Here is a 42,525-nt window from a genome sequence, read left to right on the forward strand (position 1 = left end):
TGCTCGGCCGCCTTGGCGCCGGGCGTGCTGGTGGAGCCCTTGCCGTTCTGCGCGGGCTTGGCCGGCTCGGCGCTCTTCGCGGGCGTGCCGGAAGGAGCCGAGGCCCGGTCGGCCTGCTGGTCGGGCTTGGCGGCGGTGAGTGGCTTGGCCTCGTCTGGCAACGGCGCTCCTCGTGCACGGGTCCCCGTTCAGGTCCCGGAGAGCCCATGGTATCGATCCAGCGGCCACCGAACGTATTCGGCCGGTGGGACCGCTGCGTACCCGAGGAACACCAGAGGCGGGCGCCGGATTCCTCCGGGCCCGCCGTAACGGCTGTGAACTGGGGTTTTACACGACCAGCAGCGCGTCGAGCGGGGCGCCGTGAAGGGCGGGTTCCAGCCGGGCACGGCCGGGCAGGAAACCCAGTTCCATGAGGACCGCGACGCCCGCGACCTCGGCGCCCGCGCGACGGATCAGGTGCAGGGCGGCCTCGGCGGTGCCACCGGTGGCCAGCACGTCGTCGATGACCATGACGCGGTCGTCGGCGCACAGGTCCTCGGCGTGCACCTCGATCTCGGCGGACCCGTACTCCAGGTCGTACGACTGCGAGAGCGTCGCTCCGGGGAGCTTGCCCGCCTTGCGCACGGGGATGAACCCGAGGCCCGCGCGGATCGCGACCGGGGCGCCCAGGATGAAGCCGCGCGCCTCCAGGCCGACGACCTTGGTGGCGCCGTGCCGGACACAGAGCTCGGCGAGGGTGTCCGTGAGGGCGGTGAAGGCCGCCGGGTCCGCCAGGAGCGGGGTGATGTCCTTGAAGAGGACGCCGGGCTCCGGGTAGTCCTGCACGTCCCGGATGCGGCTGAGGAGCAGCTCCTTGATGTCGGTCATTTGTGCACCTCAGCGAGTGTGTGTATCGAGATGTGGGGGTCGGGACGTGGGGTCTCGCACCGACGAAAACCCTAGCAGTCGCCCCTGTCGGGAAACGACGCGGGCGCCAGGGCCTCGACGGCTCCTGGCGCCCGTGTACGGGGTCTGCCGGATCAGCGGCGCTTGCCCGAGGGGCGGCCGCGGCCGCGGTTGCGGGCCGGCTGGTTGCGCGGACCCGCACCCGCCGGGGCGGCGTCCTCCGGGTCGTCCTGCTGCGGCACCTCGGCCTGGAAGCCCTCGGTGGCGGGGCCGTCGGCCTGCGCCGCGGCGGCGGCCCGCTTGGCGAGCACCCGCTTCTTGAGGGCCTTCATCTTCGGCTCGCGCTCCTTGAGGTCGGCGACCAGCGGAGTGGCGATGAAGATCGAGGAGTACGCACCGGCGGCGAGGCCGACGAAGAGCGACAGGGAGATGTCGTTCAGCATGCCGGCGCCCAGGAAGCCGCCGCCGATGAACAGCAGGCCGGCGACCGGCAGGAGCGCCACGACCGTGGTGTTGATCGAGCGGACCAGGGTGCTGTTGATCGAGCGGTTGGCGATGTCGCTGTAGGTCCAGCGGGTCTGCTTCTCGATGCCCTTCGTCTGCTCCTTGAGCGAGTCGAAGACGACGACCGTGTCGTAGAGCGAGTAACCGAGGATCGTGAGCAGACCGATCACCGTGCCCGGCGTGACCTCGAAGCCCACCAGGGCGTAGATCCCGACGGTGATGGTGATGTCGTGGACGAGTGCGATGAGGGCCGCGATGGCCATGCGCCACTCGAAGGCGATCGCCAGGTAGATCACGACGAGGACCATGAAGATGGCCAGGCCCTGCCATGCCTTGTTGGCGATCGTCTCACCCCAGCTGGGGCCCACCAGGTCGGCGTTGATCTTGTCGGCGGAGATGTCCAGGTCCTGGGACAGCTCCTCCTTGATCTGGTCCGACTTGCCGGTGTCGATGCCCGCGATCTGGATGCGCAGGCCGCCCGTGCCGAGCTCCTGCACGATCGCGTCGTGGCCCGACGCCTTCTCCGCGTACTCCTCCGCCTTCGCGGCCGAGACCGTGGTCTTGGGAGTCGTGAAGACGGCGCCGCCCTCGAACTCGATGCCCATGTTCAGACCGCGCACCACGAGGCCGACGATGGCCGTGATGGTGATCAGGATCGAGACGCCGTACCAGATCTTGCGCTTGCCGATGAAGTCGTAGCCGACCTCACCGCGATACAGCTTGGCGCCGAGACTGCCGAGCTTCGACATCTCACGCCTCCTTCGGGTCGACGGGGCCAGCGGCAGGACCAGTGGCACGGCGGGAGCGGCGCAGCGGGGGCTGCACGCCGAGGCGCTTCGGGTCGAGGCCGGACCACTTGTGGCCGCTCGCGAAGAACTTCCGGCGGGCCAGGATCGTCATCAGCGGCTTCGTGAAGAGGAAGACGACGACCACGTCGAGCAGGGTGGTCAGGCCGAGCGTGAACGCGAAGCCCTGCACCTTGCCGACGGTCACGATGTAGAGCACCGCGGCCGCGAGGAACGACACGAAGTCGGAGACCAGGATGGTGCGCCGGGCCCGCGGCCAGGCGCGCTCCACGGCGGGCCGCACCGAGCGGCCCTCGCGGATCTCGTCCCGGATCCGCTCGAAGAACACGATGAACGAGTCCGCGGTGATACCGATGGCCACGATCGCACCGCAGACCGCCGGCAGGTTCAGCGCGAAGCCGATGGCCGGGCCGAGCAGCGTCATCAGCGTGTACGTGAGGATGCCGGAGGCGAGCAGCGAGGCGAGGGCGACGAGCGACAGGCCCCGGTAGTAGACCACCAGGTAGATGATGACCAGCGCGAGGCCGATGGCGCCGGCGATCAGACCGGCGTGCAGCTGCTCACCGCCGAGCGCGGCGGTCACCGAGGTGACGCTCTGCTCGTGGAAGGTCAGCGGCAGGGCGCCGTACGACAGCACGTTGGCCAGGTCCTGGGCCGACTGCTGGGTGAAGCTGCCGGAGATCTCGGCGTTCGAGCTCAGGGTGGAGCTGACGCTGGGGGCGGAGACCACGTCGCCGTCGAGCACGATGGCGAACTGGTTCATCGGGGACTGCTGGTCCTTGAGCTTGCTGGTCGTCGACGCGAACTTCTTCGAGCCGGAGCCCGTGAACTCCATGTTGACGACCCACTGGCCGGACTGCTGGTTGATGACCGCCTGGGACTTCTTGACGTCCTTGCCGTTCACCTCGGACGGGCCGAGGATGTACTTCTCCCACTGGTCGGCCGAGTTCTTGCCGCAGGCGACGATGGTGTCGGTCGGCTTGGCGCCCTCGTTGACGTTCGTGCGGGCGGCCTTGTCAGTGCAGTCGAGTTCGGTGAACTTCTTCTGCAGCGCGGTCGTCGCCGGGTCGGCCGAGGCACTCGCCGAGGGGGACGCCTTGTCGTCGGCCTTGTCGCTCGCCGAGGCGGAGGCGCTCGGCGACGAGTCGGCCTTCAGAGCGTCGGTGACGGCGCGGCCCTGGGAGGTGGCGGTGGCGGACGGCGTCGCGGACGACGTGTCGGTCGCCTTCTCGCTGGAGCCGTCGGTCGCCTTGTCCGTGGCCTTGCCGCTGGAGGAGGCGCTCGGCGACGGGCTCGCGGAGGAGTCCCCGGTCGGAGCGCCGGCGGCCACCGTCAGGACGGGGCGGAAGTAGAGCTGCGCGGTCGTACCGACCTGCTCGCGGGCCTGCTTCTCGTTCGTACCCCGGGGGATGTTGACGATGATGTTGTTGTTGCCCTGCGTCTGGACCTCGGCCTCGGAGACACCCATGCCGTTGACACGGCGGTTGATGATGTCCGCCGCCGTGTCCATGTTGGTCTTGTTGATCGCGTTGGGCTTGCCCGGCTCGTTCTTGGCCTCCAGCGTGATGCTGGTGCCTCCCGCGAGATCGATGCCGAGTCGGGGCGTGAACGTCCCGGAGATGAACATCCCACCGACGAGCGCCACCATGATGATCACGATGAGGCTCAGAGCACGGCCCGGCTTGCTCTGGGCACCTGCCCCTCGGCTCTTTTTAGGTGTGGCCACCTTCTCGTACTCCCTCTCCATCCGCCCGGCATCGGGGTTCGTGCTCGGGCGGCCATGAAATGGTCGAGAATCCGCGCGGGTCACGCACGAACCAGGACCGCGGGGCGCAAGCGGCACGCCCCGCGGCGGTGGTCGTGACTACTTCGCGTCGGACTCGCCGTCGGTCTTCTTCGGCTCCGCGTCATCGGCCTTGGGGGCCTCGGCGGCCGCGGCGGCCTCATCGGCCTCGTCCTTCTTGCCGAGGTCGATGCGCGAGTCGTCGGCGGCGGTCTCGTCGGTCTCGGTGAGGGAGGACGCGTCGTCCGGCACGATGGCGCCGTCCGTCAGCTCGTCGTCGCCGGACTCCTCGCCGTGGACGATGCGGTTGTACTCGTCGTCGGAGAGCACGGCGCCGATCGCGTTCTTCGCGAACATCAGGTGGACGCCGGGGCCCGCGTCGAGGAGGACGGCGTCGTCGTGGACCTCCTTGACCGTGGCGTACATGCCCCCGATCGTCCGGACGCCGGAACCGGGCTGCATTTCATTACGCATCGTGGCGGCCTGCTGCTGCTTCTTCTTGGCAGACCGGGTCATCAGGAACATGGCCCCGATGAGCACGATGAACGGGAGGAGGGTCACGAGACTCACGGGTGGGAACTTCCTTCATACGACCGCACAAAAGAGCGGCCTTGTTGGGTTCGGGGGTCGACCGTCGTCCGGGAAAAGCTATGGACGACGTCGGCGGAGTCTAAGCGAGTCCGCCATCTGGGAACAACGCTCAGCATGGCACCGGGGTTCCACGGCCCGCGAGTCCCCTCGCCGTCACGCCCCGAACAGGTCCTGTTGTCCGCTTGCGCCCGTTCTCCCCTGGGGCGGCGTGAGTCCGAGGTGGGCCCAGGCGGCCGGAGTGGCGACGCGACCACGGGGAGTACGCGCCAGCAGTCCCTCCCTGACGAGGAAGGGCTCGGCCACCTCCTCCACCGTCTCGCGCTCCTCCCCCACCGCCACCGCGAGGGTGGACAGACCGACGGGACCGCCGCCGAACAGCTTGAGCAGGGCCTCGAGGACCGCCCGGTCCAGGCGGTCGAGGCCGCGGCCGTCCACCTCGTACACGCCGAGCGCGGCCGCGGCGATGTCCCGGGTGATGTGGCCGTCGGCCTTGACCTGGGCGTAGTCACGGACGCGGCGCAGCAGGCGGTTCGCGATGCGCGGGGTGCCGCGGGAGCGGCCGGAGATCTCGGCGGCTCCGGCGGTGTCGATCTCCACGTCGAGCAGGCTCGCCGAGCGGTGGATCACCCGCTCCAGCTCGGCCGGCTCATAGAACTCCATGTGCGCGGTGAAGCCGAAGCGGTCGCGCAGCGGCGGCGGCAGCAGGCCCGCGCGCGTCGTCGCGCCGACGAGGGTGAACGGCGGCAGTTCGAGCGGGATGGCGGTGGCGCCGGGGCCCTTGCCGACGATGACGTCGACGCGGAAGTCCTCCATCGCCATGTAGAGCATCTCCTCGGCGGGCCGGGACATCCGGTGGATCTCGTCGAGGAAGAGGACCTCGCCCTCCTGGAGGGAGGAGAGGATCGCGGCCAGGTCGCCCGCGTGCTGGATGGCGGGCCCTGAGGTGATGCGGATGGGGGCGGCCATCTCCGCCGCGATGATCATGGAGAGCGTCGTCTTGCCGAGGCCGGGGGCGCCGGAGAGCAGGACGTGGTCGGCGGTGGCGCCGCGCGCGCGGGCGGCGCGGAGCACGAGGTCGAGCTGCTCCCTGACCTTCTCCTGGCCGATGAACTCGCCCAGGTCCTTGGGGCGCAGCGCCGCCTCGACGGCCTGGTCCTCCCGGTCGGCGGACGCACCGACGAGCCGGTCGGCCTGCGGGTCGGCCGCGTCGTCGGTGGTCTCGTCCCAGTTCATGTGGTGTGCCTCGCGTTACGGGGATCTACGGGATCGGGGGGCGGGCGGGTCGGCTAGCGCGTGCGGTTCAGGGTCTGCAGCGCCGCCTTGAGGAGCTGGCCGACCTGCGGGGTGCCCTCCATGGCCTCGGCCTGCGGGGCGACCGCGCCGACCGCCTCGTCGGCCTCGCGGGTCGCGTAGCCGAGTCCGATGAGCGCGGCGTGCAGCTGCTCGCGCCAGCCGGTGGTGACGGGGGTACCGATGGCGGGGCCGCCCGTGCCGAGCGGCTCGCCGAGCCGGTCCTTGAGCTCCAGGAGGAGCTTCTGGGCGCCCTTCTTGCCGATGCCGGGGACGGCGGTGAGCGCCTTCTCGTCGGCGGTGGCGACGGCCCTGCGCAGTCCGTCGGGGCTGTGCACGGCGAGCATGGCCTGGGCGAGGCGCGGCCCGACGCCGCTCGCGGTCTGCAGCAGCTCGAAGGTCTGCCGCTCGTCGTCGTCGGCGAAGCCGTACAGGGTGAGCGAGTCCTCCCGGACGACGAGGGAGGTGGCGAGCTTGGCCTGCTGGCCGAGGCGGAGCGTGGACAGCGTGTTCGGTGTGCACTGGACGGCCATGCCGATGCCGCCGACCTCGACCACCGCGGCGTCGGGGGCGAGGGCGGCGACGGAGCCGCTGACGAAGGCGATCATGCGGTACGGCCTTTCAGTGCGTTCGACGCGGTCGCTGCTTTGGCTGTGTGCAGCGCCACGGCTTGCTGGAGTCTGTTCTTCGCGGGGGCTCGCCAGATGTGGCAGATGGCGAGGGCGAGCGCGTCGGCGGCGTCGGCCGGCTTGGGTGGCGCGTCGAGCCGCAGCAGCCGGGTCACCATGGCGCCCACCTGTGCCTTGTCGGCGCGGCCGCTGCCGGTGACGGCTGCCTTGACCTCGCTGGGCGTGTGCAGCGCGACGGGGATGCCGCGGCGCGACGCGCACAGCATGGCGACGGCGCTCGCCTGGGCGGTGCCCATCACCGTACGCACATTGTGCTGGCTGAACACCCGCTCCACGGCGAGGACTTCGGGCTCGTGCTCGTCGAGCCACTGCTCGATGCCCTGCTCGATGGCGACGAGGCGCAGGCCCAACTCCGCGTCCGGCGGGGTCCGTACGACCCCGACGCCGCGCATGGTCAGAGGCCGCCCCGCGACTCCCTCCACCACGCCGACACCGCACCGGGTGAGACCCGGGTCCACCCCGAGAACGCGCACGCCTGCCCCCCCTATCGATCGCCTGTTTGTGCAGGCTATCGGGTGCCACTGACAAAGCGGCGGGCCGACGGGGTGTGTCCCGTCGGCCCGCCGCTGATGCCGGGTCAGGCGTCGACCTTCTCCATGACCTCGTCGGAGACGTCGAAGTTCGCGAAGACGTTCTGCACGTCGTCGCTGTCCTCGAGGGCGTCGATCAGCTTGAAGATCTTGCGCGCGCCCTCCTCGTCCAGCTCGACCTGCATGGTCGGGACGAAGTTGGACTCGGCCGAGTCGTAGTCGATGCCGGCCTCCTGGAGCGCGGTGCGGACCGCGACCATGTCGGTGGCCTCGGAGATGATCTCGAAGGACTCACCGAGGTCGTTGACCTCCTCGGCGCCCGCTTCGAGGACCGTCTCCAGGACGTCGTCCTCGGAGAGCTCGGCCTTGGGGAGCACGACGACGCCCTTGCGGTTGAACAGGTACGAGACGGAGCCCGGGTCCGCCATGTTGCCGCCGTTGCGGGTCATGGCGACGCGCACGTCGGAGGCGGCGCGGTTGCGGTTGTCCGTGAGGCACTCGATGAGCACCGCGACACCGTTCGGACCGTAGCCCTCGTACATGATCGTCTCGTAGTCGGCGCCACCGGCCTCGAGACCGGCACCACGCTTGACGGCGGAGTCGATGTTCTTGTTCGGGACCGAGCTCTTCTTGGCCTTCTGGATGGCGTCGAAGAGGGTCGGGTTGCCGGACACGTCGGCGCCGCCCGTGCGGGCCGCGACCTCGATGTTCTTGATCATCTTCGCGAAGAGCTTGCCGCGCTTGGCGTCGATCACGGCCTTCTTGTGCTTCGTCGTAGCCCATTTAGAGTGGCCGGACATCTGCCTGTCTCCTTCGCGTAAACAACCTCTTTAACGAACGCCAGAGATCCTACAAGGAACCCGGCGCGTCCTTCGCCCGCACCATGTCCACGAACAGCCCGTGGAGCCGGTGGTCGCCGGTGAGCTCGGGGTGGAAGGACGTCGCGAGGACGTGGCCCTGACGTACGGCGACGATGTGCCCCTCGTGCTCGGCGAGCACCTCCACGGAGGCACCCACGGACTCCACCCAGGGGGCGCGGATGAAGACGCCCTCTACAGGATCGCCCTCGACGCCCCGCACGTCGACCGCCGCTTCGAAGGATTCGTTCTGCCGCCCGAAGGCGTTGCGGCGCACGATCATGTCGATGCCGCCGATGGTCTCCTGGCCCGAGCGCGGGTCGAGGATCTTGTCGGCGAGCAGGATCAGGCCGGCGCACGTCCCGTAGACGGGCATGCCCGCGCGTACGCGCGCGCGGAGGGGCTCCATCAGGCCGAAGAGGTGGGCCAGTTTGGAGATGGTGGTCGACTCGCCGCCGGGGATGACCAGGCCGTCGACCTCGGCCAGTTCTTCGGGGCGCCGCACCGGCCTGGCCACGGCGTCGGCCGTGGCCAGGGCGATGAGGTGCTCCCGTACGTCGCCCTGCAGGGCGAGGACGCCGATCACGGGGGTGCTGGAGGTGCCCATGGGGGGATTACCAGCCCCGGTTCGCGTAGCGCTCGGTCTCGGGCAGGGTGTCGCAGTTGATGCCGACCATGGCCTCGCCGAGGTTGCGGGACGCGTCCGCGATGATCTTGGGGTCGTCGTAGAAGGTGGTGGCCTTCACGATGGCGGCGGCGCGCTTGGCCGGGTCGCCGGACTTGAAGATGCCGGAGCCGACGAAGACGCCCTCGGCGCCGAGCTGACGCATCAGCGCGGCGTCGGCCGGGGTGGCGACGCCGCCCGCGGAGAAGAGGACCACCGGCAGCTTGCCCAGCTCGGAGACCTCCTTGACCAGCTCGTACGGGGCGCGCAGCTCCTTGGCGGCGGCGTACAGCTCGTTGTTGTCGAAGCCGCGCAGCTTGGCGATCTCGTTCTTGATCTGGCGCAGGTGGCGGACCGCCTCCACGACGTTGCCGGTGCCGGCCTCGCCCTTGGAGCGGATCATCGCGGCGCCCTCGGCGATGCGGCGCAGGGCCTCGCCCAGGTTCGTGGCGCCACAGACGAACGGGGTCGTGAACGCGAACTTGTCGCTGTGGTTGACCTCGTCGGCCGGGGTGAGGACCTCGGACTCGTCGATGTAGTCGACGCCGAGGGACTGGAGCACCTGGGCCTCGACGAAGTGGCCGATGCGGGACTTGGCCATGACCGGGATGGAGACGGCCTCGATGATCTCTTCGATCATGTTCGGGTCCGACATGCGGGCCACGCCGCCGTCCTTGCGGATGTCGGCGGGCACCCGCTCCAGGGCCATGACGGCGACGGCTCCGGCGTCCTCGGCGATCTTCGCCTGCTCGGCGTTGACGACGTCCATGATGACGCCGCCCTTGAGCTGCTCGGCCATACCGCGCTTGACGCGCGCGGTACCGGTGGCGGGAGCCTCGGCGGAGGCGGTGGACTGCGGGGTGCTGGTGGACACGGGTGACCTCACTCGATGAAGAAGGCTTCTTGCAGCACCGAGGAAACTCCTGTGGACCAGGCCACTACAAGGGCCAATGGACAGCCGGTGGCTCCTTTTGGCCCGCGCGCTACGCGGTGGCGCGGTCGGCCAGCGCCGTCGGCGGCTCGTCGTCCATCTCGAACGCCAGCGGGAACGGCGCGTGACCGGCGAGCCGGAACCAGCGGACCTTGCGGTGCCGCCGCAGGGCGCGGGCCGCGCGGACGGCGTCGTTGTGGAAGCGGCGGGCCATGGGAACGCGGCGGACGGCCTGGGCGAGCTCCTCCGCGGCCTCCTCGCCGCCGGGGGCCTCCCGGACTGCCTCCACCTGGTCGGTCTCGCTGAAGATCGCCCTGAGCGCCTGGCTGAGCTCGCTCTCGGCGACCTCGCGCTGCTCCTCCTCGGCCTGCCGCGCGGCGTGGGCGGCCTCGTACAGGACGATCGACGCGGCCGGGTCGAGGACTCCCGACGTGGCCAGTTCCTGTGCCACGGAGGCGCGCCGCAGGAGCTGGGCGTCGAGGGCGGCGCGGGCCGCGTCGATACGGGCGTGCAGGCGGTCGAGACGGCCCGCGGTCCAGCTCAGGTAGAGGCCGATCGCGAAGAGGGCTACGGCGATCCAGATCAGGGTGACGGTCACGGGCCGCAACGTTACCGTCGGGCGGACCGGTCACTTTCCGGCGCCGCCCACCGGCCGCGCCCGCCCCGCCGGATCAGTCCCTGGCCAGCCCGAACCGGGCCCTGAGCCCCGTCCGCTCGTCCGCCGCGACCGCGGCCGCGCCCTGCGTCACCGTCTCGTAGACCGAGAGGATGTCCGCGCCCACCGTCGACCAGTCGAAGCGGCGCACGTGCTTGCTGCCGCGCTCGCGCAGTTCCGCGCGGCGCTCGGGGTCGCCGAGCAGGCGCAGCGCGGCGACGGCCAGGGTGTCCGCGTCCTCGTTCGTGAAGAGTTCGCCCGCCGCGCCCTGGTCCAGGACCTGCGCGAAGGCGTCGAGGTCGGAGGCGAGCACCGGGGCGCCCGCCGACATCGCCTCGACCAGGATGATGCCGAAGCTCTCGCCGCCCGTGTTCGGCGCGACGTACACGTCGACGCTGGCCAGCAGGCGCGCCTTGTCCTCGTCGCTGACCATGCCGAGGAACTCGACGCGCTCGCGCATCTCCTTCGGCAGCGACTCGACGGCCTCCTCCTCGTCGCCGCGGCCCGCGACCAGGAGCCGGGTCTGCGGCCGCTCGGCGAGGATCTTCGGCAGCGCCTTCATGAGGACGGGCAGGCCCTTGCGGGGCTCGTCGATGCGCCCGATGAAGCCGAGGGTGTCCCCCTGCCACTCGGGCTTGGGCTCGGCGCGGGCGAAGAAGTCCACGTCGACGCCGTTCGGGATGACGACCGCGTCGCCGCCGAGGTGCTCGACCAGCGTGCGGCGCGCGTACTCGCTCACCGCGATGCGCGCGCTGATCTTCTCCAGGGCGGGCTGCAGGATCGGGTACGCGGCGATCATGGCGCGGGAGCGCGGGTTCGACGTGTGGAACGTGGCGACGATCGGGCCCTGCGCCGCCCAGCACGCCAGCAGACCGAGCGACGGCGAGGCCGGCTCGTGGATGTGGATCACGTCGAACGTGCCGTCGTGCAGCCAACGCCGTACCCGGGCGGCGCTCAGGAACCCGAAGTTGAGCCGTGCCACCGAGCCGTTGTACGGAACGGGAACGGCCCGGCCCGCCGACACGACGTACGGCGGCAGGGGGGTCTCGTCGTCCGCCGGGGCGAGGACGGAGACCTCGTGCCCCAGGGCGATGAGATGCTCCGCCAGATCGCGGATGTGAAACTGGACGCCGCCCGGCACGTCCCACGAGTACGGGCAGACGATTCCGATCCTCACGCCGGCCGCTCCTCAAAGTTCTCCAGGTCGGAGAGCCACAAGCGCTGCAGCATGTGCCAGTCCTCCGGATGGTCGGCGATTCCCGTGGCGAAGGCATCGGCCAGCGCCTGCGTCATCACAGACGTCTTTTCGGCCCGGGTGCCTGTCTCCGGCACGTCGACGGGCGGGTGCACGCGGCCCCGCATTATCGAGGACGAGTCGTACCAGAGGGTGACCGGCAGCAGCAGCGCGCCGGTCTGCTGGGCGAGCATCGAGGGTCCGGCAGGCATCCGGGTCGTCTCGCCGAAGAACTTCACCTCGACGCCCGACGAGGACAGGTCCCGGTCCGCCACCAGGCACACCAGGCCCCCGGCCCGCAGCCGCCTGGCCAGCGTCCCGAAGGCGGAACCGCCCGTGTGCGGCAGCACCTCCATGCCGAGGCCCTCGCGGTAGGCGACGAAGCGGTCGTACAGGGTCTCGGGCTTGAGCCGCTCCGCGACGGTCGTGAACGGGGTCTCCAGCTTGGTGGTGACCCAGGCGCCCGCGAGGTCGTAGTTGCCCATGTGCGGCAGGGCCAGGACGACGCCCTTGCCGGAGTCCAGGGCGTCGGTCAGGTGGTGCAGGTCCTTGGGCGTGAAGCCCTCCCTGATGCGCTCCTTGCTCCAGGCGGGGAGCCGGAAGGACTCCATCCAGTAGCGCAGGTACGAGCGCATGCCGGCCCGGGACAGCTCCTTGAGGCGCTCGGGCGTGGCGTCGGGCACCACGCGCGCGAGGTTCGACTCCAGGCGCAGGACGCCCTTGCCGCGCTTCTTCCAGGCGGCGTCCGCGATGGTGCGCCCCAGGCGGGCCGCGACCGGTTCGGGGAGCTTCTTGACGGTGGCCCAGCCGAGCCCGTAGAGCGCGTCCGTCACCCGGTCCTGCGCGCCGCTCACGAGGCGGCCTCCTCCCGGGCCACGGCGGCCTCCGCCTCCGCGGACTCCCGGCGCACCGTCACCACGCGCTGGATCAGCGTGACGAGGCTGCCGACGGCGACGATCCACAGCGCGACCGGCAGCAGGTACTGGATGCCGGGCACGCCGAACTTGTGCAGACCGGCGAAGCCGGCGGCGACGAGCGTGATCACCAGCCGTTCGGCGCGCTCCACCAGGCCGTTCACCGCGACGGGCAGGCCGATCGATTCTCCACGTGCCTTCGTGTACGACACGACCTGGCCGCTGGCGAGGCAGAAGATCGACACGGCGCACAGGACGTTGTCGTCGCCGCCGCCCGCGTACCAGAGCGCCAGGCCGCCGAAGATCGCGCTGTCGGCGACCCGGTCGAGCGTGGAGTCCAGGAAGGCGCCCCAGCGGCTGGAGCGGCCGAGCTGGCGCGCCATGTTGCCGTCCACGAGGTCCGAGAAGACGAACAGCGTGATGACGACGGTGCCCCAGAAGAACTCTCCGCGCGGGAAGAAGACCAGCGCTCCCGCCACGACTCCGGCGGTGCCGAGGAGCGTGACCGTGTCGGGGCTGACCCCGCGACGGATGAGAAACGCGGCGAACGGTGTGAGGACACGCGTGAAGAATGCACGCGCGTACTTGTTCAGCATGGCCTTCCCGAGGGTCGGTGCCTGGCGGCCCCTCTGGCCACCGGCTGGCCCATCGTAGCCACGCGCGCACGGGATCGGCCGCCGGGCCACCACGCGCGCGTGCGATCGCGTACGACGTATGGACGCACAGTGACCCGAGTGGAAAGCTCGAAGGCACCGCGGGCGTCGCCGAAGCCGCCTCCGCACGCGGGTTCGCGTGTCCGCGCCTCAAGGACCACCTCACCGTGGAACAACCGGGAGGCAAGGCATGGGCGACAAGGCCAACGGACACCCCGGGGCCGCCGGCAGGGCAGCAGCGGCCGACCATCCCGCGTCCGTACGGAATGTGGTGCTGGTCGGCCACAGCGGATCGGGCAAGACGACTCTGGTGGAGGCCCTCGCGCTGACCGCGGGGGCGGTGAACAGGGCGGGTCGGGTCGAGGACGGCACGAGCGTCTCCGACTACGACGAGATCGAGCATCGCCAGCAACGCTCGGTCCAGCTCTCGCTCGTCCCCGTGGAATGGGGCGGGTTCAAGATCAATCTTCTGGACACCCCCGGCTACGCGGATTTCGTCGGGGAGTTGAGGGCCGGTCTGCGTGCCGCGGACGCGGCCCTCTTCGTCGTCTCGGCGGCGGACGGACCGGAGACCCTGACCGGTGCGACCCGCATGGTCTGGGAGGAGTGCGCGGCGGTCGGCATGCCGCGCGCCATCGTGATCACGCACCTGGAGGCGGCACGGGCCGACTTCGAGGAGATGACGCGCAGCTGCGCGGAGGTCTTCGGCGGCGACGACCCCGACGCCGTGCTCCCGCTGTACCTGCCGCTGCACGGCGCGCAGGCACCCGACGGGCACGCGCCCGTGACCGGGCTGATCGGCCTGCTCTCGCAGCGCCTGTTCGACTACGCGTCGGGCGAACGCAAGGAGTCCGAGCCGGGCACCGAGCAGCGGCCCCTGATCGAGGAGGCACGGAACCGGCTGATCGAGGGGATCATCGCCGAGAGCGAGGACGAGACCCTCATGGACCGCTATCTGGGCGGCGAGGACATCGACTTCAAGACGCTCGTCGACGACCTGGAGCGGGCCGTCGCACGCGGCGTCTTCCATCCGGTGCTCGCCGCGGCCCCGGCCGCGGAGGGCGCCCGCCAGGGCATCGGCACCGTGGAGCTCCTGGAGCTGGTCACGGGCGGCTTCCCGACCCCGCTGGAGCGGGAGGCGCCGACGGTGCGCACTCCCGACGGGCGGGAGCGGGCGGTCGACGCCTGCGATCCCGCCGGGCCGCTGGTGGCGGAGGTCGTGAAGACGGCGTCCGACCCGTACGTGGGCCGGGTCTCCCTGGTCCGGGTCTTCTCCGGCACCCTGCGCCCGGACGAGACGGTGCACGTGTCCGGGCACGGGCTCGCGGACCACGTGCACGAGGACCGTGCCCTGCACGAGGCGGACGAGCGGATCGGCGCGCTGTCGGCGCCGTTCGGCAAGCAGCAGCGCACCCTCACGCACTGCATCGCCGGTGATCTGGCGTGCGTGGCGAAGCTGAACCGGGCGGAGACCGGCGACACGCTCTCGGCCAAGGACGATCCGCTCCTCATGGCGCCGTGGGACATGCCGGACCCGCTGCTGCCGCTGGCCATCCAGGCGCACAGCAAGGCCGACGAGGACAAGCTGTCGCAGGGCCTGTCCCGCCTGGTCGCGGAGGACCCGACCATGCGGCTCGAACAGAACCAGGACACGCACCAGCTGGTCCTGTGGTGTCTGGGCGAGGCCCACGCGGACGTGGCGCTCGAACGGCTGCGCAGCCGTTACGGGGTGCAGGTCGACGTCGTCGCGCACAAGGTCTCCCTCCGGGAGACGTTCGCGAACAGGTCGGCGGGGCGCGGCCGCCATGTGAAGCAGTCCGGCGGGCACGGGCAGTACGCGATCTGCGAGATCGAGGTGGAGCCGCTGCCCGGCGGCTCGGGCATCGAGTTCGTGGACAAGGTCGTCGGCGGCGCGGTGCCCCGGCAGTTCATCCCGTCCGTGGAGAAGGGCGTGCGGGCGCAGGCGGCGAAGGGGGTCGCGGCGGGCTATCCGCTCATCGACGTGCGGGTGACGCTGCTCGACGGCAAGGCGCACTCGGTGGACTCCTCGGACGCCGCGTTCCAGACGGCGGGCGCGCTGGCGCTGCGGGAGGCCGCGGCCGACGCCCGGATCCATCTCCTGGAACCGGTGGCCGAGGTGCAGATCCTCGTCGGTGACGACTACGTGGGCGCCGTGATGAGCGATCTGTCGGGGCGGCGCGGCCGGGTCGTCGGCACCGAGCAGGCGCCGGGCGGGCGGACGTTGGTGCGGGCCGAGGTGCCGGAGATCGAGATCGGCCGGTACGCGGTGGACCTGCGCTCGCTCTCGCACGGCACGGCCCGGTTCGGCCGCAGGTACGCGCGGCACGAGCCGATGCCGGCCCAGCTCAGCGAGCGGATCCGCGAACAGGCCCAGGATTCCGCCTAGTTGACGGCTTCCCGGGGGTCCGGGGCCACCGACATCCGGCTTGCCCGGACGGATGTCGGTGGCGGCCGTTACGCTGGTCGACGATCAACGCGATCAGGACGTGTCGCTGATCAACAGGTGTGCGGGGCAGGGAAGTCGGGAAAAGCCGCAGCAGCGACTTCGCGCGGCGATGGGGGCGGCAGTGGCGGACGATGCATTCGATTTCAGGCCCGGGGCCCAGGTTCCGCTGCACGGTTCCGCGGGACAGACCGCGGCGACCTTCGCCATCGCCTCGGCCGCGTACCGGGACGACCCCGCGATCAAGATCCAGGACGCCAACAACGAATGGCACAAGTCCGAGGTCAAGGAGCCGAAGTGGGCGCTCCTCGCGCCGAATCTGGGTGAGGCGTTCTCCCAGGCGGTGCAGCACCGCATGCTGGACGCCGGGCGCAAGCCGCTGATCCAGTCCTTCGGCACCGAGCCGCAGGTCGTGGTGGAGCACTGCCTGGCGGCCAGCCGGATCCGCCGGCAGCGCGACAGCATGCTCTCGGTCATCACCCTGGTGTTCGGCGTGCTCTTCCTGCCCGGGTTCATCTTCTGGGTGACCGCTTTCGAGGTCCGCCGCAGGAACAACAACAAGGTGGCCGCCGCGGACAAGCTGGCGGCCGAGGCGCTGGAGAAGAACAAGCCGGCCGCGGAGCAGAGCGCGGCACGGAAGGTGGAGCGCGAAGCCCGCAGGACGGCCGCGCTGGCGACGGCGATCATCTGCGTCGCCGCCGTGGCCATCGCCGTCGGCCTGATCAAGATGCCGCTCACCGGCGGCTGGGCCTGGTACCTGCGGGCCGCCTTCGTGGCTCCGCTGATCGGCGGTGTCTGGGCCCGGCAGATCTGCCTGCGCACGGCCGCCGACCTGCGGGACCGCTGGTCGGCCCTGCTGTCGGGCGGCGGGGTCGGCGCGAAGATCCCCGAGGCGGTCCCCGGCAGCCCCGGCGAGACCGCGGCCGAGCAACTGCGGCAGAACCTGGCCAGGCTGAGTTCCGAGCAGCAGTCGAACTCGGTGTTCTACGCGGGCCCCAAGGGCATCCTGGGCCTGGGCACGCGGTGGGGCAGCTGGCAGCTCGCCGAGGACCTCGTGTCGAGCGAGGAGGGCAAGGACATCCACCCGTTCCGCAGCTGGACCGTGATACGGGCGATCCAGGACCAGTTGCGGATGCTGGAGCGCGGCCCGCTGCACACGGGCGGGTTCCCCAAGCCGATGGTGGACCACTGGATAGTGACGCCGATCGGGGAGAACGCCAAGGCGGTCGCCCGGCCGACGGGCGAGGACGTCGACGCGTACCGGATCAGGCCGCACGAGGTGGAGCGGATCTGCAACGAGCAGCAGTTCGGCAGCGGCGACCGCCACTACCTGGGCGTCCAGTTCACCCTCTGGGACGGTCAGTTGGTGATCACCATGCTGATCACGGTGACCGTGCTGCACGAGACCCTGCGCATCGAGGTGACGGGGCATGCGCTGGGCCCGGTGAACTCGCTGTTCACCTCGAAGCCCGAGCCGCGCACGAAGGAGGTCTCCAAGCCCCTCGCGACCTGGGAGACCACGACGAAGACGCTGCCGCTGGTCAATGCGGACGAGGCGGTCCGCCTGGCGTTGCGGGCGCCCCTGACCATGTTCGGCATGGGCCGGTCGTACCTCGACGCCAAGGGCGGCAAGCTGGTGCTCCCCGAGCCCTTCGGACTGCGTCACGCGTGGGCCGACCAGCCGTGGCGGCACCGCTTCATGGCGGACGACGCCCTGCGGACGGCGACGCCGGTGCTGCGCGTGGTCCACGCGGCGGCCATCAAGGTCCTCAAGGACCACGGCGTGGACACGGAGAAGTTCGGCAACCGCTCGGGCGTGCTCAGCGGACTGGTCCAGGACCCCACGCCGCGGAAGGCGGACGTGTACGACGCGTAGGCGCGGTCTGCGGGTCGGACGCGCTGCGGTAGCCGAACCACGGCAGGCAGAGCTGTGTCACCGACCCCACCGTCAGGGCGTACAGCACCGTACCGACGCCCACTCCCCCGCCGAGCAGCCAGCCGGCGGCGAGGACGGTGAGTTCGATGGCGGTGCGGACCACGCGCAGGGAGCGGCCCGTCGCGGCGGTGAGCCCGGTCATCAGGCCGTCGCGCGGTCCCGGGCCGCAGCGGGCGCCGACGTAGACGGCGATCGAGAGGCCGTTGAGAAGGACGCCCGCGCCGAGCAGCGCGGCCCGCACCGGCCACGCGAGCCCGGTCGGCAGCAGCCACAGTCCGAGGTCCGAGGACCAGCCCACCACGAGGATGTTGGCGAGGGTGCCAAGCGTCGGCCGCTGGCGCAGCGGGATCCACAGCAGCAGGACGGCCGCCCCGACCAGCGTCGTGAGCGTGCCGAAGCTGAGCGAGGTGTGGCGGGCGAGCCCCTCGTTCAGGACGCTCCAGGGGCTGAGGCCGAGACCGGCGCGGACCATCAGGGCGAGACTGGCCCCGTACAGGAAGAGGCCGACGAGGAGTTGGGGCAGACGGCGGGCGGGACGCTCGCGCAGGGGGACGTACGAGAGGGGCATCCGGGGTTCTCCGGGTTCTCCACGGGGACGGGCAGCGCCCTGGGAGGGCGCCTCGGGGGCGCCTTCGGGGCCAATGCCGCCACTCTGTAGATTGACCGGCCCGGAAAGCAGAGCCAATCCCAGGAGAATGGTGTGGTCGAGGCCGCCGCGGGCCGGCACGACAGGACCCCGCGCACCGTGGGCGGCCGGCAGCTCGCCGCGATGCTCCCCGACCCGGCGCAGGCCCGGCCCGCGTACCGGCATCTGGCGCGCGCCATCGGCGAGTTGATCCTCGACGGCCGGCTCGCGCTGCACGTGCGGCTGCCCGCCGAGCGGGAGCTGGCCGGCGCGCTCGGCACCAGCAGGACGACGGTGACCGCGCTGTACGACCTGCTGCGCGCGAACGGCTACGCGCACAGCCGGCAGGGCTCGGGCACCTGGACGTCCCTGCCCGAGGGCCGCCCCGCCAAGGGCGTCAGCCGGCTGCTCGGCCCGGCGGACACCGCGATCGACCTGGCCAGGGCGGCGCCCGTACTGCCCAGTCGGACGCTCACCGACGCCCTCGCCCGGATCACCGAGGACGTGGCCGGGCACGCGCACTCCACCGGCTACCACCCGTACGGGCTCCCGGAGTTGAGGGCCGCCGTCGCCGAGCGGTGCACGGCGCGGGGACTCGCCACGACGCCCGAGCAGATCCTGGTGACGGCCGGCGCCCAGCACGCGCTGAGCCTGGTCCTCGCGCTGCTCGCCCGCCCCGGTGACCGGATCATGGTCGAGAACCCGTCGTACCCGAACGCGCTGGAGGCGATGCGCCGCGCCCGGCTGCGCACGGTGTCCGTGCCCGTGACGGACGACGGGCCGGGCTGGGACGTCGGGATCGTCGAGTCCACGCTGCGCCGTTCCGTGCCCCGGCTCGGCTATCTCATCCCGGACTTCCAGAACCCGACGGGCCGCGTGCTGCCCGCGGCGGACCGGTCCCGGCTGCTGCGCACGGCGAGCCGCTCCGGCACCTGGCTGGTGATCGACGAGACCCTCGCCGATCTCGCCCTGGACGGGCCCGCGCCGGTGCCGTTCGCCGCGCACGGCGAGTCCGGGCAGGTCGTCACCATCGGTTCGATGAGCAAGACGCACTGGGCGGGTCTGCGCGTCGGCTGGCTGCGGGCCCCGGCCCGGCTCGTCACGGAGCTCGCGGCGCAGCGGGTGGCCACCGACATGGGCGGCTCGGTGGTGGACCAGTTGCTGGCGCTCGATCTGCTGGCCGGGACCGACGCCCTCCTGCGGGACCGGCTGGCCGAACTGCGCGCCGGACGCGACGCGCTCACCGCGGCGCTGCGGCAGCATCTGCCGCACTGGACCTGGCGGACCCCGGCCGGCGGCCTCTCCCTCTGGGTGGACCTGGGCGCCCCGATCGCGACGTCACTGGCCGAGCGCGCGCTCGGCCACGGGGTCCGCGTCGAGGGCGGCGGCTACTTCGGCGCGGACCCCGGCCTGTTCGAGAACCGGCTGCGCATCCCGTACACGCTGCCGCCGCAGACCCTCACCGAGGCGGTCCACCGGATGGCCCGCGCGGTCGCCGACGAGCCGGGTCCGCCGGTCACCGACCGACGGACCCACTGGATCGCCTGAGCCCGCTCAGGCGCTCGGCCACGCCTTCGCCAGCACCGTGCGGGTGTCGCCGAGCAGCTGCGGCAGCACCTTCGTGTGGCCGGTGACCGGCATGAAGTTCGTGTCGCCGCCCCAGCGCGGGACGATGTGCTGGTGCAGATGGGCCGCGATGCCGGCGCCGGCCACCGCTCCCTGGTTCATCCCGATGTTGAAGCCGTGGGCGCCCGACGCGGAGCGCAGCGCGGTCATCGCGCGCTTGGTGAAGTCCGCGAGCTCGACGGTCTCGGCCTCGTCGAGGTCGGTGTAGTCGGCGACGTGCCGGTAGGGCAGCACCATCATGTGCCCGCCGTTGTACGGGTACAGGTTCAGGATCGCGAAGACGTGCTCGCCGCGCGCCACGATCAGCGCGTCCTCGTCGGACTTGGCGGGAGCGGCGCAGAAGGGACAGCCGTCGTCGGCTCCGGGGCCGGTCGGTTTGCCCTCGCCCTGGATGTAGGCGATGCGGTGCGGGGTCCACAGACGCCCGAATCCGTCCGGCTCTCCCACGGGACCGATCTGCTGCTCCGGCTCACTCGTCATGAAGTGCAGCATATGGCGTCACCTCGGCAGGGCGTGTCGGCGGGTGCCGCCCCGGTCCCGGGCACGCGATGCTGTCCGGATGACCGACAGTCCCCTCGCCCGCTGGGAGCGGCACAACGGCGCCGTCCTCGCGGTGGCCTCCCTGCTCTACCTCTCCTCGTACGCGATCAGGGTCCTCGGGCACGGGCTGCCGGGACCGGTCCGCGACGTGTGTCTGGCGGTGACGCTCGTGACGTGGCTGGTGTTCCTCGTGGACTACGTGGTGCGCCTGCGGCTGAGCGGGCAGCGCCTGCCCCGCTTCCTGCGCACCCACTGGCTGGACACGGTGGTCCTGCTGCTGCCGCTGCTGCGTCCGGTGCGGATCGTGCAGGCCTACGAGACGGTGCAGCGCCACCACGAGCGGCCGCGGCTCGCGCTGCACGCACGGGTGATCACGTACGCGGGCGTCTCGGTGACGCTGCTCGGCTTCGCGGGGTCGCTCGCGCTGTACCAGCAGGAGCGCACCGCGCCGGGCGCGGACATCCTCACCTACGGCGACGCGGTGTGGTTCACCTGCACGACGCTGTCGACCGTGGGATACGGCGACCTGGCACCGGTGACCCCGCTCGGCCGGCTCGTGGCGGTGGGCGTGATGGCCTGCGGGCTTGCGCTGCTCGGCGCGGTCACGGGCACGTTCTCGTCGTGGCTGCTGCAGGTCTTCGCGCGGGAGGACGACGGGGACGCGCAGAGGCCCCCGGGGAACTCCCCGGGGGCCTCCGACGGCAAGGACTGAGCGTCAGACCTGCGCGCGCTCCTCGACGACCTTCACGATCTTCGCGATGGCCTCGTCGACCGGGATGCCGTTCTCCTGCGAGCCGTCGCGGTAGCGGAAGGACACCGAACCCGCGTTCATGTCCTCGTCGCCCGCGATGACCATGAAGGGCACCTTGGCCTTCTGCTGGTTGCGGATCTTCTTCTGCATCCGGTCGGAGGACGCGTCGACCTCGACCCGCAGGCCCTGGGCGCGCGCCTTCTCGGCGAACTCCTCCAGGTACGGGATGTGCCCGTCACCGATCGGGATGCCGACGGCCTGGACGGGGGCCAGCCACGCCGGGAAGGCGCCCGCGTAGTGCTCCAGGAGCACGCCGAAGAACCGCTCGATCGAGCCGAACAGGGCGCGGTGCAGCATGACGGGCTGCTGGCGCGAGCCGTCCGCCGCCGTGTACTCCAGGCCGAACCGCTTGGGCTGGTTGAAGTCGACCTGGAGGGTCGACATCTGCCAGGAGCGGCCGATCGCGTCCTTGGCCTGGACGGAGATCTTCGGGCCGTAGTACGCGGCGCCGCCCGGGTCGGGCACGAGCGGCAGGTTCTGCTTCTCGGCGGCCTGGCGCAGCGCCTCGGTGGCCTCGGCCCAGTCCTCGTCGGTGCCGATGAACTTGTCGGAGTCGTCGCGGGTGGACAGCTCCAGCTCGAACTCGGTCAGGCCGTAGTCGCGCAGCAGGTCGAGCACGAAGGTCAGGAGCGTGTCGAGCTCCTGCGGCATCTGCTCCTTGGTGCAGTAGATGTGCGAGTCGTCCTGCGTGAAGCCGCGCGAGCGGGTCAGGCCGTGCACGACGCCCGACTTCTCGTAGCGGTACACGGTGCCGAACTCGAAGAGGCGCAGCGGGAGTTCCCGGTAGGAACGGCCGCGCGACTTGAAGATCAGGTTGTGCATCGGGCAGTTCATCGCCTTGAGGCGGTAGTTCTGCTCGTCGAACTGGATGGGCGGGAACATGCCCTCCGCGTAGTGCGGCAGGTGGCCCGAGGTCTCGAAGAGGTGCTCCTTCGAGATGTGCGGGGTGTTGACGAACTCGTAGCCGGACACCTCGTGGCGGCGCCGCGAGTAGTCCTCCATGACCTTGCGGACGACGCCGCCCTTGGGGTGGAACACGGCGAGGCCCGGGCCCAGCTCCTCCGGGAAGGAGAACAGGTCGAGCTCGGCGCCCAGCTTGCGGTGGTCGCGCTTCTCGGCCTCGACGAGGAAGTCCAGGTACGCCTTCAGCTCGTCCTTCGACGGCCAGGCGGTGCCGTAGATCCGCTGGAGCTGCGGGTTCTTCTCGCTGCCCCGCCAGTACGCGGCGGCCGAGCGCATCAGCTTGAACGCGGGGATGACGCGGGTGGTCGGCAGGTGGGGGCCCCGGCAGAGGTCCTTCCAGCACAGCTCGCCGGTCTTGGCGTCGAGGTTGTCGTAGATGGTCAGCTCGCCGCTGCCCACCTCGGCGTCGGCGCCGTCGGCGGCCTGGGCCGCATTGCCCTTGAGGCCGATGAGCTCCAGCTTGTACGGCTCGTCGGCCAGCTCGACGCGCGCGTCGTCGTCGGTGGTGACGCGGCGCGAGAAGCGCTGCCCCCGCTTCTGGATCTCCTGCATCTTCTTCTCGATGCGCTTGATGTCCTCGGGGGTGAACGGCTCCTTGACGTCGAAGTCGTAGTAGAAGCCGTCCTTGATGGGCGGGCCGATGCCGAGCTTGGCCTCCGGGAAGAGCTCCTGGACCGCCTGCGCCATGACGTGGGCGGTGGAGTGCCGCAGGATGTCGAGACCGTCCTTGGAGGAGATCTCGACGGGCTCGACGGTCTCGCCGTCGGCGACCTCGTAGGCGAGGTCCTTCAGCTCTCCGGCCACGCGGGCGGCGACGATGCTGCGCTCACCGGCGAAGAGCTCGGCGGCCGTAGTGCCCGTCGTCACCACGCGTTCTTCCCGCTCGGAATCGCGTTGGATGATCACACGGACGTCAGACACCGGTCTCTCCTACCTGAAGATGGAACGCCGCGCCATTACCTGTGACGCGCGCAAGCCGATCGTACCGAGTCACAGGGACCGCTCGCGAAACGGTTACCGGGCGGCCGCCCGGTAACCGGCGCAGCATGGGTCCATGGCACTCGAGTGGAACACGCTCCTGGCCGACCAGCTCGACTGGCACTGGCACCACCAGCTGCGCCGGCGCCTGGCCGGCCTCACCGACGACGAGTACTTCTGGGAGCCGGTCCCCGGCTCCTGGAACGTCCGGCCGCGCGGCACCGGCACCGCCGCCGTCCAGGCGGGCGCGGGCGGGCTCACCATCGACTTCGCGTACCCGGAGCCGGTGCCCGCACCGGTCACGACGATCGCCTGGCGTCTTGGCCACGTCCTGGTCGGCGTCCTGGGCGCCAGGAACGCGTCGCACTTCGGGGCGGAGCCCGTGGACTACGCGTCCTACGTGTACCCGGGCACGGCCGCCGAGGCCCTCGACCGGCTGGACGCCGCGTACGCCCGGTGGATCACCGGGGTGCGCGGCCTGGACGAGGACGGCCTCGCCCGGCCGTGCGGCCCCGCGGAGGGCCCGTACGCGACGGAACCGATGGCGACGCTCGTCCTGCACATCAACCGCGAGATGCTGCACCACGGAGCGGAGATCGCCCTGCTCAGAGACCTGTACGCACACCGCTGACGACGGGCCCTAGGGCCCGTCGTCGCCCGCGCAGGCCTCCTCGAAGAAGTCCAGGTTCTCCTGGAGCGACTTCATCAGCCGGTCCCGCTCGGCCTCCTCCACCTGGACGGGCACGACGCCGGTGGCGCCGGTGAGCCGCCGGAATCCGCCCCGGCTCTCCAGCCGCCCGTGCACCCGGATCGGCAGGCCCACGAGGTGTGCGTGGCCCGCGATCCGGTACGCCTCCTCGTCCAGCGTCAGCCGGACGTGCGGCACCTCGGCCCCCGCGATGACGTGCAGCCGCACCGTGCCCTCGCCGCGCGGTCCTGTCCTGCGCAGCCGCACGACGGTGCCGGTGATCCGGACGGAGACGGCGGGCTCGGCGTACAGATAGCGGGCGCCCGCCTCGCGCAGCACGTCCAGGTCGCCGGGTGAGAACTCGACGGGGGCGTCCCCGTCCGTGCACTCCTCGGGCACTCCGGCGGCGGGCGCCCAGGCGACGCCGACCCGGGCGCCCTCCGTGCCGCGCACCAACGCGACCAGCGCCTCGGTCAGTTCGTGGCTGACGCCCGCCTCGACCGCCCCGTCGAAGGCGTCCATGCCGCCGGTGGCCCGCCGGTAGTCGATGGCCTCGCGGCAGGCGTAGAGCGCCTGGTGGAGGCGGACGGCGAGCGAGCGTCCCGCGGCGACCGGGACGAACGCGGTGAGCCTGCTGCCGCCGGGCGCCGCCTGGACGAGGACGGGCTCCAGGGCCGCGGCGGCGGGGCGCCGGTGCCGGGCCCCGTAGTACCCGGCGCGGCTGCGGGCCGCGAGGGCCGCGGCGAGCAGCATCCGCCGGGCCGCGGACCGGAGTTGCTCCTCGGCGACCCAGGTGGCGGTGCCGGCCGGGCCGGGCGGGACGTCGCGCCACCAGCGCACCTCGTCGCTCGGCACGGCCAGCGAGACGAGCACCTCCCGGGCGGACGCCGTGCCGCTGCGTTCGAGGGCGACCAGCGCCTCGCCGAGCAGGTCCTCGCTGTCCGGGAAGGCCCGGGACTCCGGCACGAGCAGACTCGTCCGGGCCCCGCCGCCCGGCAGCGTCCAGCGCGCGTACCGTCCGGCGGCGCCGCCGCGGCGCTGCCAGCCGTGCCGGTCGAGCAGGGCGCTCAGCACAGCGGGGTCGACCTCGGCAGGCTCGGGGCCCGCGAGCTCGACGGGATGGGCGCGGCCCGCACCGAGGGCTCGCACGGGGTCTTCGATCGGGCGGTGCTGCATCACGGAACTCCCTTCCGGGCCAGCCGGGTCGACCGGGTCACCGGTCAGGGCCGCCCACCCGTCCCGACGCGGGTCATGATCTCGCAGAGTGCGCGGTCGTCGAAGATCCGCGACGTCGGGATGCGCACGGTGGTCCTGCGCCGGCCGGTGACCGGGTGGCCGGCGAGATTGGTCCAGTAACAGCAGTGCCGCAGGTCGAGCCGGTCGTGGCTGGCGCGCAACCAGTCGTCCTGGGAGCGCGGCACGAGCATCACGACGAGGATCTTGTGCACGGACACCGGGGTCCTGGCGAGCTTCTCCAGATGGGGGTTGTCGAGCGTGAAGGAGAAGGACGGGCCGCGTGGATTCGGCGGAATCTGATAGGTCGCCTTCAGCTGCACCTTGATGGTGACCTCGTCGTCGACCGTGTGCCCGGGGGCGCTGTGGCTGACGTGCCAGTCGATTCCGTTGTCGGGGAAGGGCTGCGAGAGCGAGCAGCCGGCGGCCGCCGCCACGGCGTGCAGATAGCCCACCTGGAGCGTCTCCATGCAGGCGGTGGTGGCGAGTGTGCCGCGCGGCGGTGCGATCCTCCCGGGCAGCAGCCCACCCTGTTCGGGCTGCGCGAGCGCCATGGTCCAACTGGCCTTTCGGAAAAGTGGATCCCCGCCGCAATCTCCGCGGAGATCAAGAAATTGGTCGAGCACAGGTCAATGGCACCCCGCTGAACTGCCATGACTCGTACCTGTGTTGTCACCGTTCGGCGTACGACGCAAACAGCCCGGGTATCACCGTTTCGGGCAGGGGACAACGGGTCGACGGAACGTCATCTGCCATGCGTGAACGAGGAGTTGCATTGACATGACGTGCTGGTACGAAGGCCCCCTGGCCGCCTTCGACACAGAGACGACGGGCGTGGACGTGGAGTCGGACCGGATTGTTTCGGCCGCGATCGTCGTGCAGGACGCGGCGGGTTCCCGGCCCCGGGTGACGCGCTGGCTGGTGAACCCCGGGGTGCCGGTGCCGGCCGGTGCGACCGAGGTGCACGGTCTGACGGACGACCATCTGCAGCGCAACGGCCGGTGGCCGGCGCCGGTGATGGAGGAGATAGGCCGCGAGCTGGCGGAGCAGGCCGCGGCGGGCCGGCCGCTGGTGGTGATGAACGCCCCCTTCGACCTGACGCTCCTGGACCGCGAGTTGAAGCGCCATCGGGCGTCGTCGCTCACCCGCTACCTGGAGAGCCGCTCGCTGTGCGTCCTCGACCCGCGGGTCCTGGACAAGCACCTGGACCGCTATCGCAAGGGCCGTCGCACGCTGACGGATCTCTGCGCGCACTATGAGGTGGAGCTGGCGGAGGCGCACGACGCCGCGGCGGACGCGCAGGCGGCGCTCGACGTGGTCCGCGCGGTGGGCCGCCGCTTCGCGACCCGTCTCGACCGGCTCTCGGCGGCCGAGCTGCACACGCTGCAGGCGGTCTGGCACGCGGCCCAGGCCCGTGGCCTGCAGGCCTGGTTCGCCCGCTCCGGCACCCCGGAGCACGTGGACCCGGCCTGGCCGCTGCGCCCGGAACTCCCGGCGGCCGCCTAACGAAAAACCGGCCCGCCGTGACGGCGGACCGGTTGTTTCCGGGTGGGCGATACTGGGTTCGAACCAGTGACCTCTTCGGTGTGAACGAAGCGCTCTCCCACTGAGCTAATCGCCCGGGAACGGGTTGAACAATACAGGTCGCGACGGGGTGTGTTCAAACCGGTTGGAGGAAGGCCGCCAGGCCCCGTCGGCCGCCGCGCATCATCCACGCGTGGTTGGCGACGAACACCGGCCTGCCGGGCAGTGCGAGCAGCCTCATCAGCGGTTTGCGGACCTCGACCTCCTGGTCGTAGACGGCGTGCGTGCCGCCGCCGGGGAGCACGCCCACCGTCCACCGCGCCCACCCGTCGAGGTCCCCGGTCATCAGGATCTCCAGGACCCCGGCGGCCGGGTCGCGGCGCTTCTCGCGCGCCGTGACCGTGAGCTCGTACGGGAGGAACGACCGGAACACGGCGACGCCGCTGAACTCGTCCAGCGGCGTCACCGAGCGCACCTGGGGCCACCACGCCGGGTACTCCTCGGCCCGCTCCAGCGCCGCGTACACGGCGGCCGGCGGTGCGGGCAGGTCCCAGACGCTGCGGAAGCGGTAATGGCTCCAGGCGCGCATCCTCATGACCCGAGTCTGACCGGGTCAGGGCATCTTGTCGCCGACCAACGCCAGGTTCTCGATGGCCGCGAGTCCGTACAGGGCGGTGTCGTTCGTGTAGACCCAGTTGGCCTCGGTGCCGGCGACCAGGGTGACCGGGCCGCCGACCTTCTCGGTCTTCCACGGCGAGGACTCGGTGTAGCCGTCGCTCTTGTAGAACTTCTCCCAGGCCCGCGCGGCGAGCTTCGCGTCACCGGTCCGCACCGCGGCGTACGCGTCGAGTCGCGAGTGGCCCTGGAAGAGGAGCAGGGAACCGAAGTTGGAGCCGTAGCGCGCCGCCTGTTCCGTCTTGGTCGCGTTGAAGTAGCGGCAGTAGTCGTAGTACGCCTCCTCGAACTTCGGCATGTCGACGAGGTCGATGAGTTCGGCGCACAGTTCGTTGAGACCGAAGACCGCCGACAGGTGCGAAACGCCGACGACCGGTTCCTCGGCGATGGCGAACTTGCCGGTGTCGAGGTCGTAGAGGCCGCTGCCCTGCACGAACCCGTTGGGCTGCGCGGCGATGGTCTCCATGGTCGACAGGACCCTGTCCCTGGCCTTCTCCCACTTCGGGCCGCGCCGCTCCCACTCGGTGAGCCAGGCCGAGACGAGTCCGCTCCAGTCGGTGCCGAAGCCGATGGACAGGGCGTTGCGGTCGGGCACGTAGTCGGTGTCCGTGCGGACCTTGCGCAGCGGGTCGAGGACGAGGAACGTCTCGTCGGAGTCGACGTTGGCGTGCATGAGGTCGCCGACGCGCTCGTCGCCGGTGAGGAAGTAGTAGTAGCGGCGGTACGTGGTGTTGGCGATGCGCTGCTGCTTCGCGGAGTCGGCGTAGTGCTGGACGCCGTGCCGGGTGCCGAGCCCGGCCCACTTGCCGAGGTGGTAGACGTCGACCTCGCCGGTGTGCCGGGTCATGGCCTCGGCGAACCGGAAGACGTCGGCGCGGCCCGAGCGCAGGTACGCGAACCACAGCCACAGGTCGGGCGAGAGCTCGGAGTTGTCCCAGGCGTAGCCGCCGACGTCGTAGCGCCACTGGTGGCGCACCGGGTCGTAGGAGTGCATGACGTCGCCGTAGTCCCAGAAGCCGTACCACCGGCGCATCTCCACCTGGTCCTTGTAATAGGTGAAGAGGAAGTCGAGGTGGTCCTCGATCTTGGCCTTGGCGGGCGTGGAGCGGTCCGGCTCGGAGTAGAGGCCGGGGCCGAAGACGCCGGCCTTGATGAGCTGCTTGGGCGGCGCGGTCAGCTGAGGCAGCACGCGGACGGCCTCGACCTGCTGCGCGAGCGTCTCCGGCTTCGGCGTCGCGTCGTTCGCCCAGAACATCAGCTCGCTGGTGCGCGCGATCCCGTACGGGGTGCCGAACTCGGGCTCGTAGTCCTCGTACGTGATGTTGAGGCCTTCGAGCTGTTCGGCGAACGTGTCCTGGCCCATGCCGTCGTGGTAGAAGCGCAGGTCCATGGGCTGCGCCTCCGGGGACCAGAGCCACAGGGTGACCTCGGCCTCGTCGGTGTGCGCGGCGCGGATGTCCAGGCCGCTGGGGTGCTTCTCCCAGAAGTCGCGAAGCCCGAAGGAGAGTCCGCCGCTCGGTCCGCCGACGTAGCCGAAGCCGCTCGCCCGGCGGCCGCCGCCCGCGCCGATCCAGCCGTGCCCCTTCTTCGTCCGCTTGCGCAGCGTGAAGCCGTCGGCGGACAGCTGGGAGAGGGTGTAGTCGCCCCACTCGGGGATGTACTGGAGGCGGGTCGTGACGCGCTGGTCCCAGGTGGCCGGGTCGGGCAGCTTCTCCCCCGCGAACTGGGCGGCCTGCACCGCCGCCCCGGGGTCGCGGCGCAGCCCGGTGATGCCCTTGACGGCCTCCCGGATCATGCCGGTGTCCTCGCCGCCGATCCGGATGTGCCGGTCGTACGCGGCGTCCCGCATCGGCACGGTGAAGCGCACGCCGAGCCCGCGGATGAAGTCGCCCGACGCCTTGCCGGGTTCCTGGGTGCCGTCGTACGTGATGGTGTGCACCATGCGGAACGACTCGGCGCCCGCGTAGAAGTAGAACCGGATGGAGAAGGGGAGCCAGCTGCGGTTCCCCTTGCGGTGCTTGCCGTCGATGCGGACGACGGCGCGCACGGGCCCGTCCTGCTCGACCTCGGTCTCCTCGATGACGCTCTCGAACCGCTCGTACTTCGCGGTCCCCTGGTCGCCGTCCTCGATCTCGCCCTGGCGCAGCAGTACGAGCCGGCCGTTCTTGGCGATCTCGGTGGAGCCGCGGCGGACGGTCTTGACCAGGCTCGATCCATTGGTGCCGAGCTTGGCGACGATGACGCCGGTGTCGACGGTGACGGTGCCGCCGCCGGTCGAGACGCTCACCTTCTTGTCGGGTGCGGCGGCGCTGCCCGCGGTCAGCGTGAGTTTGCCGGTCCCGGCACCGGGACCCACCGCGTGCGCGGTCCACTTCAGGGAGCCGTCGGGCCACTGCGCGAGCGGCCAGGTCTGGACGGGGACCTGCTTGCCGTCGGCGTCGGCGAGGGCGAACTCCTGGCCCTTCTCGTACGCGCCCCTCGGCCAGGGCACGCCGGCGGTGGAGCCGGGGGCGGCGCCGAGCCCGCCGTCCTCCAGCCAGCTCAGGGTGACCGGCGTGGCCTCGGCGCTCTCGGCGCCCGGCGCGGCCTGCGCCTCCTTGCCGCCGATGGCCCAGCTGAACTGGGCGGCGGCGCCGGCGATCGCGGCGGCCTTGAGGAGGGATCTGCGGGGAAGTCCAGCGGGAACCGGGGACATCTTCGTTCCTTTCCGAGCATGCCAAAGGTGCTGTGGGAGAGGGGAGTTGACGTTCGAAAGAGATGAGAGGAGCGGGAGGTGAGAGAAGCGGGAGGCGTGAGCGGGGCTCAGCGGCCGGGCCGCCCGCGCTCCTCCACGGCCACGGCGGCCGCGGCGAGGATGCCGAGCACCGGCACGGCGAGCGGGGCGAGGAACTCTGCGCTGAGGATCACGATCGCGAGCCCGCAGACGAGGAGCAGGGATCCGGCGGGGGCGCGGAGCGCACGCCGGGCGGCGTCCGCGAGCAGCGCCCGCCAGACCGCGCCCGGGGTCCAGACGGCGGCGGCCCGCAGCACGGTCACGGCCGCGCCGATCAGCGCGAAGATGCCGACGGCCGCGGCGACCCGGCCGCCGGGCAGCCCGGCCCGCGCCAGCTGCAGGTCGAGCCAGACGGCGACGAAGGCACCGAGCCCGGCGAGTCCGACGAGCCAGCCGTGCCGCGCCGCGCTCCGCAGGTCGGTGGCGAACTCCCGTACGCCGCCCGCCTCTTGACGCAGATGGCGGCGCAGGTGCCGGGCCCCCGCCGCGAACGCGGCCGGAGCGGTGACGACCGGCACGGACGCGACGGCGATCCACACCCCGGTCAGCAGGCACTCGGCGAAGACCCCGAAGCCGATCCGCCGCCGCGACTCGGTCACCGGCGCGGCGCTCCTCACTTGAGCCCCGAGGTGGCCATGCCGTCGATCAGATAGCGCTGGAAGGCCATGAAGAAGGCGATGACGGGGATGAGCGCGACCATCGCCATGGCGATCTGACCGCCGTAGTCGGAGATGCCCTGCTGGTCGCGGAACATCATCAGGCCGAGCGACACGGTGTACTTGGAGGGCTCGTTGAGGTAGATCAGCGGGCCCATGAAGTCGTTCCAGGCGTTGATGAACGTGAAGATGGCGCTGGTGATGAGGGCGGGCCGGGTGAGCGGCAGCACGATCGACCAGTAGGTGCGCAGGTGCCCGCACCCGTCGAGCTTGGCGGCCTCGTCGAGCTCGCGCGGCAGACCGCGCATGAACTGCACCATCAGGAAGACGAAGAACGCCTCCGTCGCGAGGAACTTGCCCGCGAGCAGCGGGACGTAGGTGTTGATGAGCTCCAGCTTCTGGAACATCACGTACTGCGGGATGAGGAGCACGTGGTACGGCAGCAGCAGCGTGCCGATCATCAGCGCGAAGAGCAGGTTGCGGCCGCGGAAGGAGATCTTCGCGAAGGCGTACGCGGTCAGCGAGCTCGAGATGACGACACCGACGACGGCCATTCCCGCGTAGAAGAGGGAGTTGAGGAAGAAGGTGCCGATGGAGATGCCGGCGATGCCGTCGGCCAGGCCCTTGAGGTTGTCCAGGACGGGTTCGGCCGGGAACAGGTCGAGGGACCCGACGATCGCCTTGCCCGGCTTGAAGGCGGCGCCGATCACCCAGACGACCGGGTAGAGGACGACGCAGAGCACGGCGAGGGCGAAGACGTGCCAGACGATGGATCCGGTGCGCTTGCGCGGCTGGACGGCGGTGCGCACCTGCTCGGTCACGGTGGTCACTTGGCGCCCTCCTCGTAGTGCACCCACTTCTTCTGGGACCAGAACAGGACGGCGGTGACCAGGGCCACGGCGAGCAGCAGCATCCAGGCCATCGCCGAGGCGAAGCCCATCTGGGACTGCTGGAAGCCCTTCTGGTAGAGGTAACAGGTGTAGACGAGCGTGGCGTCGGCCGGTCCGCAGAAGGTGTTGGAGACGACGTACGCCGAGCCGAAGATCTGGAACGAGTGGATCGACTCCAGCAGGACGTTGAAGAAGAGCACCGGCGAGATCATCGGCAGGGTGATGTTCCAGAACCGGCGCAGCGGTCCGGCCCCGTCGACGGCGGCGGCCTCGTACAGCTCGCGCGGCACCTGCTTGAGTCCCGCCAGGAAGATGACCATCGGGGCGCCGAACTGCCAGACGGTGAGCGCCACGAGGGAGTAGATGATCAGGTCCGGGTCGCCGATCCAGCCGCCCAGGTTCAGGCCGATGGCACCGAGTCCCTTGTCGACGACGGCGTTGTCGGAGAAGATCGCCCGCCAGACGAAGCCGACCGAGACGCTGGCGCCGATCAGCGACGGCGCGTAGAACGCGGCCCGGTACAGGCCCTGGCCCCGGCGGCTCTGGTTGAGCAGCAGCGCGACCCCGAGGGCGAGCAGCAGCTTCAGCGGTGTGCCGATGACCACGTACTTGAGCGTGACCTGCACCGACTTCTGCCAGCGCGGATCCTCGAACATGGCCGTGAAGTTGTCGAAGCCGATCCACTGCGGCGGCGCGAACAGGTTGTAGTTCGTGAACGCGTAGTAGAGCGACGCGATCATCGGCCCCGCCGTGAGCAGCAGGAACCCCGCGAGCCACGGCGACAGGAACAGATAGCCGGAGAGGTTCTCGCGCCGCCCGCGCCGCTTGTGTGCGGCGGGGCGGACGGAGGACTCGCCGGCCAAGGATGGGGCGCCGGTGGCGTCCTTGACGAGCGACATGGTGCTGTTTCCCCTCGGAAACGTCGGGGGCGTCAGCCCTGGAAGGCTGCCTCGGCCTCGCTGAAGAACTGCTTCACGGCGGCCGGCACCTTCTGCTTGGCGTTGGCGACGTCGCCCGCGATGCGCAGGAAGGCGGCCTCGACGACGTCGGCGCCGGACGGGTGCGGGGTGATCTTGCCGAGCACGCCGGCCTTGTCGACCTCGGTCTCGTAGGCGCCGATGCCCTTGTTGGCCTCGGCGACGGCCTTGTCGGTCTCGCCCTCCGGCTTGTAGGCGTCGAACTGGTCCTGGGTGGCGAGGACGCCCATGTCGTAGCCCAGGATCTTGCCGACCTCGGGGTCGTGGACCATGAAGTCGATGAACTTGGCGGCCTGCGCCTGGGCCTTGCACTTGGTGGAGATCGACAGCATCAGCGAGCCGAGGTACTGGCCGGTGTCCTTGCCGTCGGTGGTGGGGATCGGCGCGAGCCCGTAGTCGGAGTCGCCCTCGCCCTCGTAGCGCACCGAGAAGTTGTCCCAGGTGAATTCGCCCGCGGCCAGTCCGGCGGAGAGCCCGGACTTCGGCTTGACCTGCTCGATCTTCTTCGGGTCGGTGACGAGTCCGGACTTCACGCGCTTGTAGTAGTCGGACCACCACTGCGTCAGGTCGTCCTCGGTGAAACCGAGTTCGGTGTCGGTGAAGAACGCCTTGCCGTTCTGACGGAGATACAGGTCGTACAGGTACATGATGCCGGCGTAACCCGTGTCGCCCGAGATCTTGAGCTTGTCCTGGATGGTCTGGAGGGACGTGAAGTAGTCGTCCCAGGTCCAGCCGAACTTCGGCGCCACGCCCGCCTTGGCGAACGCCTTCTTGTCGATGACGAGGGCCATGGTGTTGGCGCCGACCGGCACCGCGACCTGCTTGCCGCCGGCGACCTGGCCGGCCGCCTCGACGCCGCCGCGGAAGTTCTTCAGCCGCAGATTGCCCGCGTCGATCTGCGACTTGAGGTCGAGCAGGACACCCCGCTTGTCGTACTTGGCAAGGAACGCCACGGAGTTGAGGAAAACGTCCGGCGGATTGCCGCCCGAGGCCTGCGTCTGGAACTTCTCCCAGAACGCCTGGTAATCGGTGAATTCGGGCTTGATCTTGATCTTCGGGTTCTTCTTCTCGAAGAGGGCGATCGCCTTCTTGATTTTCACGGCGCGCGGTTCGCCGCCCCACCAGGCGAACCGCAGGGTCGCCGGACCGTCCGCGTCCGTCCCGCCTGACCCACCGTCACCACCGCACCCGGCCGCCGTCAGTCCGAGTGCCGCGACCGACGCCCCGGTGACCTTCAGCAGGCCACGCCGGTCAAGATCCTTGTTGCTAGGCACAGTTCGCCCCTCCACCTGCGCATTGAATCGTTTTAGGAAAGCGCTTGCCGGGCAAAGGTAGAGAGGAGCTGGGAGGACGTCAACGGTTCGGGCAATATTTGGGTCGAAGCGCTTCGAACGAGCTGCGCGTCACGGGTCTGAACCGTTACACAGGAACGCAAAACGCCGAGGGCCCCGGAGACTCGATGTCTCCGGGGCCCTCGGTTCCGGGTGGGCGATACTGGGTTCGAACCAGTGACCTCTTCGGTGTGAACGAAGCGCTCTCCCACTGAGCTAATCGCCCGGGCGCAGGAAGAACATTACCCCATGTCAGGGGGTGCCTGGGACCACCCTGCGCCGCCCTCCGTCACTGCTTGATGTTCCACGGCATCTCGAGCCCGAACTTCCATACGTAGACCCCGACGAGCACGGCGATGATCACCAGACCGACCGTCGTCAGGATGATGTTCCGCCGCCGCACCCGCGGATCGAGCGCGCGCTGCGTGGCCTCCGTGACCTTGCGCTTCGTCCAGCGCAGGACGAGCTGCGCCCAGACGAACTCGGTCGCCCAGATCGCCATGCCGCCGAAGATCACCAGCCAGCCGGGACCCGGCAGCGGCAGCATGATGATGCCCGCGACCACGACCGCGAGCCCCACAATGAAGACGCCCACCTGCCAGCTCAGGTGCAGCGCCCTGCGCTCCTGGATGAACCCCGGCGCCCGCGAGCCGAGCGGCTTCGCCCCCGAGTCGGACGCGGTGTCCTCGCCATCGGCGACCGCATCGGCCGCCCCATCACTCCCCGTATTCATGGGCCCAAACCTACCGGACTGATTCTCGTCACCGGAATGGCCGTTCCCCCTCAAGAAAGACTCGGCCGTACGAGCTACGTAAAGGCGCTCAAAACACTCAGAGGGGTTTACAACGGCACCGTAGGTGGCATGTCGATTTCGCCGACGTGCGAATCCCCGAGCGCACACTGAGCGAAAGGCCCTGGCGCTTATGAACACCACGGTCAGCTGCGAGCTGCACCTGCGCCTCGTTGTGTCGAGCGAGTCCTCACTGCCTGTACCCGCAGGACTGCGGTATGACACGGCCGATCCGTATGCCGTGCACGCCACCTTCCACACCGGAGCCGAGGAGACGGTCGAGTGGGTTTTCGCCCGCGATCTCCTCGCCGAAGGCCTTCACCGGCCGACCGGCACCGGCGACGTCCGAGTCTGGCCGTCCCGCAGCCACGGTCAGGGCGTCGTCTGCATCGCCCTGAGCTCCCCGGAGGGCGAGGCTCTGCTCGAGGCCCCGGCGCGGGCCCTGGAGTCGTTCCTCAAGCGGACGGACGCCGCCGTGCCACCCGGCACGGAGCACCGTCATTTCGATCTCGACCAGGAGCTCTCGCACATCCTCGCGGAAAGCTAGCCCGCGCAGGCGCCCGCGCCGGTCCCCAGCCGGCGTCAGGCGGTGTGAGAACTCGCCGTGCCGTCCACTCGGGGAGACGGTCCGGATCAGCACAGGCACGACAACCGCATAGGGCAGACGGCGGCGCCGTCACCGTGGGACTCTCCCGTGGTGGCGGCGCCGGTGCGTTCCCGGGACTCCCCCGTGACGTGCAACCGCTAGGCTCGGCCAGCATCGGCGGGCGCAGGCCCGACCCCCCAGGCCAGGGAGCGAATCGTGCTGATCACCCACGACACCCGGTGCGCGCTGGACACCGTGGTCGATCTGGTGAACACCTCGCCGGACGAGGAGGCCGGCACGGCCGACCGCCTCGCCACCGTGGCGGCGCTGGAAGACTTCGTACGAAAGAACGAAATCAGCGATGTGGGCGTCCTCGGGGCTCCCGACCTCGCCGCGGTGGTCGCGGTGCGTGACCGGTTCGCGGAGGTGTTCGCGGCGCCGGATCCGCACGCCGCGGCGGCGTTGATCAACGAACTGGTGGCCGCGGCCGGGACCACGCCCCGGCTGACGGACCACGACGGCTACGACTGGCACGTGCACTACTTCGCCCCGGGCGCGTCCGTCGCGGACCACCTGGCGGCCGACTGCGGGATGGCCCTGGCGTTCTTCGTCGTCGCCGGGGAGCAGGAGCGGCTGCGGCGCTGCGACGCCCCGGACTGCCGGCATGCGTTCGTGGACCTGTCGCGCAACCGCTCGCGCCGCTACTGCGACAGCCGGACGTGCGGCAACCGGCTGCACGTCGCGGCCTACCGGGCGCGCCGCAAGGAGGCCGCGGGCTGACCGCGCGTCCCGGGCCGCTCACAGCAGCAGGAGGTCGTGCAGCGCGGCCATCATGAGCAGACAGCCGATCACCGCCAGGAAGATCATCAGCGGTGGCTGGGAGAGCGCGAAGAGGCAGCCGCGCTGTCGGTCGGGGGTCGTCGGGGCGGGCGGTGGGGGCGCCTGGCCCTTCTCTGCGTCCAGCTGGTCGTCCAGCCGCGGTGTGTCCAGCATCTCGCCGCGATGATGTCGCAGGTTGCGACCGCGACGCGCCCAACACGCCCGTTCGGGTGGGGAGTTCGCCGGATCTCGTGACCCCCGGCACGGTCATCTGCGCGAAAAGTCCAGCGTCTGTCGTACGTGCGTCCATGGGCGGGGCCCGTGCGGCGGGCACAGACTCGGCGGGTCCGGCGCGCAGGTCGCGCGATTCGCGTACGAGGGAGTGTCCGATGCCGCACGAGCATGTCGAACTGCCGTCCCGCAGACGGATGTTGGGAGCTGGTCTCGGCGCCGCCGCGGGAATCACGGCGTTCGGCGCAGGATCCGCCACCGCCGACGCCCGGGGGTGGCGGCGCGTCGCGCACCGCGGGATCCGGCCCGACGACCCGGACGGCCGGGGCGCGCTGGCCAATCCGCGGCGCGGATTCCGCTACGAGATGTCGTACAACGCCGTTGACCTGACCAGCCCTTGGCCCAACGAGGCCGACCACTCCCCCGACGCCGCGCGCACCCTGGAGACCCTGGAGCGGGAGTACGGTCCGGGCGCGAACCTGACCCAGCTGTACTTCTACCTCTGGGAGTTCGCGACGACGGACATCCCGCAGAGCGCGCTCGACAACATCGAGAGCGTCTTCCGGGGGCTGCGCGCGAAGGGGTACGCGGCGGTGCTGCGGTTCGCGTACGACGACGGGGTGCGCGAGGGCCGGCGCTACACGGTGCAGGACATCCAGCGCCACATACGGCAGTTGGCGCCGCTCGTCGCGCGCAACAGCGACGTCGTCGCCGTGTGGCAGGCCGGCTTCCTGGGCGCCTGGGGCGAGTGGCACGGCAGCCACTACCAGCACGAGAACTACCCGGACGCCGTCACGGCCATCATGACCTCGCTCGTCGCGGCGCTGCCGCCGGGCATCCACACCCAGGTGCGGTACGCGGAGAAGCGGGACATGATCACCGACCGGTCGATCCTCGACCGCGTCGGCTTCCACAACGACTACATCACGCTCGGCGAGGGCCTGTGGGACTACTACGTCCCCGAGAACCCGGGCTGGCAGCGGTACCTGGAGGTCTCCGGGGCCCGTGCCATGGACGGCGAGATGCCCTGGGACAAGGGGCAGAGCGCCGATCCGTACGCCTGGAGCACCGTCATCCCGGGACTCGCCGCGGCCCGGCGGCTGCAGACGCTGCGCTGGGACAGCCTGTCGATCGTGCACAACGCGACGGTGACCGTGCCCGGCTGGAAGGCCGCGGAGGTCCGTGAGCAGGAGGTGCGGGACGCGCTGCTGCCGGTGTCGGACGGCTACTTCAGGGACCGGCGGGGGCGGGCGGTCGCCCGGACGCACTTCGAGTACCTGCGGGACCACCTCGGCTACCGGATCGAGGTGCGGGAGGCACGGACCGCGGTGCGGGGCGACCGGGTGGACGTCGAGGTGGACGTGGTGAACCGGGGCTTCGCGGCCCCCAAGCACACCAGGCCCGTCCGGCTCGTGCTGCTCGACGCCGGGGACTCCGTCGTCGCCCAGGCCGACACCGGCGCCGACTGGCGGTCCTGGCAGCCGCAGGGGCGGGCCGAGACGGACGACGCCCACACGGGCCCGGCGACGTACACGGTGCGCGGGTCGCTGGCCCGGCGCGGCGGAGCGGTCCGGGTGGGGCTGGCGCTGCCCGATCCGGCGTTCCCGGCCCGCGGACGGGCCGTGCGGTGCGCGAACGCGAGCGTGCGCTGGGCGAACGGCGTGAACGTGCTCGCCACCGTCTGACCGGGGGCGCCCCCACCGGAGCGCCGCAGTCAGATGCCGTGCTTCTTCAGGATCGCCTCGATGTCGCTGAAGTCGTCGCCCGTGCCGGCCTTCGGCTTCGGCTGCGCGGGCTGCGCGACGGGGGCGGTGCGGGTGCCCTGGCCGAGCGAGGGGGCCGACGCGGCGGGGGCCACGGCCTCGCGCTGCGCGGCCTTCGCCGCCCTGCGCTCCTTGCGGGTGCCGCCGGAGCGGCGCTCGACGGCGCGGGTCCCCATGAACATCAGCCAGGCCGCGCCGAGCACCCCGAACCCGGCCCACGCGGTCGGACTGAACGCGGTGTCCACGACCCACTCGACCGCGCCGGTCATCACCAGGCCCAGCGGGACGAGGGAGTAGGCGGCGAGGCGGGCGGCCGCGAGGAACCGCTTGCGGTACGCGGTGACCGCGGCGATGCCCAGGCCCGCCACGGACACGGCGGAGCAGACGGTCTCGGCAATCATCCGGTCCTCCTGGGCTCTGGCGTCGGCCGGCCCGGCGGGTCGGCCGATCTGTTCGGCATCGGGGCGCTTCGCCCCTTCCATCCTGCACCGTCCCGGGGCCATGAGGCCACGGGCCCGACGGACCTCAGGGACATCTCGGGGTCGTCCCTCCTCCGCAGGTCCAGGTTGGGGCGTCGCGACCGGCCTGGGAGACTGACGCCATGAACGCCCCGAACCCGGCCCCCGTCCTCGACGTGTGGTGCGAGCTGCAGTGCCCCGACTGCCACACGGCCCTGGACGACATCCGCGCCCTGCGCGAGCGCTACGCCGACCGCATCGAGATCCGGCTGCGCCACTTCCCGCTCGAGAAGCACAAGCACTCCTTCGCGGGCGCCCAGGCCGCCGAGGAGGCGTTCGTCCAGGGGAAGGGGTGGCCCTACGTGGCCGCCGTGCTCGACCGGGTCGACGCCTTCGACCGCAAGGGCGAGCCGCTCCTCGTCGAGGTGGCGAAGGAACTCGGCCTGGACGCCGAGGAGTTCGACACCGCGCTGATCGACGGCCGGCACATCCTGATCGTCGACGCCGACCAGGCGGAGGGCAAGGCGATCGGCGTGACCGGCACGCCGACGTACGTCATCGGGGGCGAGCGCCTCGACGGCGGCAAGAGCCAGGACGGGCTGCGCGAGCGCATCGAGGAGATCGCGGACCGGCTCCTCGCCGAGGCCGCCGGGGACGACCGGGCCTGACGCTCAGAGCAGCTGCTTGTACAGGTGGTACTGGGTCGGCTCGTAGCCGAGCGACTCGTACAGCCGCAGGGCGGGCGTGTTGCCCGCGAAGACATTGAGGCCGATCCGGGTGGCGCCCGCGGCGATCGCGTCGGCCTCCGCGTACAGCATCAGGGAGCGCCCGTGGCCCCGCCCGCGGTGGTCGGGGGCGACCTCCACGTCGTAGATGTACGCGCCGTCGGGGCGCTGGGCCACCCACAGCGTGCCGACGGTCACGCCCCGCTGCTCCAGGACGCTGAGCAGGACGTCCGGTGTCGCGACACCGTCGGGCAGCAGCGCGGCGTGGTCGCGCTCGGACTTCTCCCTGGCCTCTTCGGGCGTCGCGCCCCGGTCGATGACGGTGCGCTCGTACTGCTGCTTCTCGTGCGCCAGCCACGGCGCGTACTCGGCGTCGGTCATCCGCCGCCCGACGCTGCCCTCGGGAAGGGCCGGCGGGCGGTCGGGCAGGGCCTTCGCCATGTTCCGGTTGCGCTCCACGTAGCCGAGTGCGCCCGCCAGCCGCAGCAGGGCCTGCTGCGGTGCGGGGACGGAGGCCTCGAGCCGGCGGCAGTTCCAGCCGCGGGCCACCTCCTCGGCGGCGAGCGCGGCGACCGTGCCGCGGCCGCGTCCCCGGTCCGGCTCGTCGATGCGCAGATCGAGGATCTGGGCGACGGACGGGCCGAAGACCGGGTGGGTGGCGAGGTGGAGCGTGCCGACGGGGCGGCTGTTCACACACACCGCGTAGTGACGCGAGCGCGCCCCGTCAGGGGTTCGCTGGAGCGGCTCGGTCGGCCGCAGGGTCGTGGTCATCACGGGTGTTCTACCCGCCCGCGCCCTCCGGGCGACAGGGGTTTTCGAACGGCTTACGGGTCCAGGTCGTCCGCGGCCCGCTCGTCCCACACCAGCATCGCCTTGGCCGTGACCGGACCGGGCGCGTCCGCGAGATCCCGGTCGTCGACGCGGTGCACGGCCTGGACGTCGCGCAGCGTCGACGTCAGGAACACCTCGTCGGCCTCCGCGAGGACGGACAGCGGCAGATCGCTCTCCTTGGCGCCGGTCCACTCGACGGCGAGGGCGCGCGTGATGCCCGCGAGGCAGCCGGAGGCGACCGGCGGGGTGTGGATCTCGCCGTCCAGGACGACGAAGACGTTCGACCCGGTGCCCTCGCACAGCTGCCCGACCGTGTTCGCGAACAGGGCTTCGGACGCGCCGAGTTCATGGGCGCGGGCGAGCGCGACGACGTTCTCCGCGTACGAGGTGGTCTTCAGGCCGGTGAGCGCGCCGCGCTCGTTCCGCGTCCAGGGAACGGTGATCACGGAGGTGGTGTCGGGGCGCCGCTTGGTCTCGCCGAGCGCGACGACGAGCGTGGTGCCCTGGTCGCCGCGGTCCGAGCCGAGCGGCGAGAGGCCGCCGGTGTAGGTGATGCGGAGCCGGCCGAGCGGCATCGGGTTGGCCTCCAGGACGGCGGCGCAGGCCCGGCGCACCTCGTCGAGGTCCGGCTCGGGCAGGCCGAGGCCGCGCGCCGAGCGGGCGAGCCGGTCCAGGTGGCGGGTGAGCGCGAACGGCCGGCCGTCGACCGCCTTCAGGGTCTCGAAGATGCCGTCGCCCACGGTCAGCCCGTGGTCGAAGACGGAGACCCGTGCCGTCTCCGTGTCCTGCAGTCCGCCGTCGAGCCAGATCTTCACGCGCGTTCCTCCACATTGCCTTCGTACGTGCCTGACGCTACCCCGAGCAGCCGGGACGCCTTCAGCTCGGTCTCCCGCCACTCCCCCTCGGGGTCGGAACCCCAGGTGATCCCGGCCCCGGTGCCGAAGCGCAGCATCCCCTCGGCCCGGTCGATCCAGAACGTACGGATGCCGACGGCCAGTTCACCGGTGCCGCGGTCGGCGTCGACCCAGCCGATGCCGCCGCAGTACGGGCCGCGGGGCGCGGTCTCCAGCTCGTCGATGATGCGCAGCGCGCTGGACTTGGGGGCGCCGGTGACGGAGCCGGGCGGGAACGTGGCGTCGAGCAGGTCGGGCCAGCCGGCTCCCGCGCGCAGTTCGCCGCGCACGGTCGACACGAGGTGCACAAGGCCGGGGTGCTTCTCGACGACGCACAGGTCGGGGACGGTCACGGTCCCGGTGGCGCAGACGCGGCCCAGGTCGTTGCGGACCAAGTCCACGATCATGACGTTCTCGGCGTAGTCCTTCTCCAGGAGGTCGGCCTCGGTGCGGCCGGTGCCCTTGATCGGCCCGGACTCGACGACGCGCCCCGTGCGGCGCAGGAACAGCTCGGGCGAGGCCGTCGCGATCTCCACGCCGTGGCCGGGGAGGCGGACGGTGCCCGCGTACGGCGCCGGGTTCCCGCGCGCGAGGAGAGCGGTGAGGGCGTCGACGTCGGTGGCCGACGGGGATATCGGCGCGGACAGGACGCGGCAGAGGTTCGCCTGGTAGACCTCGCCGGTCGCGATGCGCTCCCGTATCCGGCGCACGCCCGCCGTGTACGCGGCGTGGTCGAGCGACGACGTCCAGTCCGTCGGCGCGGGTCCGCGCCAGGCACCCGGGCGCGGGGCGGGCACCGGTTCCCTGCGCACGTTGCCGAAGCGGGCGCAGACCAGCCGCCCCTCGAAGTCGGCGGAGACGGCCCAGAAGCCGCTGGAGTCCAGGGCCGCGGGGTCGTCGGTCACGTCGCGGAGGTCGGTCGCGAGGAGATCGCCGAATCGGGCGAGCGGGGAGAAGGAGAGGGAGCCGTGCACGGTTTCGAGTCTATGGCGGGTGACCGGACGGTGACCTGGGGTGGAGCCGCGGCGGTCGGTTCGGTGGTCGGTTCGGTGGTGGCACCGCAGCACGCTGCGCAAACGCGTTTTGGACCTCCCCCAGGAATCCGCTAGAGTTCAACACGTCGCCGGGACGCGGAAGCGAAACGGAAAGACACGCGAACGTAGCTCAGTTGGTAGAGCGCAACCTTGCCAAGGTTGAGGTCGCCGGTTCGAACCCGGTCGTTCGCTCAGGATGTGGGGGATCTTCCCGAACCCCTACGCTCCTGGTGGAGTGGCCGAGAGGCGAGGCAACGGCCTGCAAAGCCGTCTACACGGGTTCAAATCCCGTCTCCACCTCCATGCGCGATTAGCTCAGCGGGAGAGCGCTTCCCTGACACGGAAGAGGTCACTGGTTCAATCCCAGTATCGCGCACTGGATCTTCGGACTCCGGTTCGTATCTGATCCGTCCCGCGCGATTAGCTCAGCGGGAGAGCGCTTCCCTGACACGGAAGAGGTCACTGGTTCAATCCCAGTATCGCGCACGCAGCACCACGCAGTACCGAGCAAGACCCCCTGCGGAGCCTGATAGAGTCTGGCCCGTCCCGCGCGATTAGCTCAGCGGGAGAGCGCTTCCCTGACACGGAAGAGGTCACTGGTTCAATCCCAGTATCGCGCACCGCCAAGAAGCCCCCGGTCCTTCCGACCGGGGGCTTCTTCGTGTTCAGGCGAAGGACGGCTCAGGAGGAGAAGAGCATCCGGCCGAAGCCCTTGTTGT

At 70.9% G+C, this 42,525-nt stretch carries 41 protein-coding genes and 7 tRNA genes; 15 read left to right on the forward strand and 33 right to left on the reverse strand.

Annotation, left to right across the window (positions count from 1 at the left end):
* Positions 1-327: 327 nt before the first annotated feature.
* The 14 genes from M4J07_RS20285 to pgsA all read right to left on the reverse strand — a co-directional run bounded on the left by M4J07_RS20285 (position 328) and on the right by pgsA (position 12,929).
* Positions 328-867: an adenine phosphoribosyltransferase gene (locus M4J07_RS20285; RefSeq protein WP_255973906.1), complete on the reverse strand. Its 540-nt coding sequence runs from the start codon at positions 865-867 to the stop codon at positions 328-330.
* Between the two features lie 152 nt (positions 868-1,019).
* Positions 1,020-2,138: a protein translocase subunit SecF gene (gene secF, locus M4J07_RS20290; RefSeq protein ID WP_255973908.1), complete on the reverse strand. Its 1,119-nt coding sequence runs from the start codon at positions 2,136-2,138 to the stop codon at positions 1,020-1,022.
* Between the two features lies 1 nt (position 2,139).
* Positions 2,140-3,921, reverse strand: a complete 1,782-nt coding sequence (gene secD, locus M4J07_RS20295; protein WP_255973977.1) for a protein translocase subunit SecD — start codon at positions 3,919-3,921, stop codon at positions 2,140-2,142.
* Positions 3,922-4,059: 138 nt separating this feature from the next.
* The gene (gene yajC, locus M4J07_RS20300) at positions 4,060-4,548 is read right to left on the reverse strand and encodes a preprotein translocase subunit YajC (RefSeq protein WP_255973909.1); all 489 of its coding nucleotides are present in this window, start codon (positions 4,546-4,548) and stop codon (positions 4,060-4,062) included.
* A gap of 174 nt (positions 4,549-4,722) precedes the next feature.
* Complete coding sequence (gene ruvB, locus M4J07_RS20305) at positions 4,723-5,802, reverse strand: Holliday junction branch migration DNA helicase RuvB (protein WP_255973911.1); 1,080 nt, start codon at positions 5,800-5,802, stop codon at positions 4,723-4,725.
* Between the two features lie 53 nt (positions 5,803-5,855).
* The gene (gene ruvA, locus M4J07_RS20310) at positions 5,856-6,467 is read right to left on the reverse strand and encodes a Holliday junction branch migration protein RuvA (RefSeq protein WP_255973913.1); all 612 of its coding nucleotides are present in this window, start codon (positions 6,465-6,467) and stop codon (positions 5,856-5,858) included.
* The gene (gene ruvC, locus M4J07_RS20315; RefSeq protein ID WP_255973914.1) at positions 6,464-7,021 is read right to left on the reverse strand and encodes a crossover junction endodeoxyribonuclease RuvC; all 558 of its coding nucleotides are present in this window, start codon (positions 7,019-7,021) and stop codon (positions 6,464-6,466) included. The genes ruvA and ruvC overlap by 4 nt, the downstream gene beginning before the upstream one ends.
* A 104-nt stretch (positions 7,022-7,125) precedes the next feature.
* Positions 7,126-7,878 carry a YebC/PmpR family DNA-binding transcriptional regulator gene (locus M4J07_RS20320; RefSeq protein WP_255973916.1) on the reverse strand — a complete coding sequence of 251 codons (753 nt, stop codon included), beginning with the start codon at positions 7,876-7,878 and terminating at the stop codon, positions 7,126-7,128.
* Between the two features lie 49 nt (positions 7,879-7,927).
* Entirely contained in the window at positions 7,928-8,542 is a 615-nt protein-coding gene (gene pdxT, locus M4J07_RS20325; protein ID WP_255973917.1) for a pyridoxal 5'-phosphate synthase glutaminase subunit PdxT, read from the reverse strand.
* Between the two features lie 7 nt (positions 8,543-8,549).
* Positions 8,550-9,473: a pyridoxal 5'-phosphate synthase lyase subunit PdxS gene (gene pdxS, locus M4J07_RS20330; protein WP_308284759.1), complete on the reverse strand. Its 924-nt coding sequence runs from the start codon at positions 9,471-9,473 to the stop codon at positions 8,550-8,552.
* A 109-nt stretch (positions 9,474-9,582) separates the two neighbouring features.
* Positions 9,583-10,128: a hypothetical protein gene (locus M4J07_RS20335; RefSeq protein WP_255973919.1), complete on the reverse strand. Its 546-nt coding sequence runs from the start codon at positions 10,126-10,128 to the stop codon at positions 9,583-9,585.
* Positions 10,129-10,201: 73 nt separating this feature from the next.
* Positions 10,202-11,362, reverse strand: coding sequence for a glycosyltransferase family 4 protein (locus M4J07_RS20340; RefSeq protein WP_255973920.1), 1,161 nt, complete (start codon positions 11,360-11,362; stop codon positions 10,202-10,204).
* The gene (locus tag M4J07_RS20345) at positions 11,359-12,273 is read right to left on the reverse strand and encodes a phosphatidylinositol mannoside acyltransferase (protein WP_255973922.1); all 915 of its coding nucleotides are present in this window, start codon (positions 12,271-12,273) and stop codon (positions 11,359-11,361) included. The genes M4J07_RS20340 and M4J07_RS20345 overlap by 4 nt, the downstream gene beginning before the upstream one ends.
* Positions 12,270-12,929: a phosphatidylinositol phosphate synthase gene (gene pgsA, locus M4J07_RS20350; protein WP_255973924.1), complete on the reverse strand. Its 660-nt coding sequence runs from the start codon at positions 12,927-12,929 to the stop codon at positions 12,270-12,272. Before pgsA ends, M4J07_RS20345 begins: the two co-directional genes overlap by 4 nt.
* A gap of 247 nt (positions 12,930-13,176) precedes the next feature.
* Here pgsA and M4J07_RS20355 point away from each other — a divergent pair, with 247 nt between their 5' ends.
* Both M4J07_RS20355 and M4J07_RS20360 read left to right on the forward strand, forming a co-directional pair.
* A complete protein-coding gene (locus M4J07_RS20355) occupies positions 13,177-15,393 on the forward strand; it encodes an elongation factor G-like protein EF-G2 (protein ID WP_255973926.1) in 2,217 nt (738 codons plus the stop codon).
* A gap of 169 nt (positions 15,394-15,562) precedes the next feature.
* Complete coding sequence (locus tag M4J07_RS20360; RefSeq protein ID WP_255973928.1) at positions 15,563-17,326, forward strand: hypothetical protein; 1,764 nt, start codon at positions 15,563-15,565, stop codon at positions 17,324-17,326.
* Here M4J07_RS20360 and yczE read toward each other — a convergent pair.
* On the reverse strand, positions 17,271-17,954 hold the full coding sequence (yczE, locus tag M4J07_RS20365; protein WP_255973930.1) for a membrane protein YczE: 684 nt from the start codon (positions 17,952-17,954) through the stop codon (positions 17,271-17,273). The genes M4J07_RS20360 and yczE overlap by 56 nt on opposite strands.
* A gap of 132 nt (positions 17,955-18,086) precedes the next feature.
* Here yczE and yczR point away from each other — a divergent pair, with 132 nt between their 5' ends.
* A complete protein-coding gene (gene yczR, locus M4J07_RS20370) occupies positions 18,087-19,559 on the forward strand; it encodes a MocR-like transcription factor YczR (protein ID WP_255973932.1) in 1,473 nt (490 codons plus the stop codon).
* Positions 19,560-19,565: 6 nt separating this feature from the next.
* On the opposite strand, the gene M4J07_RS20375 is transcribed toward yczR, so the two are convergent.
* Positions 19,566-20,129 (reverse strand): HIT family protein, encoded by a 564-nt coding sequence (locus tag M4J07_RS20375; RefSeq protein ID WP_255973934.1) that lies wholly within the window; start codon positions 20,127-20,129, stop codon positions 19,566-19,568.
* A 67-nt stretch (positions 20,130-20,196) separates the two neighbouring features.
* Here M4J07_RS20375 and M4J07_RS20380 point away from each other — a divergent pair, with 67 nt between their 5' ends.
* Entirely contained in the window at positions 20,197-20,889 is a 693-nt protein-coding gene (locus M4J07_RS20380; RefSeq protein ID WP_255973936.1) for a potassium channel family protein, read from the forward strand.
* Positions 20,890-20,892: 3 nt separating this feature from the next.
* Here M4J07_RS20380 and thrS read toward each other — a convergent pair whose 3' ends face one another.
* Positions 20,893-22,872 (reverse strand): threonine--tRNA ligase, encoded by a 1,980-nt coding sequence (thrS, locus tag M4J07_RS20385; protein WP_255973937.1) that lies wholly within the window; start codon positions 22,870-22,872, stop codon positions 20,893-20,895.
* Between the two features lie 133 nt (positions 22,873-23,005).
* Here thrS and M4J07_RS20390 point away from each other — a divergent pair, with 133 nt between their 5' ends.
* On the forward strand, positions 23,006-23,560 hold the full coding sequence (locus M4J07_RS20390) for a DinB family protein (protein WP_255973939.1): 555 nt from the start codon (positions 23,006-23,008) through the stop codon (positions 23,558-23,560).
* A 9-nt stretch (positions 23,561-23,569) separates the two neighbouring features.
* Here the strand turns inward: M4J07_RS20390 and M4J07_RS20395 are convergent, their stop codons facing one another.
* Positions 23,570-24,793, reverse strand: a complete 1,224-nt coding sequence (locus M4J07_RS20395) for a hypothetical protein (protein WP_255973941.1) — start codon at positions 24,791-24,793, stop codon at positions 23,570-23,572.
* 44 nt (positions 24,794-24,837) lie between these two features.
* Positions 24,838-25,404: a DUF4365 domain-containing protein gene (locus tag M4J07_RS20400; RefSeq protein ID WP_255973943.1), complete on the reverse strand. Its 567-nt coding sequence runs from the start codon at positions 25,402-25,404 to the stop codon at positions 24,838-24,840.
* A gap of 226 nt (positions 25,405-25,630) precedes the next feature.
* Between M4J07_RS20400 and M4J07_RS20405 the strand changes: the two genes are divergently transcribed.
* Entirely contained in the window at positions 25,631-26,356 is a 726-nt protein-coding gene (locus M4J07_RS20405; protein ID WP_255973945.1) for a 3'-5' exonuclease, read from the forward strand.
* Between the two features lie 43 nt (positions 26,357-26,399).
* Here the strand turns inward: M4J07_RS20405 and M4J07_RS20410 are convergent.
* The 9 genes from M4J07_RS20410 to M4J07_RS20450 form a co-directional block, all read right to left on the reverse strand.
* A tRNA-Val gene (locus M4J07_RS20410) sits at positions 26,400-26,471 on the reverse strand.
* A gap of 39 nt (positions 26,472-26,510) precedes the next feature.
* Entirely contained in the window at positions 26,511-26,969 is a 459-nt protein-coding gene (locus M4J07_RS20415; RefSeq protein WP_255973947.1) for an SRPBCC family protein, read from the reverse strand.
* Between the two features lie 18 nt (positions 26,970-26,987).
* Positions 26,988-29,744, reverse strand: a complete 2,757-nt coding sequence (locus M4J07_RS20420) for an exo-rhamnogalacturonan lyase family protein (RefSeq protein WP_255973949.1) — start codon at positions 29,742-29,744, stop codon at positions 26,988-26,990.
* Positions 29,745-29,851: 107 nt separating this feature from the next.
* Positions 29,852-30,421, reverse strand: coding sequence for a hypothetical protein (locus M4J07_RS20425; protein ID WP_255973951.1), 570 nt, complete (start codon positions 30,419-30,421; stop codon positions 29,852-29,854).
* Positions 30,422-30,435: 14 nt separating this feature from the next.
* Positions 30,436-31,308 carry a carbohydrate ABC transporter permease gene (locus tag M4J07_RS20430; protein ID WP_255973953.1) on the reverse strand — a complete coding sequence of 291 codons (873 nt, stop codon included), beginning with the start codon at positions 31,306-31,308 and terminating at the stop codon, positions 30,436-30,438.
* Positions 31,305-32,267, reverse strand: a complete 963-nt coding sequence (locus M4J07_RS20435; RefSeq protein WP_255973955.1) for a carbohydrate ABC transporter permease — start codon at positions 32,265-32,267, stop codon at positions 31,305-31,307. Before M4J07_RS20435 ends, M4J07_RS20430 begins: the two co-directional genes overlap by 4 nt.
* A 32-nt stretch (positions 32,268-32,299) precedes the next feature.
* Entirely contained in the window at positions 32,300-33,619 is a 1,320-nt protein-coding gene (locus M4J07_RS20440; protein ID WP_255973957.1) for an ABC transporter substrate-binding protein, read from the reverse strand.
* A 211-nt stretch (positions 33,620-33,830) separates the two neighbouring features.
* Positions 33,831-33,902 (reverse strand) — tRNA-Val (locus M4J07_RS20445).
* 63 nt (positions 33,903-33,965) lie between these two features.
* A complete protein-coding gene (locus M4J07_RS20450) occupies positions 33,966-34,409 on the reverse strand; it encodes a TIGR02611 family protein (protein WP_255973959.1) in 444 nt (147 codons plus the stop codon).
* 190 nt (positions 34,410-34,599) lie between these two features.
* Here M4J07_RS20450 and M4J07_RS20455 point away from each other — a divergent pair, with 190 nt between their 5' ends.
* Both M4J07_RS20455 and M4J07_RS20460 read left to right on the forward strand, forming a co-directional pair.
* A complete protein-coding gene (locus M4J07_RS20455; RefSeq protein WP_004002642.1) occupies positions 34,600-35,013 on the forward strand; it encodes an SsgA family sporulation/cell division regulator in 414 nt (137 codons plus the stop codon).
* A gap of 255 nt (positions 35,014-35,268) precedes the next feature.
* Positions 35,269-35,832: a CGNR zinc finger domain-containing protein gene (locus M4J07_RS20460; protein ID WP_255973961.1), complete on the forward strand. Its 564-nt coding sequence runs from the start codon at positions 35,269-35,271 to the stop codon at positions 35,830-35,832.
* A gap of 18 nt (positions 35,833-35,850) precedes the next feature.
* Here M4J07_RS20460 and M4J07_RS20465 read toward each other — a convergent pair whose 3' ends face one another.
* Entirely contained in the window at positions 35,851-36,045 is a 195-nt protein-coding gene (locus M4J07_RS20465; RefSeq protein WP_255973963.1) for a hypothetical protein, read from the reverse strand.
* Positions 36,046-36,260: 215 nt separating this feature from the next.
* On the opposite strand from M4J07_RS20465, the gene M4J07_RS20470 reads away from it, so the two are divergent.
* Positions 36,261-37,787, forward strand: a complete 1,527-nt coding sequence (locus M4J07_RS20470; protein WP_255973965.1) for a DUF4874 domain-containing protein — start codon at positions 36,261-36,263, stop codon at positions 37,785-37,787.
* A 29-nt stretch (positions 37,788-37,816) separates the two neighbouring features.
* Here the strand turns inward: M4J07_RS20470 and M4J07_RS20475 are convergent, their stop codons facing one another.
* Positions 37,817-38,266: a hypothetical protein gene (locus tag M4J07_RS20475; protein ID WP_255973967.1), complete on the reverse strand. Its 450-nt coding sequence runs from the start codon at positions 38,264-38,266 to the stop codon at positions 37,817-37,819.
* 200 nt (positions 38,267-38,466) lie between these two features.
* Between M4J07_RS20475 and M4J07_RS20480 the strand changes: the two genes are divergently transcribed.
* Positions 38,467-38,991: a DsbA family protein gene (locus M4J07_RS20480; RefSeq protein WP_255973969.1), complete on the forward strand. Its 525-nt coding sequence runs from the start codon at positions 38,467-38,469 to the stop codon at positions 38,989-38,991.
* A gap of 3 nt (positions 38,992-38,994) precedes the next feature.
* Here M4J07_RS20480 and M4J07_RS20485 read toward each other — a convergent pair whose 3' ends face one another.
* From M4J07_RS20485 to M4J07_RS20495, 3 genes are read right to left on the reverse strand one after another with little or no spacing between them, the layout of a single operon-like run.
* A complete protein-coding gene (locus tag M4J07_RS20485) occupies positions 38,995-39,819 on the reverse strand; it encodes a GNAT family N-acetyltransferase (RefSeq protein ID WP_255973971.1) in 825 nt (274 codons plus the stop codon).
* A gap of 53 nt (positions 39,820-39,872) precedes the next feature.
* A complete protein-coding gene (locus M4J07_RS20490) occupies positions 39,873-40,694 on the reverse strand; it encodes an aminotransferase class IV (protein ID WP_255973973.1) in 822 nt (273 codons plus the stop codon).
* The gene (locus M4J07_RS20495) at positions 40,691-41,746 is read right to left on the reverse strand and encodes a chorismate-binding protein (protein ID WP_255973975.1); all 1,056 of its coding nucleotides are present in this window, start codon (positions 41,744-41,746) and stop codon (positions 40,691-40,693) included. The genes M4J07_RS20490 and M4J07_RS20495 overlap by 4 nt, the downstream gene beginning before the upstream one ends.
* Before the next feature lie 179 nt (positions 41,747-41,925).
* On the opposite strand from M4J07_RS20495, the gene M4J07_RS20500 reads away from it, so the two are divergent.
* The 5 genes from M4J07_RS20500 (at position 41,926) to M4J07_RS20520 (ending at position 42,426) form a co-directional block, all read left to right on the forward strand.
* Positions 41,926-41,998, forward strand: a tRNA-Gly gene (locus M4J07_RS20500).
* 37 nt (positions 41,999-42,035) lie between these two features.
* Positions 42,036-42,109 (forward strand) — tRNA-Cys (locus M4J07_RS20505).
* Position 42,110: 1 nt separating this feature from the next.
* A tRNA-Val gene (locus M4J07_RS20510) sits at positions 42,111-42,182 on the forward strand.
* Positions 42,183-42,220: 38 nt separating this feature from the next.
* A tRNA-Val gene (locus tag M4J07_RS20515) sits at positions 42,221-42,292 on the forward strand.
* Positions 42,293-42,354: 62 nt separating this feature from the next.
* A tRNA-Val gene (locus tag M4J07_RS20520) sits at positions 42,355-42,426 on the forward strand.
* Positions 42,427-42,525: the final 99 nt, after the last annotated feature.

Source organism: Streptomyces longispororuber (assembly GCF_024448165.1).
Classification (GTDB): domain Bacteria; phylum Actinomycetota; class Actinomycetes; order Streptomycetales; family Streptomycetaceae; genus Streptomyces; species Streptomyces longispororuber_A.

Bases quoted from the DNA above. Each gene is read 5' to 3' on its own strand.
- M4J07_RS20285 (WP_255973906.1), bottom strand. From the start codon at position 867: ATGACCGACATCAAGGAGCTGCTCCTCAGCCGCATCCGGGACGTGCAG.
- secF (WP_255973908.1), bottom strand. From the start codon at position 2,138: ATGTCGAAGCTCGGCAGTCTCGGCGCCAAGCTGTATCGCGGTGAGGTC.
- ruvB (WP_255973911.1), bottom strand. From the start codon at position 5,802: ATGAACTGGGACGAGACCACCGACGACGCGGCCGACCCGCAGGCCGAC.
- ruvA (WP_255973913.1), bottom strand. From the start codon at position 6,467: ATGATCGCCTTCGTCAGCGGCTCCGTCGCCGCCCTCGCCCCCGACGCC.
- M4J07_RS20320 (WP_255973916.1), bottom strand. From the start codon at position 7,878: ATGTCCGGCCACTCTAAATGGGCTACGACGAAGCACAAGAAGGCCGTG.
- pdxT (WP_255973917.1), bottom strand. From the start codon at position 8,542: ATGGGCACCTCCAGCACCCCCGTGATCGGCGTCCTCGCCCTGCAGGGC.
- pgsA (WP_255973924.1), bottom strand. From the start codon at position 12,929: ATGCTGAACAAGTACGCGCGTGCATTCTTCACGCGTGTCCTCACACCG.
- M4J07_RS20355 (WP_255973926.1), top strand. From the start codon at position 13,177: ATGGGCGACAAGGCCAACGGACACCCCGGGGCCGCCGGCAGGGCAGCA.
- M4J07_RS20360 (WP_255973928.1), top strand. From the start codon at position 15,563: ATGGGGGCGGCAGTGGCGGACGATGCATTCGATTTCAGGCCCGGGGCC.
- yczE (WP_255973930.1), bottom strand. From the start codon at position 17,954: ATGCCCCTCTCGTACGTCCCCCTGCGCGAGCGTCCCGCCCGCCGTCTG.
- M4J07_RS20375 (WP_255973934.1), bottom strand. From the start codon at position 20,129: ATGCTGCACTTCATGACGAGTGAGCCGGAGCAGCAGATCGGTCCCGTG.
- M4J07_RS20380 (WP_255973936.1), top strand. From the start codon at position 20,197: ATGACCGACAGTCCCCTCGCCCGCTGGGAGCGGCACAACGGCGCCGTC.
- M4J07_RS20390 (WP_255973939.1), top strand. From the start codon at position 23,006: ATGGCACTCGAGTGGAACACGCTCCTGGCCGACCAGCTCGACTGGCAC.
- M4J07_RS20395 (WP_255973941.1), bottom strand. From the start codon at position 24,793: ATGCAGCACCGCCCGATCGAAGACCCCGTGCGAGCCCTCGGTGCGGGC.
- M4J07_RS20400 (WP_255973943.1), bottom strand. From the start codon at position 25,404: ATGGCGCTCGCGCAGCCCGAACAGGGTGGGCTGCTGCCCGGGAGGATC.
- M4J07_RS20405 (WP_255973945.1), top strand. From the start codon at position 25,631: ATGACGTGCTGGTACGAAGGCCCCCTGGCCGCCTTCGACACAGAGACG.
- M4J07_RS20415 (WP_255973947.1), bottom strand. From the start codon at position 26,969: ATGAGGATGCGCGCCTGGAGCCATTACCGCTTCCGCAGCGTCTGGGAC.
- M4J07_RS20420 (WP_255973949.1), bottom strand. From the start codon at position 29,744: ATGTCCCCGGTTCCCGCTGGACTTCCCCGCAGATCCCTCCTCAAGGCC.
- M4J07_RS20435 (WP_255973955.1), bottom strand. From the start codon at position 32,267: ATGTCGCTCGTCAAGGACGCCACCGGCGCCCCATCCTTGGCCGGCGAG.
- M4J07_RS20450 (WP_255973959.1), bottom strand. From the start codon at position 34,409: ATGAATACGGGGAGTGATGGGGCGGCCGATGCGGTCGCCGATGGCGAG.
- M4J07_RS20455 (WP_004002642.1), top strand. From the start codon at position 34,600: ATGAACACCACGGTCAGCTGCGAGCTGCACCTGCGCCTCGTTGTGTCG.
- M4J07_RS20465 (WP_255973963.1), bottom strand. From the start codon at position 36,045: ATGCTGGACACACCGCGGCTGGACGACCAGCTGGACGCAGAGAAGGGC.
- M4J07_RS20470 (WP_255973965.1), top strand. From the start codon at position 36,261: ATGCCGCACGAGCATGTCGAACTGCCGTCCCGCAGACGGATGTTGGGA.
- M4J07_RS20475 (WP_255973967.1), bottom strand. From the start codon at position 38,266: ATGATTGCCGAGACCGTCTGCTCCGCCGTGTCCGTGGCGGGCCTGGGC.
- M4J07_RS20480 (WP_255973969.1), top strand. From the start codon at position 38,467: ATGAACGCCCCGAACCCGGCCCCCGTCCTCGACGTGTGGTGCGAGCTG.
- M4J07_RS20485 (WP_255973971.1), bottom strand. From the start codon at position 39,819: ATGACCACGACCCTGCGGCCGACCGAGCCGCTCCAGCGAACCCCTGAC.